The organism is Kribbella swartbergensis (genome assembly GCF_054784135.1).
Genome location: NZ_BAAGPM010000005.1, coordinates 1 through 57,014, shown reverse-complemented (window position 1 = coordinate 57,014; position 57,014 = coordinate 1). Strand labels below are relative to the sequence as shown.

The 57,014-nt window shown below is 68.8% G+C and carries 51 protein-coding genes and 1 pseudogene (1 of these 52 running past the window's edge); 22 read left to right on the top strand and 30 right to left on the bottom strand.

What is annotated here, in order from left to right; all coding sequences use genetic code 11:
- The 3 genes in view from ACYVOK_RS00790 to ACYVOK_RS00780 are tightly spaced (at most 39 nt apart) and all read left to right on the top strand, a layout consistent with a single transcriptional unit that may run on beyond the window.
- A protein-coding gene (locus ACYVOK_RS00790) for an MFS transporter (protein WP_460660245.1) crosses the window boundary here: on the top strand, positions 1-130 show its end. 1,058 nt of this gene lie to the left of the window's left edge; only the last 130 of its 1,188 coding nucleotides appear in the window; its start codon lies beyond the left edge, outside the window; its stop codon occupies positions 128-130.
- A gap of 39 nt (positions 131-169) precedes the next feature.
- Positions 170-2,395 (top strand): alpha-L-fucosidase, encoded by a 2,226-nt coding sequence (locus tag ACYVOK_RS00785; RefSeq protein WP_460660244.1) that lies wholly within the window; start codon positions 170-172, stop codon positions 2,393-2,395.
- A gap of 31 nt (positions 2,396-2,426) precedes the next feature.
- Positions 2,427-3,329, top strand: coding sequence for a hypothetical protein (locus tag ACYVOK_RS00780; RefSeq protein WP_460660243.1), 903 nt, complete (start codon positions 2,427-2,429; stop codon positions 3,327-3,329).
- On the opposite strand, the gene ACYVOK_RS00775 is transcribed toward ACYVOK_RS00780, so the two are convergent.
- From ACYVOK_RS00775 to ACYVOK_RS00755, 5 genes are all read right to left on the bottom strand, one after another.
- On the bottom strand, positions 3,326-5,344 hold the full coding sequence (locus ACYVOK_RS00775) for a HelD family protein (RefSeq protein WP_460660242.1): 2,019 nt from the start codon (positions 5,342-5,344) through the stop codon (positions 3,326-3,328). The two genes, ACYVOK_RS00780 and ACYVOK_RS00775, sit on opposite strands and share 4 nt — an antisense overlap.
- 39 nt (positions 5,345-5,383) lie before the next feature.
- The gene (locus ACYVOK_RS00770; RefSeq protein WP_460660241.1) at positions 5,384-6,181 is read right to left on the bottom strand and encodes a phosphatase PAP2 family protein; all 798 of its coding nucleotides are present in this window, start codon (positions 6,179-6,181) and stop codon (positions 5,384-5,386) included.
- A 111-nt stretch (positions 6,182-6,292) separates the two neighbouring features.
- The gene (locus tag ACYVOK_RS00765; RefSeq protein WP_460660240.1) at positions 6,293-7,180 is read right to left on the bottom strand and encodes a carbohydrate ABC transporter permease; all 888 of its coding nucleotides are present in this window, start codon (positions 7,178-7,180) and stop codon (positions 6,293-6,295) included.
- Positions 7,177-8,121, bottom strand: a complete 945-nt coding sequence (locus ACYVOK_RS00760) for an ABC transporter permease (protein ID WP_460660239.1) — start codon at positions 8,119-8,121, stop codon at positions 7,177-7,179. The genes ACYVOK_RS00765 and ACYVOK_RS00760 overlap by 4 nt, the downstream gene beginning before the upstream one ends.
- Complete coding sequence (locus tag ACYVOK_RS00755; protein WP_460660238.1) at positions 8,121-9,743, bottom strand: type 2 periplasmic-binding domain-containing protein; 1,623 nt, start codon at positions 9,741-9,743, stop codon at positions 8,121-8,123. Before ACYVOK_RS00755 ends, ACYVOK_RS00760 begins: the two co-directional genes overlap by 1 nt.
- Positions 9,744-9,790: 47 nt before the next feature.
- On the opposite strand from ACYVOK_RS00755, the gene ACYVOK_RS00750 reads away from it, so the two are divergent.
- Genes ACYVOK_RS00750 through ACYVOK_RS00740 form a run of 3 tightly spaced genes read left to right on the top strand, consistent with a single transcriptional unit; the run spans position 9,791 to position 12,552 of the window.
- Positions 9,791-10,867 carry a sialidase family protein gene (locus ACYVOK_RS00750; protein WP_460660237.1) on the top strand — a complete coding sequence of 359 codons (1,077 nt, stop codon included), beginning with the start codon at positions 9,791-9,793 and terminating at the stop codon, positions 10,865-10,867.
- 14 nt (positions 10,868-10,881) lie between these two features.
- Positions 10,882-11,814, top strand: coding sequence for a dihydrodipicolinate synthase family protein (locus ACYVOK_RS00745; protein WP_460660236.1), 933 nt, complete (start codon positions 10,882-10,884; stop codon positions 11,812-11,814).
- A 27-nt stretch (positions 11,815-11,841) separates the two neighbouring features.
- The gene (locus tag ACYVOK_RS00740) at positions 11,842-12,552 is read left to right on the top strand and encodes a FadR/GntR family transcriptional regulator (RefSeq protein ID WP_460660235.1); all 711 of its coding nucleotides are present in this window, start codon (positions 11,842-11,844) and stop codon (positions 12,550-12,552) included.
- Between the two features lie 90 nt (positions 12,553-12,642).
- On the opposite strand, the gene ACYVOK_RS00735 is transcribed toward ACYVOK_RS00740, so the two are convergent.
- The 3 genes from ACYVOK_RS00735 to ACYVOK_RS00725 are packed head-to-tail and all read right to left on the bottom strand — an operon-like array spanning position 12,643 to position 17,433.
- Complete coding sequence (locus ACYVOK_RS00735; RefSeq protein ID WP_460660234.1) at positions 12,643-14,283, bottom strand: DNA repair helicase XPB; 1,641 nt, start codon at positions 14,281-14,283, stop codon at positions 12,643-12,645.
- A gap of 46 nt (positions 14,284-14,329) precedes the next feature.
- A complete protein-coding gene (locus ACYVOK_RS00730; RefSeq protein WP_460660233.1) occupies positions 14,330-16,612 on the bottom strand; it encodes a helicase-associated domain-containing protein in 2,283 nt (760 codons plus the stop codon).
- Positions 16,613-16,650: 38 nt separating this feature from the next.
- A complete protein-coding gene (locus tag ACYVOK_RS00725; RefSeq protein WP_460660232.1) occupies positions 16,651-17,433 on the bottom strand; it encodes a GNAT family N-acetyltransferase in 783 nt (260 codons plus the stop codon).
- Between the two features lie 108 nt (positions 17,434-17,541).
- Here ACYVOK_RS00725 and ACYVOK_RS00720 point away from each other — a divergent pair, with 108 nt between their 5' ends.
- Positions 17,542-18,315, top strand: a complete 774-nt coding sequence (locus tag ACYVOK_RS00720) for an alpha/beta fold hydrolase (RefSeq protein WP_460660231.1) — start codon at positions 17,542-17,544, stop codon at positions 18,313-18,315.
- Here the strand turns inward: ACYVOK_RS00720 and ACYVOK_RS00715 are convergent.
- From ACYVOK_RS00715 to ACYVOK_RS00700, 4 genes are all read right to left on the bottom strand, one after another.
- A complete protein-coding gene (locus tag ACYVOK_RS00715; RefSeq protein WP_460660230.1) occupies positions 18,302-18,673 on the bottom strand; it encodes a DUF427 domain-containing protein in 372 nt (123 codons plus the stop codon). The genes ACYVOK_RS00720 and ACYVOK_RS00715 overlap by 14 nt on opposite strands.
- 69 nt (positions 18,674-18,742) lie before the next feature.
- The gene (locus ACYVOK_RS00710) at positions 18,743-19,528 is read right to left on the bottom strand and encodes a metallophosphoesterase (protein ID WP_460660229.1); all 786 of its coding nucleotides are present in this window, start codon (positions 19,526-19,528) and stop codon (positions 18,743-18,745) included.
- A 108-nt stretch (positions 19,529-19,636) separates the two neighbouring features.
- Positions 19,637-20,407, bottom strand: coding sequence for a hypothetical protein (locus ACYVOK_RS00705; RefSeq protein WP_460660228.1), 771 nt, complete (start codon positions 20,405-20,407; stop codon positions 19,637-19,639).
- Positions 20,408-20,460: 53 nt separating this feature from the next.
- Entirely contained in the window at positions 20,461-21,081 is a 621-nt protein-coding gene (locus tag ACYVOK_RS00700) for an SIMPL domain-containing protein (RefSeq protein WP_460660227.1), read from the bottom strand.
- Between the two features lie 73 nt (positions 21,082-21,154).
- On the opposite strand from ACYVOK_RS00700, the gene ACYVOK_RS00695 reads away from it, so the two are divergent.
- Positions 21,155-22,777, top strand: coding sequence for an AMP-binding protein (locus ACYVOK_RS00695; protein ID WP_460660226.1), 1,623 nt, complete (start codon positions 21,155-21,157; stop codon positions 22,775-22,777).
- On the opposite strand, the gene ACYVOK_RS00690 is transcribed toward ACYVOK_RS00695, so the two are convergent.
- Positions 22,751-23,650, bottom strand: a complete 900-nt coding sequence (locus ACYVOK_RS00690) for a LysR family transcriptional regulator (RefSeq protein WP_460660225.1) — start codon at positions 23,648-23,650, stop codon at positions 22,751-22,753. The two genes, ACYVOK_RS00695 and ACYVOK_RS00690, sit on opposite strands and share 27 nt — an antisense overlap.
- Positions 23,651-23,740: 90 nt before the next feature.
- Between ACYVOK_RS00690 and ACYVOK_RS00685 the strand changes: the two genes are divergently transcribed.
- Positions 23,741-24,904: an MFS transporter gene (locus tag ACYVOK_RS00685; protein WP_460660224.1), complete on the top strand. Its 1,164-nt coding sequence runs from the start codon at positions 23,741-23,743 to the stop codon at positions 24,902-24,904.
- Here ACYVOK_RS00685 and ACYVOK_RS00680 read toward each other — a convergent pair.
- Genes ACYVOK_RS00680 through ACYVOK_RS00670 form a run of 3 tightly spaced genes read right to left on the bottom strand, consistent with a single transcriptional unit; the run spans position 24,878 to position 27,406 of the window.
- On the bottom strand, positions 24,878-25,834 hold the full coding sequence (locus ACYVOK_RS00680; RefSeq protein ID WP_460660223.1) for a R2-like ligand-binding oxidase: 957 nt from the start codon (positions 25,832-25,834) through the stop codon (positions 24,878-24,880). The two genes, ACYVOK_RS00685 and ACYVOK_RS00680, sit on opposite strands and share 27 nt — an antisense overlap.
- Complete coding sequence (locus ACYVOK_RS00675) at positions 25,831-26,421, bottom strand: TetR family transcriptional regulator (protein WP_460660222.1); 591 nt, start codon at positions 26,419-26,421, stop codon at positions 25,831-25,833. Before ACYVOK_RS00675 ends, ACYVOK_RS00680 begins: the two co-directional genes overlap by 4 nt.
- A 55-nt stretch (positions 26,422-26,476) precedes the next feature.
- Positions 26,477-27,406, bottom strand: coding sequence for a TauD/TfdA dioxygenase family protein (locus tag ACYVOK_RS00670; RefSeq protein WP_460660221.1), 930 nt, complete (start codon positions 27,404-27,406; stop codon positions 26,477-26,479).
- A gap of 115 nt (positions 27,407-27,521) precedes the next feature.
- Here ACYVOK_RS00670 and larE point away from each other — a divergent pair, with 115 nt between their 5' ends.
- Positions 27,522-28,994, top strand: a complete 1,473-nt coding sequence (gene larE / locus ACYVOK_RS00665; protein ID WP_460660220.1) for an ATP-dependent sacrificial sulfur transferase LarE — start codon at positions 27,522-27,524, stop codon at positions 28,992-28,994.
- A 149-nt stretch (positions 28,995-29,143) separates the two neighbouring features.
- Entirely contained in the window at positions 29,144-29,527 is a 384-nt protein-coding gene (locus tag ACYVOK_RS00660; protein WP_449830090.1) for a cold-shock protein, read from the top strand.
- Positions 29,528-29,601: 74 nt separating this feature from the next.
- Here ACYVOK_RS00660 and ACYVOK_RS00655 read toward each other — a convergent pair whose 3' ends face one another.
- Entirely contained in the window at positions 29,602-29,853 is a 252-nt protein-coding gene (locus ACYVOK_RS00655; RefSeq protein ID WP_460660219.1) for a hypothetical protein, read from the bottom strand.
- Positions 29,854-30,025: 172 nt separating this feature from the next.
- Positions 30,026-31,966: an MFS transporter gene (locus ACYVOK_RS00650; protein WP_460660218.1), complete on the bottom strand. Its 1,941-nt coding sequence runs from the start codon at positions 31,964-31,966 to the stop codon at positions 30,026-30,028.
- A gap of 84 nt (positions 31,967-32,050) precedes the next feature.
- Here ACYVOK_RS00650 and ACYVOK_RS00645 point away from each other — a divergent pair.
- Positions 32,051-32,803, top strand: a pseudogene (locus ACYVOK_RS00645) (DUF3027 domain-containing protein); the annotation flags it as partial.
- A gap of 426 nt (positions 32,804-33,229) precedes the next feature.
- Here ACYVOK_RS00645 and ACYVOK_RS00640 read toward each other — a convergent pair.
- Positions 33,230-33,541, bottom strand: coding sequence for a DUF2530 domain-containing protein (locus ACYVOK_RS00640; protein WP_460660217.1), 312 nt, complete (start codon positions 33,539-33,541; stop codon positions 33,230-33,232).
- Between the two features lie 80 nt (positions 33,542-33,621).
- Here ACYVOK_RS00640 and ACYVOK_RS00635 point away from each other — a divergent pair, with 80 nt between their 5' ends.
- Positions 33,622-35,094 carry an NCS2 family permease gene (locus ACYVOK_RS00635; RefSeq protein WP_460660216.1) on the top strand — a complete coding sequence of 491 codons (1,473 nt, stop codon included), beginning with the start codon at positions 33,622-33,624 and terminating at the stop codon, positions 35,092-35,094.
- On the opposite strand, the gene ACYVOK_RS00630 is transcribed toward ACYVOK_RS00635, so the two are convergent.
- Positions 35,091-36,158: a hypothetical protein gene (locus ACYVOK_RS00630; RefSeq protein ID WP_460660215.1), complete on the bottom strand. Its 1,068-nt coding sequence runs from the start codon at positions 36,156-36,158 to the stop codon at positions 35,091-35,093. The two genes, ACYVOK_RS00635 and ACYVOK_RS00630, sit on opposite strands and share 4 nt — an antisense overlap.
- Positions 36,159-36,254: 96 nt before the next feature.
- Here ACYVOK_RS00630 and ACYVOK_RS00625 point away from each other — a divergent pair, with 96 nt between their 5' ends.
- From ACYVOK_RS00625 to ACYVOK_RS00615, 3 genes are read left to right on the top strand one after another with little or no spacing between them, the layout of a single operon-like run.
- Positions 36,255-36,704, top strand: a complete 450-nt coding sequence (locus ACYVOK_RS00625; protein WP_460660214.1) for a MarR family winged helix-turn-helix transcriptional regulator — start codon at positions 36,255-36,257, stop codon at positions 36,702-36,704.
- Positions 36,701-38,044 (top strand): MFS transporter, encoded by a 1,344-nt coding sequence (locus ACYVOK_RS00620; protein WP_460660213.1) that lies wholly within the window; start codon positions 36,701-36,703, stop codon positions 38,042-38,044. The genes ACYVOK_RS00625 and ACYVOK_RS00620 overlap by 4 nt, the downstream gene beginning before the upstream one ends.
- A 25-nt stretch (positions 38,045-38,069) precedes the next feature.
- On the top strand, positions 38,070-39,473 hold the full coding sequence (locus ACYVOK_RS00615) for a mycothione reductase (RefSeq protein WP_460660212.1): 1,404 nt from the start codon (positions 38,070-38,072) through the stop codon (positions 39,471-39,473).
- Here the strand turns inward: ACYVOK_RS00615 and ACYVOK_RS00610 are convergent.
- A complete protein-coding gene (locus ACYVOK_RS00610; protein WP_460660211.1) occupies positions 39,456-40,913 on the bottom strand; it encodes an LLM class flavin-dependent oxidoreductase in 1,458 nt (485 codons plus the stop codon). The two genes, ACYVOK_RS00615 and ACYVOK_RS00610, sit on opposite strands and share 18 nt — an antisense overlap.
- Before the next feature lie 33 nt (positions 40,914-40,946).
- On the opposite strand from ACYVOK_RS00610, the gene thpR reads away from it, so the two are divergent.
- Positions 40,947-41,510, top strand: coding sequence for an RNA 2',3'-cyclic phosphodiesterase (thpR, locus tag ACYVOK_RS00605; RefSeq protein ID WP_460660210.1), 564 nt, complete (start codon positions 40,947-40,949; stop codon positions 41,508-41,510).
- 3 nt (positions 41,511-41,513) lie between these two features.
- Here thpR and ACYVOK_RS00600 read toward each other — a convergent pair whose 3' ends face one another.
- The 6 genes from ACYVOK_RS00600 to ACYVOK_RS00575 all read right to left on the bottom strand — a co-directional run bounded on the left by ACYVOK_RS00600 (position 41,514) and on the right by ACYVOK_RS00575 (position 47,479).
- Positions 41,514-42,119, bottom strand: a complete 606-nt coding sequence (locus ACYVOK_RS00600; protein ID WP_460660209.1) for a DUF2867 domain-containing protein — start codon at positions 42,117-42,119, stop codon at positions 41,514-41,516.
- Positions 42,116-42,721 (bottom strand): TetR/AcrR family transcriptional regulator, encoded by a 606-nt coding sequence (locus tag ACYVOK_RS00595; RefSeq protein ID WP_460660208.1) that lies wholly within the window; start codon positions 42,719-42,721, stop codon positions 42,116-42,118. Before ACYVOK_RS00595 ends, ACYVOK_RS00600 begins: the two co-directional genes overlap by 4 nt.
- Positions 42,722-42,843: 122 nt before the next feature.
- Positions 42,844-43,695 carry a carbohydrate ABC transporter permease gene (locus ACYVOK_RS00590; RefSeq protein ID WP_460660207.1) on the bottom strand — a complete coding sequence of 284 codons (852 nt, stop codon included), beginning with the start codon at positions 43,693-43,695 and terminating at the stop codon, positions 42,844-42,846.
- Positions 43,688-44,659, bottom strand: a complete 972-nt coding sequence (locus ACYVOK_RS00585; protein ID WP_460660206.1) for a carbohydrate ABC transporter permease — start codon at positions 44,657-44,659, stop codon at positions 43,688-43,690. The genes ACYVOK_RS00590 and ACYVOK_RS00585 overlap by 8 nt, the downstream gene beginning before the upstream one ends.
- A 91-nt stretch (positions 44,660-44,750) precedes the next feature.
- Entirely contained in the window at positions 44,751-46,073 is a 1,323-nt protein-coding gene (locus tag ACYVOK_RS00580) for an ABC transporter substrate-binding protein (RefSeq protein ID WP_460660205.1), read from the bottom strand.
- Between the two features lie 302 nt (positions 46,074-46,375).
- Positions 46,376-47,479 (bottom strand): LacI family DNA-binding transcriptional regulator, encoded by a 1,104-nt coding sequence (locus tag ACYVOK_RS00575; RefSeq protein ID WP_460660204.1) that lies wholly within the window; start codon positions 47,477-47,479, stop codon positions 46,376-46,378.
- An 86-nt stretch (positions 47,480-47,565) separates the two neighbouring features.
- Between ACYVOK_RS00575 and ACYVOK_RS00570 the strand changes: the two genes are divergently transcribed.
- Positions 47,566-49,209 carry an acyltransferase gene (locus ACYVOK_RS00570; protein ID WP_460660203.1) on the top strand — a complete coding sequence of 548 codons (1,644 nt, stop codon included), beginning with the start codon at positions 47,566-47,568 and terminating at the stop codon, positions 49,207-49,209.
- Between the two features lie 231 nt (positions 49,210-49,440).
- Positions 49,441-50,502 (top strand): hypothetical protein, encoded by a 1,062-nt coding sequence (locus ACYVOK_RS00565; RefSeq protein ID WP_460660202.1) that lies wholly within the window; start codon positions 49,441-49,443, stop codon positions 50,500-50,502.
- Here ACYVOK_RS00565 and ACYVOK_RS00560 read toward each other — a convergent pair.
- Positions 50,432-51,712, bottom strand: a complete 1,281-nt coding sequence (locus ACYVOK_RS00560) for an MFS transporter (RefSeq protein WP_460660201.1) — start codon at positions 51,710-51,712, stop codon at positions 50,432-50,434. The two genes, ACYVOK_RS00565 and ACYVOK_RS00560, sit on opposite strands and share 71 nt — an antisense overlap.
- A gap of 332 nt (positions 51,713-52,044) precedes the next feature.
- Positions 52,045-52,662: a helix-turn-helix domain-containing protein gene (locus ACYVOK_RS00555; RefSeq protein WP_460660200.1), complete on the bottom strand. Its 618-nt coding sequence runs from the start codon at positions 52,660-52,662 to the stop codon at positions 52,045-52,047.
- Between the two features lie 209 nt (positions 52,663-52,871).
- On the opposite strand from ACYVOK_RS00555, the gene ACYVOK_RS00550 reads away from it, so the two are divergent.
- The 3 genes from ACYVOK_RS00550 to ACYVOK_RS00540 all read left to right on the top strand — a co-directional run bounded on the left by ACYVOK_RS00550 (position 52,872) and on the right by ACYVOK_RS00540 (position 55,870).
- Complete coding sequence (locus tag ACYVOK_RS00550) at positions 52,872-53,237, top strand: hypothetical protein (protein ID WP_460660199.1); 366 nt, start codon at positions 52,872-52,874, stop codon at positions 53,235-53,237.
- Positions 53,238-53,378: 141 nt separating this feature from the next.
- Positions 53,379-54,683: a class I SAM-dependent methyltransferase gene (locus tag ACYVOK_RS00545; protein WP_460660198.1), complete on the top strand. Its 1,305-nt coding sequence runs from the start codon at positions 53,379-53,381 to the stop codon at positions 54,681-54,683.
- Positions 54,683-55,870, top strand: a complete 1,188-nt coding sequence (locus ACYVOK_RS00540) for a hypothetical protein (protein WP_460660197.1) — start codon at positions 54,683-54,685, stop codon at positions 55,868-55,870. The genes ACYVOK_RS00545 and ACYVOK_RS00540 overlap by 1 nt, the downstream gene beginning before the upstream one ends.
- Positions 55,871-56,065: 195 nt before the next feature.
- On the opposite strand, the gene ACYVOK_RS00535 is transcribed toward ACYVOK_RS00540, so the two are convergent.
- The gene (locus tag ACYVOK_RS00535) at positions 56,066-56,527 is read right to left on the bottom strand and encodes an NUDIX domain-containing protein (protein WP_460660196.1); all 462 of its coding nucleotides are present in this window, start codon (positions 56,525-56,527) and stop codon (positions 56,066-56,068) included.
- Between the last annotated feature and the right edge of the window lie 487 nt (positions 56,528-57,014).

Here is a 57,014-nt window from a genome sequence, read left to right as displayed (position 1 = left end):
GCCTCTGGTCGCGGCAGCGCTGACCCTGGCCGTGCTCGGTCTGCTCTTCACCTTGCGGCGTGACCCAGCGCTCCAGCGGGTCGAGCACCTGCAGGAGGAAGAGGAGGGCCTCGTCCCGGTCGTGGACTGACCCTTGACGCCGCCCCGCCCCTGACGCAAGGGTTCACCGATGGCGGCCGATCCCGATGTACTGGACGTCTCGTTCGGTGGTTCGTTCTCGAGCGGCAGCACGTACACGGCTGCCACCGGTGAGGTGATGGGTGGGACCCTCACCCGCCGGTCGGGCGCCGAGTCACTCGACCCGTTCCGTGGAGTCGTCCTCGGCGGTGGCACGGACGGTGTCCGCTTCCAGCCGAGCACGAAGTTCGCGGGCGGCCGGCGGTCGTTCCTGATCGAGACGACGTACGCGGCGGACGAGAGCCAAGGGGACCTGGCTACGGTCACCGCGATCGGCGGGGCGATCTTCATCCGCTACCGCGGCAGCAGCCTGCAATACGGCTTCAGCGTCGAGAGTGGTGGTGAGTGGCGCGACGTCGTCCAGAGCGTCCCGATGCCGTCCCCAGGTGAGCAGCATGTGCTGGCGCTGGCCTATGAGGTCGGTGGAGGTGGCGCGACGTTACACGCATTCCTGGATGGGCAGCAGCTACCAGCCGTGGTCAGTGCGGACGGTGCCGCGAGCTGGCATCCGAACGCCGGTGCCGACATCGGACTCGGTAACGAGGTGCACCCGTCGGCTGTGGAGCGTGGACTCCGGGGCTCGATCCGGCAGGTGCGGTTGGTGCCGTTCAGCGGGGCCTTCGACCCGGCTCACCTGAAGCTGACGGTCTCGATGACGAAGGTCAGCATCGGCGTCGAGGACACAGTCGATGCCGATTGCGTGGTCGGCGACCTCAGTCCGGCCAGGACGATGCCGGTCGGCGAGGGGGACTCTGTGACCTCGTTGGTGGCCAAGGCATCGGCGATCCGACCCGACGCCCGGCAGGTCGCGTGGCAGCGGATGGAGCAGACGGCGTTCCTGCACTTCGGAATCAACACGTTCACCGGACTGGAGTGGGGGCACGGCGACGAGGACCCGGACCTGTTCCAGCCGACCGGTCTGGACACCGACCAGTGGGCTCGGACGCTGCGCGACTCGGGCTTCAAGCTGGCCATCCTGACCGTCAAGCACCACGACGGCTTCCTGCTCTACCCGTCCCGGTACAGCAGGCACGGTGTCGCCGCCAGTTCGTGGCAGAACGGCAAGGGCGACGTCGTGCGGGCGTTCGTGACGTCGATGCGCGAGAACGGCCTGAAGGTCGGGTTCTACCTGTCACCGGCGGACGAGAACCAGTACCTGGACGGCGTCTACGCCAACGGCAGTGCACACACACCGCGCACCATCCCGACCCTGGTGCCGGGTGACGACCGGGCGGGCCGCGACCTGCCGCAGTACACGCTGACTGCCTCCGACTACGGCGCCTACATGCTCAACCAGCTGTACGAGTTGCTGACCGAGTACGGGCCGGTGGACGAGGTGTGGTTCGACGGCGCGCAGGGCCGGATCCCGCCGGACAAGGTGGAGACGTACGACTTCCCCAGTTGGTACGCCCTGATCCGTGAGCTCGCGCCACAGGCGACGATCGCGGTCAGCGGCCCGGATGTGCGCTGGGTCGGCAACGAATCGGGTCTTGCCCGGCCCGACGAGTTCAGCGTCGTACCGACGATCACCAAACCCAACGGCTCGCCGGACTACGCACTCGGCTACGCCGCTGCTGACCAGGGCAGCCGGACAGCGCTGGTGGCCGGGCGGGACGCGGGCGCAACCGAGCTGGCCTGGTGGCCGGCCGAGGCCGACGTGTCGATCCGTGAGGGCTGGTTCCACCACCCCGAACAGGAACCGCGGTCGGTGGACCAACTGACCGACATCTACTACCGGTCTGTCGGCCGGAACTCGGTCCTGCTGCTCAACATCCCACCAGACCGACACGGCCGCTTCGACGAACGTGACGTGACCAGACTGGCCGAGTGGCGGGCCCGCCTGGCCGCGGACATGTCGCGAGACCTGGCTCGCGACGCCCGGGTGACCGGCGTCGGTGTGAGTCCGGAGGCGGCGACCGACGGCAACCCGGACACCTCCTGGAGGAACCCGGGCACCGGGACGCTGACCCTCACCCTGCCTGAGCCGGCGACTGTTCGCAGGGTCTCGCTCGGTGAGGACATCCGGTACGGACAGCAGGTCGAAAGCGGCGTGGTCGAGGCGCGGACGGCCGACGGCTGGCAGCAGGTGGCCACGTTCGGTGCGGTCGGGCAGCGACGCATCCTGACCCTGGACGACCCGGTGACCACCAGTGCGGTCCGGATACGGATCACCTGGTCCAGGTCCACGGTGAGGCTCTCGACAGTCTCCGTTTACTGACTCGGACCGTCCTTGAGGCAGGCTATCGGCCATGCGTTTACTGGCCGCGCTGCTGCTGCTCACGTCCACGTTGACCGGCTCCAGTGACCCCAACGCGGTCGTCTCCGGCTGGAAGACGTCACCGGTGTACGTCGATGCGACGCAGCGCTCGCTGGTCCCGGACGAGGAGGCCGAGAAGCTGGTCGAGCGGCTCCACGGCCACGGGCCGGCCATCCGGATCGCGGTGGTGCCGGAGGAGGCGCTCGACGACGGGCGGCGGGACAAGCAGATCTCCGCGCAGGCCTTCGTGGACACCGTCGCCTACAAGCACGGATCGGACGGGATCTACGTCGTTGTGTTCGGTGACCGGATGGCGTGGGGGAGTGCGGTCGGCGTCGACACCCCGATCGCCTCGATCCTGACCGAGGAGGAGGGCAAGTACAGCCGATCTGACGCTGTCGGCCTGCTCAACGGGGTGCTGGACCGGCTCGGCGTACCCAAGCCGTCGACCGGCCTGCCGGGCTGGCTGCTGGCGTTCCTGATCGTCATCGCAGTCCTCATCGCGGTCGGCCTGGCGTTGTGGTGGTGGCAGTGGTGGCGAGGCGAGGACGAGGACCCTGAGCCGTTCGACTCCCTACCGTCGGAGGCGGGCACCCTGGAGGAGCGCAGAGCAGAGGCGCGAGAGGACGTCACCCGGTTCGGCGCGGAACTGGATGCCGCGAACCTGCCCTCCGACGGCCTCAGGGACATGCCAGAGGCGGCGGCCGACCTGCAGGCGGCGAAGGCTGCGCACGTCGCTGCCGCTCGTGTGCTGGATGACGAGCCCGACGACGACCAGTTGCACGGGGTCCATGCGACGGTCGGGTACGGCCGCTGGCGGCTGGCCTGTGCCCAGGCGCGGGTCGCAGGCAAGCCCGTACCGGCCTGGCGGGCGCTTGGACGCAACCGCGCTTAGGCGGGTTGGGCCAGGACATCTGGCAGGTCCTCGCTGTGCAGGACCGACAGTGACGTGACCGCACGGGTGAGGCAGACGTAGAGACGGCGGAGGCCGGTGCGCTCGTCGGCCTCGCCCGCGACGATGCCTGCCGGCTCCACGAGGACCACATGGTCGAACTCGAGACCCTTGGCCAGTGAAGCCGGTACGACGTCCAGGTGCGCGTCCACGTCGTCTTCGTCACCGAGCACGGAGAACGCGATTCCCTTGTCCTGCAAGGCTTTCCGGGTCTCTGCCACGAGTGCGTCCGGCACGATCAGTCCGATGGAGCCGGGACGCGACGACACCTGCTCCAGAGTCGACACCGCCGCGGTGAGGCTGTCCGGTACGCGCGTGATGGTGAGCTCACCGCGAGACCGTCGTACCGCTGTCGGAGGCGTGAGGTGTGGCGCGATGGACGGCAGAAGTCGGGCGGCGTACTCGATCACCTGACCGGGCACACGGAAGCCTGCGGTCAGCTCTTCGGTGTGAGCACCGGTCTTGCCCAGGTGCTCGAGTGCCTCGTCCCAGGACGGCGTCGCCCACGGTGTCGTGCCCTGCGCGATGTCACCGAGGACAGTCATCGAGCCGGTCGAGCACCGGCGCCCGACGGCGCGCAGCTGCATCGCGGACAGGTCCTGCGCCTCGTCCAGGACCACGTGCCCGAGTGACGGCGTACGGTCGACCAGATCGGCGACCTCGTCGATCAGAGTGGCGTCAGCCGCGGACCACTTCGCAGCACCGACCGACCGCGGCGCCTTGTCCCAGATGAGTAGCTTCTGCTCCTCGGGCGTCAGGATCCCGTCGGCGTGCTCGGCGAGCAGGTCCGGGTCGGTGAACAGCTTGAACACCAGCTTCGCCGGGTCCACGGCCGGCCAGAGCGCCTCGGCGTACTGCTTGACCGGACGGCTCCGCGCCACCGCGTCCTGCACCCGGTCGTCCGGCGAGTCACCTGCCGCTTCCATCCGCAGCAGTACGGCGTGCGCCAGCCGCTGCGGCAACATCGCCCGGCCGGCGCCGTACCGGATGCCACGGGTCCGCAGCTCGTTGACCAGCTCCTCGGCGTGGTACGCCGGAACCCGCCAGCGATGCGCCCCACGCGGCACCACCAGCGCCTCCTTCGGCAGCTGTACCTGTGACCACACGGCCCGGTACAGCACCTCGGCCATCCGGGCGTCGCCCTTCAGTACGTCGACCGGCGCCGGACCCGGCCCGGCGATGCGCACGCGCGCAACCAGTTCCTCGACGGTCGTCTGCTTGGCCTCGATCTCGCCCAGCGCGGGCAGGACGTCACCGATGTAGCGCAGGAAGCTGGCGTTCGGCCCGACCACGAGCACGCCGGCCCGGCTGAGCTGGTCCCGGTAGGCGTAGAGCAGGTACGCCGCCCGGTGCAGGCCGACCGCGGTCTTCCCGGTGCCGGGCGCGCCCTGGACGCAGATCGTCTCGTTGACCCCGGCCCGGACGATCACGTCCTGCTCTGGCTGGATCGTGGCCACGATGTCCCGCATCGGGCCCGAGCGGGGGCGCTCGATTTCGGCGTCCAGGATGTTGCTGTGCTGGTCGACGGGTGCGGCCGAGGTCAGGTCCTCGTCCTCGAAGGCGGTCAGCTCGCCGTGCGTGAAGCCGAACCGCCGCCGTACCCCGACACCCATCGGCTCGGTCCGGCTGGCCCGGTAGAACGGCACCGAGATGTCGGCCCGCCAGTCCACCACCAGCGGCTCGCCGTGCTCGTCGTTCACGTGCCGGCGGCCGATGTGGAAGGTCTCCTCGGCCGGCTCCAGGTAGTCCAGCCGGCCGAAGAACAGCGGGACCTCGGGGTCGTCCTCGAGTTCCTTCATCCGGCGCCAGATCGCGGCCTTCAGGAACTCGGTGTTCACCCGGTCGGCGCTGTGGATCTCCAGCGCTCCGGTCTTCTCCCGCATCACCGCGAGGGCGGCCCGCGAGGTCTTCAGGTAGTCCTTCTCGGCCTGGAGGATGTCGGACGTATCAGAGGGCACAGCGAACCTCCGGCAACAGGTGGGGGAAGCCCAGCCACGTTACTTGAGCACCCGGCGAGGGGAAACCGAATTACGGGCCCGTGGCCTGTCGTCGCGCAACCCGGGGCGGAGCAGCAGCGGCAGGCTGATCGCGAGCAGCAGCAGCGCCACGATCCCGTCCAGCCAGTAGTGGTTCGCCGTCACCACGACGACCGCGAAGGTGATGATCGGGTGGGCCAGCCACAGCCAGCGCCACCTCGACCGGGTGATCAGGATCATCGCCAGCGCGATCAGGGCGGCCCAGCCGACGTGCAGGCTGGGCATCGCGGCGAACTGGTTCGCCATGCCGCCGGAGCGCTCCACGCCGTACACCGACTGGCCGAACCGCAGTCCGGTGTCGACGAAACCCGGCATCATCCGCGGCGGCGCGAGCGGGAACACGATGTGCCCGATCAACGCCAGCCCGGTCACGGCCACGATCGTCCAGCGGACGTTCAGGTAGGCCTTGGGCCGCCAGATGCTCAGCCAGAGCAGCACCGCGGCGGTCAGTGGCGCGTGGACGCCGGCGTAGTAGAGGTTCGCTCCTTCGACCAGTTGCGGAACCTTCAGCGCCGCCTGCTGGATCGAGGCCTCGTCGGGCAGGTGCAGCCAGGTCTGGAACGCGAGGATCTCCCGGGCGTGGTCGAACGCCGAGCCGGTGTGCTTTGCGGCGAACTGCCGGCCGGCGGTGTAGACCACGAACATGGTCGCCAGCAGCACCGCTTCCCGTGCCATCCGCCAGACGACCGGCCTGGACCTCGTGCCCTGCCCCTCGCCGTCCCCGCCCAGCCCCACCCGCTCCAGCGCCTGTGTCCCCATATTCCTCGAAGGTACCTGGCGGTCGCTCAGGTTTTGCCCAGGCGCAACCCTGGCGTTGCCCTGGGCAACCCCGGAGGAACTGGTCGTGACACGCCCGTCACGCCGTCGCGATCAGCCCTTGACGGCGCCGGTGAGCACGCCCTTGGCGAAGTGGCGCTGCAGGAACGGGTAGATCAGCAGGATCGGCACGATCGAGACGACCAGGATCGCCATCTGGATCGAGGCCTGCGGCGGCAGCAACTCGGTGCCGAGCTCGGCGCTGCCCAGCTGGGTGTCGTTGATGACGTACGTGCGCAGTACCAGCTGCAACGGCCACAGCTTGCTGTCGTTCAGGTACAGCAGCGCATTGAAGAACGCGTTCCAGTACGCCACCGCGTAGAACAGCCCGATCACCGACAGCACCGCCTTGGACAGCGGCAGCACGATGTAGCTGAAGATCTTCAGCTCGCCGGCACCGTCGATCCGGGCGCTCTCGGTGATCTCGTTCGGCAGGTTCATGAAGAACGCGCGCAGCACGATCACGTTGAACGCGCTCACCATCGTCGGCACGATCAGCGCCCAGATACTGTCCAGCAGACCGGCACCCTTGACCACCAGGTACGTCGGGATGATGCCGGGGGAGAACAGCATGCTGAACAGGATCACCAGCAGGATCGGCCGGCCCGCCGCGAAGGACGGCCGGGACAGCGCGTACGCGAGCAGACACGAGGCGGTCAGGCTGAGCACCGTACCGACGACCGTGACGAAAACGCTGACGAACAGCGCCTGGGTGACCACACCGCCGGCGAACAGCGACTCGTAGGCGGCGAAACTGATCGACTCCGGGAACAACACCAGCCCGCCGGACTCGTTGATCTGCTTGTTCGGCGCCACGCTGGTCGAGATCACCCCGACGAACGGGACGATCACCGCCAGGCAGAACACCAGCAGCACGAGGCCCTTGAAGATCCGCATCGGCCAGCTGGGCATCGGGACACCCTGCACGATTTTGCGAGTCATCGCTGGTACACCCCCTGCTCGCCGAAGATGTGCGCGACCTTGTTCGCGGCCAGCACGAGGGCGACGCCGACCAGGCCCTTCACCAGGCCGACCGCGGCCGCCACGCCCCAGGCGCCACCGATCACACCGTTGTTGTAGACGTAGGTGTCCAGTACTTCGCTGACGTCGCGGCCGACCGCCTGCTGCTGCAGGATGATCTGCTCGAAGCCGACCGTCAGCGAGTCGCCGAGCCGCAGGATGAACAGCAGGATGATGATCCCGCGCAACCCCGGCAGCGTGACGTGCCACAGCTGCCGCATCCGGCTCGCGCCGTCCACGCTGGAGGCCTCGTAGAGCTGTGAGTCGATCTGGGACAGCGCGGCCAGGAACAGGATCGTCGCCCAGCCGGTGTCCTTCCAGATGATCTGCGACGTCAGCAACACGTGGAACAGCTCGGAGTTCCCGATGATGTCGATCGTGCCCAGGTCGTGCGACCGCAGGTAGTTGTTCAGCAGCCCGCTGCCGCCCAGCATCTGCTGGAACAGCGCGACCACGATCACCCACGACATGAAGTGCGGCAGGTAGAGGATGCTCTGCGCGATCCGCTTGATCCGCTCGGAGAACAACGAGTTCAGCAGCAGGGCGAGCAGGATCGGGGCCGGGAACACGAAGACCGACTGCAGAGTGGTCAGGATCAGGGTGTTCTGCAGCGCCCGCAGGAACGCGGGGTCGCCGTTGAAGATCACCGCGAAGTTCTGCAGCCCCGACCAGTCGCTGCCGCTGATGCCGAGGAACGGCTGGTAGTCCTTGAACGCGATCACGTTCCCCAGCAACGGCACGTAGTGGAACGCGACGATCAGCGCCGTCCCGGGCAGGGCGAACAGCAGCAGCACCCGGTCCCGCAGCAACCGCTGCCCGAGACTCAACTGCTGCTGCGGTCCCGTCTTCGATCGCTGAAGCATCAGTTCCCGCCCGCCGCGGCGAAGGCGTCCTGCAGTTCGCCGCGGATCTTCTCACCGCCCGACGACAGGAACGTCTTCACCGCCGGACCCCAGTCCGACACCGGCTTCTTGCCCTGCACGATCTGGTTCTCCAAGTCGGTGAGTGCGCCGGTGAGTCGCGACCAGTTCTTCGACCCGGTGTCGGAGTAGAGCCCGTACGACGCGTCGTACACCAGCCGGGAGGCGATCTTCTGCTGGATCGCGTGCTGCTTCTGCGGTACGTCGGGTTTGCCCGCCCAGTACAGGGCCAAGGCGGAATCGCAGATGTACTGCAGGCCGATCCCGGTCTCCACCACGCCGGTCTTCGTCGGCACCGGGTCGGTGCCCTTCAGCGCGTAGTGACGGCCCTCGACGCCGTACTTGCGGAACAGGTACTCCTCGGTCCCGAAAGGCGCGGCCATCCAGTTGGCCAGCTTGAGGAGCGTCTCGACCGAGTGCTTGCTGTCCTTGCTGAACGCGGTGACGTTGTTCAGGGCGGCGCCCATCCACGGCTTGCCCTGTCCTCCGGTGAAGCCCGGCACGTCGAGCATGTTCACCGAGAACGCGTCCCCGGCGGTGTTGTCCGCGTAGTACTGGTTCCACGCGACGAAGCTGTCGAGGTCGAACGCCGCGATGCCGCCGTTGAACCACTGCTTGCGGGCGGCGGCCTTGGCGCTGAAGGTGTCCGGGTTGACCACGCCGGCGGCGACCATCTTCCGGGCCGCCTCGAGCACGTCCTCGTTGCCCTCCGCCTCGAACATCGAGGTGAACTTCCCGCCCTCCTCCTTCCACTGGTTGGGCAGGCCGGCCATCTGCCGGAGGTAGGACAGCGGGACCCGGGTCCAGGCCCAGCGGTTCTCCTTCGCCGCGGTCATCTCCTGGCACAGCGCGAGGAACTCCTCGAAGTTTTTCGGCGCCGGGTCGGTGATGCCCTTGGCCGCCAGGAGGTCCGCGCGGTAGAGCGGCAACGACGTGCGGGACATGCCCCGCGGCACCGGCACGCCGTAGATGGCGCCGTTGAAGACACATCCCTTCCAGTACTCGGTCGGGATGTTGGCGAGGAACGGGTACTTCTTCACCGCGTCACCGGACAGGTGCTCGGTGAGATCCATCGCCTTGGCCTTGAGCAGGCCGGGGATCTGCGCGGTCGACGGCGGGATGTTGAGGATGTCGGGCAGGTCGCCGCCGGCGATCCGGGTGGCGAACTTGTCCGGGTACTCGTCGTTGGACGCCATGCTGATCTGCAACTCGGACCCGAGCCGGTCGTTCAGCGCCTGCCAGAACTGGTTCCTGTCCGCCGCCGGGGGGATCGCGCCGGGGATGTTGGTCATGAACGTGATCGGCTTGCCGTCGCCGACCGTCTCGGTGATCGCCTTCACCGGGTTGGCCGGGTACTTGAGGAAGCCGTCCAGCACCACGTCGGTGCCCGGGAGGTCGGGCTTCACCTCGCCGTACCGGACGTAGGTGGGCAGTTTCACGGCGAGGTTGGCGGCGGCTGAGTTCTTCTTGTCCGAAGCACACCCCGCCAGCAGCGGCGTACCGGTGACCGCGACAGCTGCGGCGGCCAGACCGCCGCCGAGGAATGTTCTTCTGCTGACTGGCATGTGGCCTCACTTCCATCGGAGGGCCACACCATGACATAGTACGTCCTATGTCTTCAAGAGTCGGCGCCGTGGAAATCCCGGCCGAGGTGGTCTTCGACCCGGCCGGAAGCGGCTACCACACCTTCCGGATCCCGTCCGTGCTGGCGCGAGGCGACCTGGTGCTGGCCTTCTGCGAGGGGCGGCTGCACGGGTCCGGTGACGCGGGCGAGATCGAGGTGGTGCTGCGCCGCTCGCTCGATGGCGGCAGGACCTGGCTGCCGCTGCAGGTGGTGTCGGCTGGGCCGGGCAAGACGTGTGGGAACCCGGTGCCGGTGATCGACCCGGCGAGCGGGGACATCGTGCTGGTCACGGTGCAGAACGGCGCCGACGCGGTGGAGCTGTCGCTGGCCCGCGGCACCGATCCGGAGGACGGCCGGCGGGTCTTCGTCCAGCGCTCCTCCGACGACGGCGCCACCTGGGGCCCGACGACCGAGATCACCGCGCAGGTGAAGCCGTCCGACTGGGGCTGGTACGCGACCGGGCCGTGTCACGGGATCGCGTTGCGCACCGGGCGTCTCGTCGTACCGGCAAACCACTCGTTCGTGCCGTCGGAGCCGGTCGAGGACCTGATCCGCCTGAACGGCGGGCATTGCATCGTCAGCGACGACGGCGGTGTCACCTGGTCGGTGGGCTTCGTGGACCGCAACGACGGTCCGGAGATCAACGCGAACGAGACGGCCGTCGCCGAGTTGCCGGACGGGCGGCTGTACTTCAACGCCCGCAACCACCAGGGCACCGGGCCGGCGCGGGTGCACGCGTGGTCGTCGGACGGCGGTCTGACGCTGGACGCGCCGTACGCCGGGATTCCCGAGATCACCGCGCCGGGGATCCAGGGGAGTGTGCTCGCGCTGCCCGACGGCCGGCTGCTGCTGTCGACGCCGGTGGACCCGTCGGTGCGCCGGGAGCTGACCGTCTTCGTCAGTGCGGACTCCGGGCAGTCATGGCGCCCGGAACTGGTCGTACACGACGGCATGGCGGGCTACTCGGATCTCGTCCTGCTGCCCGACGGCTCGGTCGGGATCTTCTACGAGGCCGGTGAGACGTCCTCGTTCGCGACTTTGCGCTTCGCCACATTCACTCTTTGACGTTGGGAGACCCCTTGACCTCCGCCCGCCTGACCGGCGTCGTACCGCCGCTCGTCACCCCGCTCACGCCCGAGTACGACGTCGACACCGCATCGCTGGCCCGGTTGATCGATCATCAGCTGACCGGTGGTGTGGACGGGGTGTTCGTGCTCGGCACCTCCGGTGAAGGCACGTTCCTGACCGACGACCAGCGGCAGATCGTGCTGGAGACCACGGTGGCGGAGGTGTCAGGGCAGGTGCCGGTGCTGGCCGGCGTCATCGACACCTCGACCGCCCGGGCCGGTGCGCACCTGTCGGCCGCGTTGAAGGCCGGTGTGGACGGCCTGGTCGCGACCGCGCCGTTCTACGCCGCGACGCATCCGGCCGAGATGGAGCGGCACTTCGTCCGGCTGGCCTCGCTCGCCGGGGAGACGCCGCTGTACGCGTACGACATCCCGCCTCGGGCCGGGGTGAAGCTGCCCACGTCGCTGATGATCGAGCTCGGGCAGCGCGGTGTCATCGCCGGGGTGAAGGACTCCAGTGGGCAGGAGATGAGCCTGCGTCACCTGGTGCTGGCGCGGCGCGACGCGGGGTTGTCCGGGTTCGCGATCATGACCGGGTCGGAGGTGACGGTCGACTCCTCGCTGGCCTTCGGCGTCGACGGCGTCGTACCCGGGCTCGGCAACGTGGATCCGGCCGGGTACGTGCGGTTGTACGACGCGGTGGCCGCCGGGGACCTGGCCGCGGCGCGGGCCGAGCAGGAGCGGCTGATCCGGCTGTTCGAGATCATCGACGTCGCGGACCGGAGCCGGATGGGTGCGAGTTCGGCCGCCCTCGGCGCGTTCAAGGCCGGGTTGTACCTGCTCGGGGTGATCGCGTGCCCGGTCACGGCGTACCCGTCGATTCCGCTGGACGAGGCCGAGATCGCGGCGATCCGCCCGCTGCTGGAACGCGCCGGACTACACTGAACGGTTCCTAGAACGAGGAGGCCGGCAGTGACGACGGGTGGGCTCAGCCGGGCACGGGGTGCGGCCGGGAATCAGTCCTTCATTCGCGACCAGATGAAGTCGTACATCCTGGAACGCGGGCTGAAGGCGGGTGACCCGCTGCCCAACGAGCAGGAACTGATGGCGCAGCTCGGAGTCGGGCGGCACCCGTTGCGCGAGGCGATGAAGGCGCTGCAGGCGGTCGGCATCATCGAGATCCGGCACGGGTACGGGACGTACGTCGGCGAGGTGTCGCTGCAGTCGCTGGAGGACGGGCTGGCGTTCCGGATGTCACAGTCCATGGCCGGTGACCTCCGGGACGTGCAGAACGTCCTGGAGGTCCGCCAGGCCATCGAGGTCGGCCTCGCCGAGGACGTGGTGGCGCACTTCAAGGAGCACGGGTACGACGACCTGGAGGCGATCGTCGAACGGATGGAGGCCAAGGCCGAGGCCGGTGAGTACTTCCCGGACGAGGACTGGGCCTTCCACCAGGCACTGTACGAACCGCTGGGCAACGCGTTGGTGATCGACCTGCTCAGCGTCTTCTGGCGCACCTTCTCGCAGGTGGATGCTCGCCTACCCGGGGCGCGTTACTCACCTGCCGACGCGGCCGCCTGGCACCGCGACCTGCTCAACACCTTGCAGACCGGCGATGCCGACGCCTTCGCCCGCTCGATGAAGAAGCACTTCCACGGCATCCACACCCGGCTGGGCGAGTAGGCCCCGGCGCTCAGGCGAAGAGGTTTTCGGCGTCGACGATCAACTCCTCCAACTTCTTCTTCTTCTTCTGCTGCTGCTGCTCTTGTGGGCTCAGGCGAAGAGGTTTTCGGCGTCGACGATGGTGTACGCGTAGCCCTGTTCGGCGAGGAAGCGTTGGCGGTGGGCGGCGAACTCGGCGTCGACGGTGTCGCGGGCGACGATGGAGTAGAAGCGGGCGGTGCGGCCGTCGCCCTTGGGCCGGAGGACGCGGCCGAGGCGCTGAGCCTCCTCCTGGCGGGAGCCGAAAGTGCCGGAGACCTGGATCGCGACCGAGGCCTCGGGCAGGTCGATGGAGAAGTTGGCCACCTTGCTGACCACCAGCCGGCTGATCTCGCCGGCCCGGAACGCGTTGAACAGCCGCTGCCGTTCCCGAACCGTCGTCTCACCCTTGATCACCGGGCACTCCAGCCGTTCGCCGAGCTCGTCCAGCTGGTCGATGTACTGACCGATGACGAGCAGCGGCTCACCAGCGTGGTGCTCGGCGATCCGCCGTACCAGCCGCGACTTCGCCGGAGTGGACGCGGCCAGCCGGTAGCGGTCCTCCGGCTCCGCGGTCGCGTACACGAACCGCTCGGTCTGCTCCAGGTCGACCCGGACCTCGACGCAGTCGGCCGGTGCGATCCAGCCCTGGGCCTCGATGTCCTTCCACGGCGCGTCGTACCGCTTCGGGCCGATCAGCGAGAACACGTCGCCCTCGCGGCCGTCCTCGCGGACCAGTGTCGCGGTCAGCCCGAGCCGCCGCCGCGTCTGCAGGTCCGCGGTCATCCGGAAGATCGGCGCCGGCAGCAGGTGCACCTCGTCGTACACGATCAGACCCCAGTCGCGGGCGTCGAACAGCTCCAGGTGTGAGTACACGCCCTTCCGGCGCGTGGTCATCACCTGGTACGTCGCGATCGTCACCGGGCGGATCTCCTTGCGGGCACCGGAGTACTCGCCGATCTCGTCCTCGGTCAGGCTGGTCCGGCGGACCAGTTCGTCCTTCCACTGCCGCGCGGACACGGTGTTCGTGACCAGGATCAGCGTGGTGGCGGACGCCTGGGCCATCGCGGCCGCGCCGACGATCGTCTTGCCGGCTCCACACGGCAGGACGACGACACCGGAGCCGCCGTGCCAGAAGGACTCGGTCGCCTGCTGCTGGTACGGCCGCAGGTCCCAGCCGTCCCGGACCAGCTCGATGTTGTGCGTCTCACCGTCGACGTACCCGGCCAGGTCCTCGGCGGGCCAGCCGAGCTTCAGCAGGGTCTGCTTGAGGTGGCCGCGCTCCGACGGGTGCACCAGCACGGTGTCGTCGTCGATGCGTGCACCGAGCATCGGCTTGACCTTGGCGCTGCGCAGCACCTCTTCCAGCACCGGCCGGTCGGTGGTGACGAGCACCAGACCGTGCTGGGGATGCTTCTCGAGTCGCAGCCGGCCGTAGCGGTCCAGCGTCTCGGCGATGTCGACCAGGAGCGAGTGCGGGACGGGGTAGCGGCTGTAGCGCAGCAGTACGTCGATGACCTGCTCGGCGTCGTGACCGGCGGCCCGTGCGTTCCAGAGGCCCAGTGGTGTCAGCCGGTAGGTGTGGACGTGTTCGGGCGCCCGCTCCAGCTCGGCGAACGGCGCGATGGCCTTCCGGCAGTCGCCAGAGTCCGGATGTGCGGTCTCGAGCAAGAGTGTCTTGTCCGACTGCACGATCAATGGACCGTCTGTCACGCGCTGCTCCTATCGTCGCCCCGACCTTCCATTGTGCCTGAGGCGATCAATCGACGACCCGGGCGTTGGCGATGCGATGCAGGGCGTAGGTGCGGGGCTGGTCGGCGCCCTCGTCGTACGCGGTCAGCCAGCCGTCGGCGACCCGGACCGGTTCGACGATGCGTTCGGAGGCGTTGCCGTGGTGGTCGACGTACGAGATCCAGGTGCGGGTGTGCGCCTCGGCCGCGTTGGCCAGTACGCCGATGGTCTCGGCCGGAGCCGTGGGTTCGATCAGGCTGTCGTCCGGGCGTTCGGCGGCGATCCGGTCACCCGCCCGGACTTTCTCGATCACGGCCTTCACCTGGTCGTCGGTGAGCTCGAGCGGGCTGTCCACGAAGTCCCGGCTGGTCCGGCGACGTGGCGTCTCACCTCGACGCGTCGGCGCGCTCGTGACGTGCACGACTCCGTCGAACGTCTCCGCCAGCGGGGAGAGACCGGCCTCCCGCAGCCGGCTCAGCACCACGTCAGGCGGCGACGGCGAGACGACGACCGTCGGGGCCAGCCGACGGAACTTGACGCCGGGCAGGTTCGAGTTCAGCAGGTGCGTGAGCACGTCCTCGTCGTCACAGCGCAGGTACGTCGACGCCGTACCGAGCCGGAGTACGCCGTGACGCCGTGCAACGTCGTCGATGAGGTACGTCAGCGGCTGGGGGACCGGAGTCCGTGAGTGCTCGGCCAGCCACTTGTGCAACTGATCCGCAGTCCGCTCCAGGTCGAAAGCACGTCGTACTGAGCTCTCACTGAACCTGTAGACCCCTGCACCACCGTGAGACTCGACATCGGCCATGGCGGACAGCTCGTCCTGCACCGCACGGACCAGTGGACCCGGTGCAACTGCGGTCAGGTCAGCCTGCAGCAACACCTCGGACACCGGCTCCGGGACCAGGGGACGGATCGCCTCGGCCAGATCCTCGGACGTGGGCTCGGTCTCCAGCAGCGGCCGCGCATGGTGTGCGAGAGCGCCAAGTCCGGTCAGACCGAGCAGTGCGGCCTCGGTGATCGTCCACTCGACCAGGTCGTCGCGGAACTGTCCACCACGCCGCGGCCGGTGCCAGGCGACCCAGGTGACCACTGACTCCGTGGCAGGCGCCGTACCGGCTCCTGCCTCCATCAGGGCCTGCAGCGTGAGGACACGGATTTCTGGAGCCAGCAGACGTTCCAGGTCAGGCGCCAGCGCGTTGATGAGGCGCTCACGAGCCGCAGCCGTCGCACCACCAGTGTCACGTCGGCCGATCAGTCCAATCGCGCGAAGCCCGGTGAACCAGGCCATGACGAGCTGTGCCCACCGCTGTGCGAGGTCCAGCTCCAGCCAGTCGTCGTACGAGCTGGTCGGCAGCCAGAACTCGCTCGTACCAACCTCCACCGCTGCCACCAGGCCGGCTGCGTACGCGATCTCCAGCACAGCTGCGGTCGTCTGCTCCTCCGCACCGATCTTGCCGGCCAGGCTGCGGAGTTCACGGACGCCGATGCCACCGGTGCGTAGTACCGGTGGCGGTTCGGTTCCCAGTTGCTCCAGTGCACGGTCGACCAGCCGCACGAGGTCCAGCGCCGCACCGGCCGCCGCACGGTCCGCGATAGCCGCCGACACCTTCTTGCCGTCCAACGGCGGCGGTGCAGGGCGTGTTGAGGCCAGCACACGCCCGCCACGCAGGTGCAATCCAATCTGTCGCGGGAGGACGACAGTGTTCGCGTCCTTCGGTACGACGAGTCCACGCGCCAGCAACCGCTCAACCGGCGTACGCGCCGAGGCGATCGTCACCGGCCGCTCAGCCTTCTCCACCGTCCCGGTCGGCGGACCCCAGGTCAGCTTGTCCAGCACCGCACGGGCGTCCGGGCCCGCCTCCTCGATCAGCTTGTCCAGGTCGCCGAAGTGCCTGGTGGTGACAGGACCCAGTCCGGCGGGTGTCGGGCCGAGTAGCTCGTGCACGGCGCGGATGGGCCGTAGGTCGTCCTCGGTCCCCCACACCAGTGCCAGGTCGAGCAATTCGGCCACACGCGGCCGGACCACCTCGACAGGCTGTCCGACACCCACCGCGAGGGTTGCCAGGTCCACAGGCTCGGGCAGAGCCGACAATGCCTCCAACAGGTCGACACCGAACTCGTCCAACCGGTTGATCGCCCGGGCAGCCGATGCGTTGGTGGTGGCCCGAGCCGCCAGCTGGCTGGTGTCCGCTGGGATGGGCGTGGCCAGGTCCGGACGCCGCTGCAGCAACTGACCGAGGGCAGCGTCGTCCCAGGTACGCAGTGCCTCAGCGAGGGTACGTGGGCGGCTCCACTCGGTTTTGCTCATCCCTCCAACGGTACGGCCCTCTGTCCACTCACCACCAACTACTCCGCGGCGGCGGCGGTGCCGATGCGGTGGAAGCCGACGCGTTCGTAGACGGCGGCGACTGCCTTGGTCTCGGCCGAGAGGAGGATGAGGTCGGCTCCGTTGGTGAACGCGTGGTCGGCCAGGGCACTGGTGAGCGCCGCGGCCAGGCCCCGGCGGCGCATGGCGGGGAGCGTGCCGACGCCGACGATTTCGGTCGTGCTGCCGACCGGCTGATGTTGCCCGCTGGCGACCATGCCGTCCTCGGTGAACGCCGCCGCGGCCACGGTCACCCCACGCCGCACGCGGTCCAGGACCGCGGCGATCACGTCGTCCGCGACCTCCGCCGCCTTGGCGTCCCGCTCCTTCGGCCCGGCCTCGCCCAACGCCGTACAGGGGTCTCCGAAAGCCAGAGACGCGACAGCTCGGGCCTGCCGCAGTACCGCGTCCTCCGCGGGCAGGATCTCGCAGCGCGCGTCGGCCTTCGCGGGGCGGAAATCGGCCCGCTCGAGGATCAGCAGCGGGTGCTCGACCACGTTCAGCCCGGCGGCCGTGGCAGCAGGTCCCAGTGACGGGCAGGCCTCGACGACCCACTCGAAGCTCAGCGGGATGCCGAGCTCCGTGCAGCGCGACCGCACCGCGTCGATGTCCGCCGGCTTGACGGTGGTCCCGGCCCCCGGCACCGGACGGGCGTAGTAAGGCCAGGCCGTCGTACTGCGGAACAGTGTGAAGGGACCGACCTGCTCGGCGACCGAACCGGACAGCGGCACCGCGTGGAGGTAGTCGTCGACTCTGCTGATCATCGCGTCGCAGTGAACCACCCCGGCGGGAGTGGCGCCAGGGAATGTGTCGAAGTTCGCGGGTCGGCTCCGACGTCTCGGTCGTCAGTGACCCACTCAGAGGAGGACCAGATGGAAACGGTGACTTCCGCCGACGGTACGACGATTGCCTACGAACGGCAGGGGAGTGGTCCACGGCTGATCCTGGTCGCGGGCGCGCTGTGCGCCCGCGACGCCCTGCGACCACTCGCCGACGAGTTGGCCGCCGATTTCGACGTGGTGATCTACGACCGGCGCGGACGCGGTGACAGCGGCGACAGTACGCCGTACGCCGTGAAGCGCGAGGTGGACGACATCGGCGCGCTGCTCACGGCCGTCGGCGGTACGGCGGCCGTGTACGGGCACTCGTCGGGCGCGGCGCTCGTCGCGGTGGCCGCGAGCACCGGGCTGCCGTTCACGCAGGTGGTGCTGCACGAGCCGCCGTACGGACCGGATGACGCCGACACCGAGGACGAGGGGGCGCAGGTGCTCGAGTTGCTCGCCGCGGGCCGGCGGCGCGAGGCGGTCGAGGTGTTCCTGATGCTCGCGGGTATGCCGAAGGAGGCCGCGCTCGAGACCGCAGCGCTACCAGGGATGACCGACATCGCCCCGACCCTCGCCTACGACTTCGCCGTGATGGACCACGCCTCACCGGGCGGTCGGGTGCCTGTCGACCTGCTCGCCAGGATCACCCAGCCGACCCTCGTGGTCGCCGGGACCGCGTCACCGCCGTTCATGGTCGAAGCGGCCCACCGGATCGTGAAGGAGCTGCCGGCCGCGTCGTTGGCCGAGCTGCCCGACCAGGATCACGTCGCAGCGCCGGAGATCCTGGCGCCGGTCCTGCGAGAGTTTCTCAGTCGGCGATGATCTCGATCGAGACCTTGTCCGGGTAGAAGGCCAGGTGCTCGCGGATGTCGGCGACCGCGTCGTACGGCTGCTCGTACGTCCACACCGCGTTCACGCCGGCCCGGCCGGCGGGCAGGACGCTGTAGTACGACGCCTTGCCCTTGAACGGGCAGTACGTGTGGTGGTGGGTGCGCTCGAGCAGGGTCAGGTCGACGTCGCGGCGCGGGATGTACTGCACCGCGGGGTAGCTCGCCTCCTGCAGCGACAACGCGTCCCGGGTGTCCGCGATCACCTGGTCACCGGCCTTCACCACCACCCGATCCGGGTTCTTCGCCACCGTGATCGGGTGGTCCGGACCAGGAATCTTCTTCTCCGCCATGAACGTCTCCCAAGGCCGTGGTTCGCCGTCAACTTTTCAACAACCCGGGACGATGGCGGGACATTCCCGCTACAGCTGTTCGAGTTCGACCACCAGGCAGGGCCCGCCGTCGAACGCGCCGCCGTCGATGCCCAGGACGAGGCCGTCGGCGTACAGGTGGGGTCCGGTCAGGTTCTCGGGCAGGATGCCGAGCTGGTCGGCGACGATGCTGTGGCCGTGGACGATCCGGTGGCCGCCGAGGTGCCGCAGCATGATCCGCGCCACCTCCGGCCCGCTCGGGCCGCGGAACGCGTACCGCGACGTCATCCGCCGCCAGATCTCCCACCAGACCACGATGTCGTCACTGTGCAGCTCGGCACCGGCCGCGGCGTTGATCTGGTCGATCGTGTCACCCCACTGGACGTACTCCACGGTGTCGGAGTGCATCAGCAGGTGGCCCGCGTCCAGGCCGAGCATCGGCTGCTCGAGGAGCCAGGCGACGTCGTCGTCGGTGAGCAGTTCCTGGTCGCGGTCCTGGCCGCCGTTCAGCACCCAGGACCGCTCGAAGCTGCGGGTGGTGATCCCGTCGTGCGGGACGAACGTGTCGCCGAACTTGTGCATCCCGAGCGCGAGGATCTCGTGGTTGCCGAGCAGCACCCGGATGTCCCCGTCCGGCGCCTGGCCGATCAGCCTGCGGACGAAACGCAGTACGCCGATCCCGTCCGGACCCCGGTCGAAGAAGTCGCCGAGGAACCAGAGCCGGGCGTCCCGGCCCGACCAGTTGCCGTCGGCATCGGTCAGCCCGGCCAGCCGGAGCGATGCCTGCAGCTTCTCCGGGTGCCCGTGGATGTCGCTCACCGCGTACACAGCTGTCACGCCGTCCCCCAGCGGTGCGGATGACGAGATCGAGTACCGAGACGCATGCGGCGAGCGTAGTCGTACGACGGCGGACGACGTCACCCACGACGCCGCCGGCCGCCCACGTCAGGTGCCGGTGGTGGTGCCGAGCACCTCCTTCGCCTTCTCCACGGCCGCCAGAACCGGCTCCTCGATGTCCGAGCTGTCGAAGTTCATGCTCAGCAGGACGTCGCCCAGCCCGGCGAACGCGAAGACCACCTCGAGACCCGCCAGCGGGCCGCTCTCCGCGGCCAGCCGGACCGCGACCGGGGACGTGCCGGCCTTGGGCGCGGCCACCTCGGTGACCGCCACCGTCGAGGTGCCGGCGCCGTCGATGGTGAGCTTGGCCTTGGGGCAGGCCTTCACCGCGGCCCTGGTCGCGGCGAGGAGGTCCGAGGTGGCCTTGGCCGACGACATCGCCTCCAGCCGCTCGCCGACGAACGGTCCGTTCTGGCCACCGGAGAAGCCGCGCTCCACCATGACCTTCGCCCCGGGCGACTGCTCGGCGTTGAACAACCGGACCAGCTTGGCGCACTTGGAGTTGGTCGACGACAGCCCGCCCCCGTCGTCCTCACCGGTGTCGGGCTCGACCGCGAAACCGGCCGGCAGGTCCTCCAGCGCGAGCAGCGCCTTGGTCAGCGTCGCCTTCGTCCGCGGCGCCGGAGCCTGCGTCGGCGGCGCGGACGGAGTCGTCGGTACGACGCTCGGCGTACTGCTGCTGCTCGCGGTCGCAGTCGGCGTCGGAGTGGCGGACGGCGCCGCGCCGCCCTCCGGTGTGGAATCGCCGCCGCAGGCGACCAGGATCAGTGTGAGGCCCGCCGCGAGTACGGCGGAGACAAGAGGTCGCTGCAGCGACATGGGGCCCTCCCCAGGGAGATGTGTCGCGACAGTCTAGACCGGAAGGCAGGCCATCACGCCCACGAAAAATGCACTTCGAGGGAGAGCTCGACGGTCTGGTCGCCGGGAGTGATGTTCAGCGGCGCGTCGAAGGCCTTGGCGCTCTGGAGCTCGATCATCTGGCCGCGGATGGGTGCGTGGCTGTAGCTCTCGGAGATCGACGTGACCGAGCCGAGCGAGTAGCCGGCCAGGGCCGCGAGCTCCTCGGCCTTGGCCCGGGCCTGCTGGAAGGCGAGCTCACGCGCCCGGGTGAGCAGCGGCGCCTTGTCCTCGACGTCGAACTGCAGGTAGTCCACGCCGAGACTGTTGCCCGCGGCATCCACGGCGGCGTTCAGCAGCCGGCCGAAGCCGGTCAGGTCCTTGGTGGTGACCGTGAGGCTGTGCGCGGCGTGGAATCCGGACGGCGTCGCCATCTCCTTGTACTGCGGGTGCACGTTGACCGAGCTGGTCGCGATGTCGGACGCCTCGACCCCTTGCTGCCGCAGTGCCGCGATCACCGCCTCCGTCCGCTCCGCCACCCGACCCACCGCGGCCGCCACGTCGGCCGCGTCGTGCCCGACACTCAACGAAATCCGCAGTACGTCCGGTGGTGCGCTGACCTGACCTGACCCGACGACGCTCACCCCAGTCTCCATGCCAGCAGTCTGACACCCTCCCGGCTCGCGCGGGCTCTTGCCGGGCCGCGCCGGGCGCGTGACGATGACCGGCATGAGCCTGCCTTCGTACGCGTCCGGAGTGTCCGAGGTTCCGTTGCTGGGCGAGACCATCGGCGCCAACCTCGGACGCACGGTGAGCCGGTTCGGTGACCGGGACGCGATGGTGGAGGTGCAGACCGGGCGGCGCTGGACGTACGCCGAGTTCGGCGCCGAGGTGGACGTGGTCGCCCGAGGCCTGCTGGCGCGCGGGATCGCGAAGGGCGACCGGGTCGGGATCTGGGCCCCGAACTGCGCGGAGTGGACGATCACGCAGTACGCGACCGCCACGATCGGCGCGATCCTGGTCAACATCAACCCGGCGTACCGGACCCACGAACTGGCCTACGCGCTGAACCAGTCCGGGGTCCGGCTGCTGATCTCGGCGACCGAGTTCAAGACCAGCGACTACCGCGCGATGGTCGACGAGGTCCGTCCGGACTGCCCGGCCCTGGAGGAGACCGTCTACATCGGCACCGGCGACTGGGACGAGCTGCGGGCCGCGGCGGACCGCGTCAGCGTGGACGCGTTGCGCGCCCGCGAGGCCGAGCTGGCCTTCGACGACCCGATCAACATCCAGTACACGAGCGGCACCACCGGCTTCCCCAAGGGCGCCACGCTGAGCCACCACAACATCCTCAACAACGGCTTCTTCGTCACCGAGACGATCGCGTTCACCGAGCAGGACCGGCTCTGCATCCCGGTGCCCTTCTACCACTGCTTCGGCATGGTGATGGCGAACCTCGGCTGTACGACGCACGGCGCCTGCATGGTGATTCCCGGGCCGGCCTTCGACCCGGCCGCGACACTGCGGGCGGTCCAGGACGAACGCTGCACCGGGTTGTACGGCGTACCGACGATGTTCATCGCCGAGCTCGGGCTGCCGGACTTCGCGTCGTACGACCTGACGTCGTTGCGGACCGGGGTGATGGCGGGTTCAGCGTGCCCGATCGAGGTGATGAAGCGATGTGTGGCGGACATGCACATGGCCGAAGTGGCGATCTGCTACGGCATGACCGAGACGTCGCCGGTGTCGACGCAGACCCGCCGCGACGACGATCTGGACCGCCGTACGTCGACCGTCGGCACGGTGATGCCGCACGTCGAGGTGAAGCTGGTCGACCCGGCCACCGGTCTGGTCGTGCCGAGGGGTCATCCCGGTGAGCTGTGCACCCGCGGGTACTCGGTGATGCTCGGGTACTGGGACGAGCCGGAGAAGACCGCGGAGGCGATCGACCAGGCCCGCTGGATGCATACCGGCGACCTGGCGATGATGCGCGAGGACGGGTACGTGAACATCGTCGGCCGGATCAAGGACATGGTGATCCGCGGCGGCGAGAACGTGTACCCGCGCGAGATCGAGGAGTTCCTCTACACCCACCCGGCGATCGCCGACGTCCAGGTGGTCGGCGTACCGGACGCCAGGTACGGCGAGGAGCTGTGCGCCTGGATCAAGCTGAAGCCCGGCGCCGACCCGCTCGACGCGGCCGCGATCAAGGAGTTCGCCACCGGCAAACTCGCCCACTTCAAGATCCCGAAGTACGTCCTGATCGTCGACGACTTCCCGATGACGGTCACCGGCAAGATCCGCAAGGTGGAGATGCGCGAGAGGTCAGTGGACCTGCTCGGTCTCTCGTGACCTCAGTTGGTCCGCGAAGGCTTTCAGCGCGGGGGTGTCCTCGCCCCGGCGCCAGACCAGGCCGAGGGCCGACTCGGGGAGGCCGGTGACCGGGACGCTGACAAGGTCGGCGCGCTGGTTGAGCACCGCGGTGGGGCGGCAGACCAGCATGCCGCCGCGGCCGGCGGCGATCAGTGAGAGGCCCTCCTGCAGCGTGCGGACCTCGGCACCGCGGTGGATCAGTGCGCCGCCGGGTGTCTGGGTGGGTGCCTGGGCCTGGCGCCAGTAGCCCGGAGCAGGGCCGGAGATCCCGATCAGGGTCTCGCCGTCGAGTTCCTCGGCGTCGACGGCTTCACGGGCGGCGAGCCGGTGCCTGGCGCCCACGGTCAGGGTCTGCTGCTGCCGGGAGAACACCGGCCCCAGGACCAGGTCGTCCTCCGCGACCGGCAGCATCACGACGGCCGCGTCCACCTCGCCGCGCCGGAGCGCGCCAAAGGGGTCGTTCAACGGCAGTTCGGCAACGTCGATCAGGCAGTTCGGGTTGCGGCTCTGGAACGCCGACACCGCGGTCAGCACGTCGTCGTTCGCCGTGCCCTGGAAGCCGATCCGGAGTTTGCCCTTGACGCAGTTGGCGTAGTCGCGGGCGTTCTCCACCACGCGCTCCAGCGCGGCGTACGCCGGTCGCAGTGTGGTGAGGAACTCCTTGCCGAGTGGAGTCAGCGCGACCCGGCGGCTGGTCCGCTCGAACAACGGCCCGCCGATCCGGCGTTCCAGCGACTGGAGCAACTGGCTGACGCGGCTCTGGGAGAGGTAGAGGCGTTCCGCCGTACGGCCGAAGTGCAACTCCTCGGCCAGCACCAGGAAGCACTCCAGTTCGCGGATCTCCACAGCCACTGGGCGTCCTCCCGATCGATTAGCTCAGCTAATACAAGCATGACCAGATCGCCGTTGTTCGGCACCCTCGCGGTCCCGAAGCCTTGACCCATGACGACGATCTGCTCCGACCAGGTAGCCACCCGAGGCTGGGCCGCCTCGGTGACGATGGCAGCCACGGTGTTCACCGTGGTCACCGCCGAGATGCTGCCTGTCGGCCTGCTGACCCCGATCGGTTCGAGTCTCCAGGTGAGCGAGGGCACCGCGGGCCTGACCTTGACGGTCACCGGCGTGGTCTCCGCGCTGGCCGCGCCGCTGCTTCCGCTGCTGCTGGGCAAGCTCGACCGGCGCGTCGTGATGGTTGGTCTGATGGCACTTCTCGCCGGTGCCGGCCTGCTCGCGGCCGCCGCACCGAATGTCGGGGTCCTGATGATCGCCCGGGTCCTCTTCGGCATCTCGCTCGGCGGTGTCTGGCTGTTCACGGTCGGTCTGGCGCGCCGCGTCGTCCCCGCGCATGCGGCCGGTCCGGCGACCTCGCTCATCTTCAGCGGGATCGCCATCGCTTCTGTGCTCGGGATTCCGGCCGGTGCGTACGTCGGCGAGTTGCTGGGCTGGCGCTGGGCCTTCGCCGCGGTCGGTCTGCTGTCCGGGGTCCTGGCCGTCGCCCTCGCTGTCCTCCTGCCTCCGCTCGCGGCGGAGAAGGCGGTCCGGCTGAGCGACGTCGTGGACGTGCTGAAGATCAGGCAGCTACGCGTCGGGCTCGCCCTGGTCGCACTTCTGGTCACCGGCCACTTCGCCGCCTACACGTACGTCCGCCCGCTGCTGGAGAAGCAGGCGGGCATCACCCCGGCGTTGATCGGCACGCTGCTGCTGGCGTACGGCGTCGCCGGTGTCATCGGCAACTTCGTCGCCGGGTCGCTGCGTCCGGCTCGTGCCATCGGCATGATCGCGATCGGCATCGCGACGGTCGCCGTACTGATGCCTTTCGTCGGTAGGACGCTCGCCGGAGCCGTTGCTCTGCTCGTCGTCTGGGGTTTCGCGCACGGCGGCACGAGCGTGAGCACGCAGGCGTGGGGTCATGCGGCGGCACCCAGCGCGCCCGAGGCGTCGTCCGCCGTACTCGTGGGGGTGTACAACGGCTCGATCGCACTGGGTGCCTTCGCGGGCGGCCAAGTCGCCGATCGCATCGGTACGACGACCGTCACCTGGCTGCCCGCGCTTCTGGCGACTGCTGCGCTGATCGTCGTCCTAGCGGACCGCCGCCAGCGCGGCTGAGTCCTCGTCGCCGAAGTCGTCCTCGAGTCTCTCCGGCGAGTAGTCGAGGTCGATACCGGCCACGTCCGCGCCGAGCGCCGACTCGATCGCGGCGAGGCGGCGGGTCGCACGGTCCCCGGCGTACGTCATCAACGCGGTCGGGTCGATCTCCGGCGGCAGTTCGGGGGAGTTGTCCATCGCCCACTGGATCTGGGTCAGCGCGTGCGGGAGGAGTTCCTCCATCGTGTCGGTGACGACCTTCCAGTTCGACGCGTCCGCGGCGACGTGGCGGCGGCAGGTGAAGGTGCCCCAGGCCATGTGCCGTCGTTCGTCGTCGCCGATCCGGCGGATCAGTTCCTGCATGCCCGGCAGTACGCCGCGCGACGTACAGAGCAGGTTCCAAGCGTGGTAGCCGGTCAGCGCCAAAGTCCCTTCCACCACGTGGTTGTAGGTGACACTCGCACGGACCTGATTGGCCGGGGACGGATCGTCGGCGAGCGACTTGAGGGCGACCGGCAGGGCCTCGTAGAAGATCGCGCGGTAACCCGGGTTGTTCTCGACGTAGTGGTGCAGGTCCTCGGTGACGCCGACCGCGTCCAGCCAGAGCCGGAACACCGCGGTGTGCTTGGCCTCCTCGAAGCAGAACTGGGTCAGGTACATCTCGTCGCCGAACCGTCCCTCGGCCGCCATCGCCTGCAGGAACGGCTGCAGGTCCTCGGTGACCGCCTCCTCACCGGCGATGAACTGCGAGCAGAGCATCAACGCGTTGTCCTTGTCGTTGTCGCTCAGCTCCTGCCAGTCCTTCGCGTCCTGGCTGAAGTCGATGTCCCGCGGGTTCCAGAACTTGCGGTTGCCCTTGTCGAACAGCCGCAGCGGCAGCGCTTCCCAGTTCAGCCCACCGGACCGCAGTGAGCTGAAACCCTGTCGGTGCAGCGGATTCGTCGTCGTCATGACTGCCTCCTGGCTCGGGACAGAAAGGGACTGAGGACGCGGGCCAGCTGCGCCGCCACCGCCGCCGGGGGAGGGCCTGGCGTGACGATGTGGCTGAGGACGACGCGCAAGGCGACGTCGACGCAGCTGGTCGCGTCCTCCGGTGGTACCTCCGGCCAGTGCTCCCTGACGTGCTCACCCAGCCGTAGGTGGGCCACCTCCAGCACCTGCTGCCCCCGTGTGGTCAGCAGTTGGCTGGCCTGATCGGATCCCGGCTGGCCCAGCGCCGCCTTCACCAGCGGGTTCTCCCCGGCCAGTGTGAGCGCCCGCTCGACCGCGGCCTGCAAACCGTCGATCGGGTCGGACTGCTCGGCGAGTGCTGCGTTCACGTCCAGCAGGAACCGCTCGGTCTCGCGTGCCGCCACCGCCTGCAGCACGCCCCACTTGTCGCCGAACTCGTTGTAGACGGTCTGCCGGGAAACCCCGGTCCGGCGGGCCACGTCGTTCATCCGCAGCCCGTCGTACCCGCCCGCGACGATCGCGTCGTAGGCGTTGTCCAGCAGCTCGTCGCGCAGTCGGCGTTTGGTCCGGTCCGCGAACGAGTCCATGGGACCGAGGGTTTACATTTTCGTCCGCAATGTCAAGAGGTCGGACAGACCGTTCTCAATTGTCAAGTGCTGAGAAGTGCTCCGCATCGCCGGTCCGGGGCGTACTGCGGATGCCGTCGATGCTGACCGGGATGTCGCCGGCCAGGGTGATCCGGTGCAGCCGGCGCGGCTGGTCGTCGTAGTCCGCGACGCCGTAGTGCTGGGTCGCCCGGTTGTCCCAGATCGCCAGGTCGCCGGGCTGCCACTGCCAGCGAACCGTGTTGTCGAGGTTCGTGATGCGGTTCTGCAGCAGCTGGAACAACGCCGTCGACTCGGCGGAGGTGAGGCCGACGAAACGCCGGACGAAATGGCCGAGGACGAGCGAGCGCTCACCGGTCTCGGGATGGACCCGGACGACCGGGTGCTCGGTCTCGAACAGCTTGGAGACGAACTGTTTGCGGTGCTCCTCGACCTTCACGTCCACCCCGCCGATCCGGGTCTCGTCCACCCGGCCGGCGTAGTCGTAGACGTTGCTGTGCACGGCCCACAGGCGGTCCACCAGAGCCTGCAGCGGCACCGGCAGATTCGCGTACGCCGTCACGGTGTTCGCCCAGGTGGTCGCCCCGCCGTACGCCGGTAGCGTGACCGCCCGGAGCAGGCTGATCGCGGGGATCCGGTCGACGAACGTGACGTCGGTGTGCCAGCTGTTCGCCTTGCCGTAGTCGGAGTCGATCGGCAGCACGTTCTCGGCGCCCTCGAGGCTCTTCGAGGTCGGGTGCGCCAGCGTCGGCGTCCCGAGGAGCTTGGCGAAGGCGAGCTGGCCGGCGTCGTCGAGGTGGTGCTGGTCCCGGAAGAAGATCACCTTGTGGTCGAGCAGGGCCTGCCGGATCGCGGCGACGGTCTGCGCGGGCAGGTCGCCGCCGAGGCGGACGTTGCCGATCACGGCGCCGATCGCGCCGCCGGCCTTGGTGACGGTGATCTCCGGTGCTTCCAGCTGAGTGGTCATCGGTGGCTCCCTGGGGGTGTCGGTTAACAGCAATAATCCAACTGAATTAGTAGACATATCGGCCGTTTCGGGATGCGAGACCGGGCCCGGGCCGGGAGCACGTAGGGTTGGGGACGTGTCAACCGCCGAGATCCAGTCCGCTGCTGCCGCCACCTACGACGTGCCGGAGCTCGTGGTCGGGTTCGACCTGGACATGACGCTGATCGACTCCCGGCCGGGGATCCAGGCGGTCTGGGACCTGCTCGTCGAGGAGACCGGCGTACCGATCGACACCGACCTGGTGGTGAGCCGGCTCGGCCCGCCGCTGACCTGGGAGATGGCGAACTGGTTCCCGCCGGAGCAGGTCGACGCGATGGTCGCCCGGTACCGCGAGCACTACCCGGCGCACGCGATCACCGGGAGCCTGCCGTTGCCCGGTGTGGCCGAGTCGCTGGCCGCCGTACGGGCGTTGCGCGGCAGGACCATGGTGGTGTCGGCGAAGTACACACCCTCGGTGGTGCTGCACCTGGAGCACCTCGGGCTGGACGTCGACGAGCCGGTCGGTGACCTGCACGGCGCCGAGAAGGGCATCGCGCTGCGGGAGCACCAGGCGACGATCTACGTCGGCGACCACACCGCCGACATCGACGGCGCACGGGCCGCCGGGGCGGTCGCGGTGAGCGTCGCCACCGGTCCGTTCACCGCCGACGAGCTTCGGGCGTACGGAGCCGACGTCGTACTGAACGACCTGACCGAGTTCCCGGCCTGGCTGGACGCGTACGTGCTCGAGCAGCGGCTGGAAGCGTTGATGCGGCGGCTGTCGAGCTACCAGAAGCTGGTCGTCGCGTTCAGCGGCGGTGCCGACTCGGCGTTCCTGCTGGCGGCCGCGGCCCGCGCGATCGGGCCGGCCAACGTGGTCGCGGCGACCGCGGTCTCGCCGAGTCTCCCGGCGTCCGAGCTCGAGCCGGCCGCACGGTTCGCGGACAGCATCGGCGTACGGCACGTCACCCCGCACACCCACGAGATGGAGCGCGAGGGGTACCAGGCCAACGCCGGCGACCGGTGCTACTTCTGCAAGGCCGAACTGGTCGAGACGCTGCAGCCGATCGCGGACGAGTTCGGGATCACCGCGATCGCGACCGGGACGAACGCGGACGACGCGATCGCCGGGTTCCGGCCGGGGATCCGGGCCGCCCACGAGCGCGGTGCGATCACGCCGCTGAAGGACGCCCGGCTGACCAAGGCGCAGATCCGCGAGGCGTCCCGGAGCTGGGGTCTGGAGACCTCCGACAAGCCCGCCGCCGCCTGCCTGTCGAGCCGGATCGCGTACGGCATCCGGATCACACCGAACCTGCTGGCCCGGGTCGACCGGGCCGAACAGGCGGTCCGCTCGCGGCTCACGCCGTACGGCGTCGAGAACGTCCGGGTCCGCGACCTGGGCGAGACCGCGAGTATCGAGATCGACAAGGCCCTGCTCGACCAGGTGGACCATCAGGCCCTGGTCGACGCGGTGGTCGCCGAGGGATTCCCGGCCGCTCAGGTCGACCCGCGCGGCTTCCGATCCGGCTCGATGAACGAACGGTTGAAGGATCCGGAGAGGTACCGGTGATGATGCGGAACCCTTGCCACCTCAGGTAGTTTTCCGGAGGCGGTCCGGCGCGGGTTCACGTACGCTGGGTAGCCGATCGGGCGGTTCTCCCGTCCCGATCCGACGATTGACAGACGCTGGTTTTCTTCAGTGACGACAGAGGGGTTCCCGTGCCCGTTGGCAAGGTCAAGTGGTATGACTCCGAGAAGGGGTTCGGCTTCCTCAGCAAGGAGGAGGGCGGGGACGTCTACGTCCGTGCCGACGCGCTGCCGGCCGGAGTGACCAACCTCAAGCCGGGGCAGAAGGTCGAGTTCGGTGTCGTCGAAGGACGCAGGGGCGAGCAGGCCCTCCAGGTCCGGCTGATCGACCCGCCGCCGTCGGTGGCGAAGGCGATGCGGCCGAAGCCGGAGGAGATGCAGCTGGTCATCGAGGACCTGATCAAGCTGCTCGACAACCTCGGCGAGGGCTACCGCCGCGGCCGCCACCCCGACAACAAGGCCGCCCGCCAGGTCGCCACCGTGCTGCGCGGCGTCGCCGACAAACTCGACATCTGACCCAGTACGCCGTACGGCGCCCCCGTCAGAAACTCCGCTCGGCACCGCGTCAGGAAACCCGTTCGGCATCGCCGTCAGGAACTCCGCTCGGCATCGCGGCTAGGACGCTGCTCGGCATCGCGACTAGGACTCCGCTCGGCGTCGCCGTCAGGACTCCGCTCGGCATCGCCGTCAGGAAACCCGCTCGGCATCGCCGTCAGGAACTCCGCTCGGCATCGCCGTCGGGGACTCCGCTCGATGCGCGCCTGGATGCCATCGAGCACGGTGTCCAGCCCGTCGCGGAACCCGGCCGCCTCGCGCTGCCCCGCCGCCTCCGAGGGGTGCACTTCAGCGGATATCCCCTGAAGTGCACCGTTCTCTCCTCGTATGCGCGCGGAGAAGGAGCACGCCGAGGGGTTATCCGTCCACATGCCTACCGTGGGGCGCCGGTGCGGGCGGGGCAAGCGGAGCGGGCGGAGCGGGCGGGGCGAGCGGGGCTGAGGCTGGGGTTTGGGCTGCTCAGCGGGGTGGGTGGTTTTCGCCGGGGCGGCGGCGGTTGAACAGGCCGCGGCCGGGTTCGCGTTCGACGGTCGGCTCCTCGGCCCAGGGGGCGTGGTCCTGGCGGGTTTCCTCGTCGTCCTCGGGGTGGCCGCTCCACCAGCGGCCGATCGGTTGCCCGCCGGCCGGCTCGTCGTCGACCTTGAGCTCCACCGTCGGTTCGTCGTACCGGCGCCGGCTGCTCTCCCGGTTGGCGCGCTGCTCGGCGACGCTGAGGATCGTACGGCTCGTGCTGGTCGGCCGCTCGGGCTCGGGCGCACCGTCGCCACCGTCCCCACCACTGGGGCCGGCCGGCGGCTTCGGGGCGGCGGGACCCGCGGCGGGCCGGCTTGTGGACTTCATCCGTACGACGAGGAAGACGACGACCAGGAGCACCCCGGCGAGGAAGCCGAAGCCGAGGCGGGGGATGAGCGGCAGGACGATGCCGCAGCCGCCGCCGATCACCCAGGCCAGTTGCAGCACGGTCTCCGATCGGGCGAACACGGACGTACGCACGGTCTCCGGCACGTCACGCTGGATCATCGCGTCCAGCGACAACTTGCCGAGCGAGCTGCACAACCCGGCGACCAGGCCGAGTGCGATCAGGATCGGGAACCCGTAGAACACCGCCACCAGGACCGCCACCGTGGCGTCCGCGAGCAGCACCACCAGGACGACGGCCTCGGGTTTACGGGCCTTGAGCAACGACCCGACCAGGGTGCCGAGACTGTTGCCGAGACCCGCCGCCGCGATCACCGCGCCGGCGGCGAGCGCACCGTCGACCCCGCTGAGCGGTTTGTCCCGCAGCAGGAACGCCAGGTACATGGTCAGGAACCCGGAGACGAACCGGAGCCCGAGGTTGCACCGGATCCCGCGGGCCACCGCCGCCGTGATCGAACGCCGCCGCACCTCGCGTCCCGCCGTACCGGTCATCTCCTCACCGGCCGGCGAATCGACCCTGCTCGGCAGCCGGATCGCCAGCACGAGACCGACCGTGTAGACCAGTGCGGCCCAGCGCAGCGACCACTCCGGCCCGATCGCCGCGAACGCACCCGCGATACCCGCGCCGATGGTCGCACCCGCGACACCGGCCAGCGAGATCCGCGAGTTCGCGGTGACAAGGGTGATCTCCTTCGGGAGCAGCCGCGGTACGGCGGATGCCCGCGTCACGCCGTACGCCTTGGACGCGACCAGGCAACCCAGCGCGGCCGGGTACAGCCACGGCGAGGCCGAGCCGTCCATCGAGGCGGCGAGGCTCCAGACCAGGAAGCCGCGCAGACCGAGCGTCGCGCCGATCGCCCACCGGCGCCCGTGCCGGAACCGATCCAGGATCGGCCCGACCAGCGGCGCCATCAGCGCGAACGGCGCCATCGTCAGCAGCAGGAACAGCGCGACCCGGTCCCGGGCCTGCTCACTGGGCACGGCGAAGAACACGGTCCCGGCCAGCGATACGGCCAACGCGGTGTCGGCGGCCGCGTTCACCGCGCCCAGCTCGATCAGTCGGGACAGCCCGGACTCACCGGCGCCCTGGGCGTGCGTCAGCCCGCGGATCCGCCGCCCGGTGGCGCGGCCGACCTTCCCGCCGACCACGGCCGTCCTCCGGGAGGCTGATGCGACCCCGCTGGCACCGACCTTCGAGGCCTGACCGACCTTCCTGCTCGCGGTGCCCAGCTTCTCCCGCGCACCGTTGAGCCGTTGACCGGCCGACTTCCCCGCGGGTTTGGTGCCCTGCCTGCCGCCGTGGTTGTCGCCGGGCTTGCCGCCGGACGTGTCGCCCCGTTGGCCGCCGTGCGCGTTGCCTGCCTTGCCGCCGGGCTTGTCGCCGTACGTGTCGCCGGGCTTGTTGCCAGCCGTCCCGCCGGGCGGGTTCTCGCCGGACGAACCAGGCGTCGCCTTCCGGTTCGCGGGGTCTGGGCTGTGCATGGAACCATCCTGCCTCCTGCGGGAGACAGACCGTAGTCACGGCGCGTTCCGAGCACCCTCGCGGGCGTGCGAGAATGGGCGATTGTGACCCCCGTCAGAACTCCGGAACCGGTTCGCGCCAAGCCCGACGCCATCTGTGTCGCGGCGGTCGAACCTGCCCGCGAGGCCGCGATCGCCGAGGCCGGCGCCGCGCAGGTCGGGGAGCACCTCGGTCACCTGGTCGAGGGCGAGCGCCTCGTCACGCACTACTTCGCCTCGACCCACCCCGGGTACCGCGGCTGGCGGTGGGCGGTCACGCTGACCCGCGCCTCCCGCGCGAAGACGGTCACCATCAACGAGGTCGTCATGCTGCCCGGCGACGACGCGATCGTCGCGCCGGAGTGGGTGCCGTGGTCCGACCGGGTCCAGCCGGGCGACCTGCGCCCCGGCGACCTGTTCCCGACCCTCCCGGACGACCCGCGGCTCGAGCCCGGCTTCACCGACACCGGCGCCCCCGACGAGGTACTCGCGGTCGTCGACGAACTCGGACTCGGCCGGGAGCGGGTGCTCTCGCCGTACGGCCGGGAAGACGCAGCCGAGCGCTGGTACGGCGGGGACTTCGGCCCGGCGTCCCCGATCGCCCAGGCCGTCCCGTACAAGTGTCACGCCTGCGGCTACTGGATCCGCCTGGCCGACAGCCTCGGCCAGGCCTTCGGAGTCTGCGCCAACGAGATGGCCCCGGGCGAGGGCCGCGTCGTCGCCTACGACTACGGCTGCGGCGCCCACTCCGACGCCGTCATCGACCTCCCCGATCAGCCCTCCACCGAACACGCCTTCGACACCACCGGCTACGACGACCTCGAACTGGCCGCCGAAACCCAGACCAACGCCCTCGAAACCGACGCCGTCGAAACCGACGCCGTCGAAACCAAGGTCGTCGAAGCCGAGGTGGTCGAAGCCGAGGTCGACGTCACCCAGGCCGCCGCGGACGAGATCGCCCACGCCCCAGCCGTCCCCCAACCCGCCGACCGCCCCACCGCCCCCGAGCCGGACGACGAACTCGAAACCAACTGAGAACCCTGCCGCCACCGGCAACCGCTCAGATGCCGCCTTCGGCGGGCGCGGCAGCGAGCACGCGACGTAGAGCGCGCGTAACGGGTGCGTGGGCTCGACCCCAACTCCCTCCTGTCCGCCGATCACCTCAACCCGTGACACCAGCTCGCGGGCCCGCCGAAGGCGGCGAGGACACAGCCGCGGCCGGAGGCCGTGTCCTTTGGCCGGTGGTCAGTCGGGGAGTTCGGGGTGGGTTTGGGATTGGATGGCGGACCAGCGGCGGCGGCAATACCAGAGGCCGATGAGGCCGAGGCCGAAGCCGGCGACGGTGACCCACAGCCACCATTCGAGGCCGTCCTTCGCGAGTTCGTCGCGGAAGATCAGTACGACGAGGAACGCGACCGCCCAGGCGACGATGCCGGTGATCACGGTGGGGATGCCGGACAGGTCGAGCGGCTTCACCTCGGCGTGCACCAGCTCGCCGCGGGCCAGCTGGCTGGTCGGGTCGGTGCGCTTCTTCTGCGCGGACTGCTCGTCTGCCACGGGTCCACCTTAACCGCCGGGTCGAGCCTGTTTCGGGTCAGTGCTCGCAACTTGCCGGTGGGACCTGGCACGATTCCGCCATGAGCTCGCCCCAGGCTGCCACCGCCCGTGACCGCTCCAACTTCGTCGACTCGTTCTTCAAGATCAGTCAACGGGGATCCACCGTCGGCCGCGAGGTCCGCGGCGGGCTGGTCACGTTCTTCACGATGGCCTACATCGTGGTGCTGAACCCGCTGATCATCGGCACCGTCAAGGACGGCGCCGGCCAGTACGTCGGCGGCGGCACGGACCCGACGGCGTCGATCGCGAAGATCGCGGTCGCCACCGCGCTGGTGGCCGGCGTGGTCACCATCCTGATGGGCCTGGTGGCGAACTTCCCGCTGGCGCTGGCGACCGGGCTCGGCCTGAACGCCTTCATCGCGTTCTCGGTGGCGACCAAGATGACCTGGGCCGACGCGATGGGCCTGGTGGTGCTGGAGGGCATCATCATCTTGATCCTGGTGCTGACCGGGTTCCGCAAGGCGGTGTTCGAGGCCGTCCCGGTGCAGTTGAAGGTGGCGATCAGTGTCGGCATCGGCCTGTTCATCGCGTTCATCGGCGTGATCGACGCGGGCTTCGTACGGCGTCCTGCCGCGCTGACGGGTCCGCCGGTCGAGCTCGGTGTCGGTGGCAACCTTCGCGGCTGGCCGGTGCTGATCTTCGTGTTCGGCCTGCTGCTGATCATCACCCTGTACGCGCGGAAGGTGAAGGGTGCGATCCTGATCGGCATCCTGGCGGCGACCGTGCTGGCGATCGTCGTCGAGTCGATCGTCTCCGTCGGCGCGCGGACCACGGAGAACCCGGGCGGCTGGGGCCTGAGCGTCCCGAAGCTGCCGGACGACTGGATCAGCCGCCCGAACCTGGACACCCTCGGCGAGTTCAGCCTGTTCGGGTCGTTCGAGCGGGTCGGCGTGGTGTCCGCGCTGTTGTTGGTCTTCACGCTGATGCTGGCCGACTTCTTCGACACGATGGGCACGATGACCGCGATCGGCGCGGAGGCCGGCCTGCTGGATGCCGACGGCAACCCGCCGCACGCTCAGCGGATCCTGATCGTCGACTCGGTCGCGGCCGCCGCCGGCGGTGCCGCGTCGGTGTCGAGCAACACGTCGTACATCGAGTCCGCGTCGGGTGTCGGCGAGGGGGCCCGGACCGGGTTGGCGAGTGTGGTGACTGGGATCTGCTTCCTGATCTCGATGGTGGTCGCGCCGCTGGTCACGCTGGTGCCGTACGAGGCGGCGACGCCGGCGCTGGTCCTGGTCGGGTTCCTGATGATGACGCAGGTGAAGGGGATCGACTTCGACGACATCGAGGTCGCGTTCCCGGCGTTCCTGACGGTGATCCTGATGCCGTTCACGTACTCGATCACCGCCGGTATCGGCGCCGGCTTCGTCTCCTACGTCATCCTCAAACTGGTCCGCGGCAAGGCCCGTCAGGTGCACCCGCTGATGTGGGTGGTCTCGGTCCTGTTCGTCATCTACTTCGCCATCGGCCCGCTCGGCGACTGGCTCACCTAGGCGCGCAACCGAAGGTACTCGGCGCGGGCCGTGAACAGGTCGCGGAGTTCGGCGGCGATGGTGTCGAGGAACTCTTCGCGGTACGACGAGTCGGTCAGCAAGGCGATCGAGTAGTACAGGCCGGTGAAGTTCGCGATGCCGACGGCGACCTTCGCCAGGCCGGCGCTGATCACCATCGGGTGCCCCAGCAGTTGTACGTCGTACGACCAGCCGCCGGGATCGATGCCCCAGCTCTCGTAGATGTGCCGCGTGATCGCGAGCATGCCGAAGGCAACGAAGAAGAGGCCGACTCCGGTGCTCACCACCAGCGTCTGCACCCACTGACGGATCACCAGGCTGACGCTGAGGTTCAGCCGCTGGAGCCGCCGCAGCGGCGGGCCCGAGTCGACGTCCCGCTCGATCGCGTCGAGCTCTCTCGGCAGCCGCACCATCAGGAACAGCGTGCTGAGCAGGGTGAAGGCGGCCACCGAGAACAGGATGAACGCGACCGGCATCCCGGTGAACACCTGCCACATCTCGGTGTTGATGAACAGCACGAGCGAGAACACCAGCAGCAGCGGGAGGGCCCGGACCATGCTGGCGATCGAGTTGGCCAGGTCCCCGGCCAGCCGGCGCAGGCTCCAGTACGTTGTCGCGATCAAGCCGTAGCCGATCACGACGTAGGCCATGCCGACGAGCACGAGGTTGCTGAAGGCGATGCCGAAGAACTGGCGGACCTGGCCCTCGGTGGCGAGTGGGAGGAGCGCGGGTAGCAGGACGAACACGGACAGCTCCGGGATGCCGAACCGGGTCGGCAGCGACCAGAACGGGCGGCCGCGAAAGCCGTTCAGCAGCCCGAACCCGAGGATCAGGACCACCAGCGCGACGCACGCGAACAGCACGTTCTGCCAGACCGGCCAGTTCAGTGAGGTGGCGCCGAGCATCTCGGCCAGGAACACCAGCACCAGCAGCGGGGTGGCCCGGGTGAAGATGTCGTGCGTCGGCGAGAAGTCCTCGATGAACAGCGGCAGCCCGGCCCGCCGGAACCGCTGCTCGTACCGCTCCAGCTCAGCAGGTGTCCCCATGCTCGCGAACCCTAGCGTGCCGGGCCGGGAGGGCCGGGAATACCGGCGGCAGTCTGCCGTTTTCTTTAGCAAAGGTAATGAGTTAAGGTAAAGAACATGCCCGAAGTCGTAGCCCAGCAGGTGAAGAGTGACGTCGGGCTGGCGAGTGCCCTGAGGTCGTCCACGCTCCGGCTGTCCCGGCAGATCCGGCGGCAGCGCGAGCCGGGCCACGAGCTCACCGCCAACCAGCTCAGCGTGCTCGGCGCGCTGGCCAAGCACGACGCGATGACGATCGGCGAGCTGGCCGCCCACGAGCAGGTCAAGCCGCCGTCGATGACGCGGATCGTGTCGAACATGGAGGAGGCGGGCCTGGTCGTCCGCCGGCCCCACGCGACCGACAAACGCCAGATCGTGGTCGAGCTGACCGCGGCCGCGGACGCCCTGATCCTGGCCAACCGCCGGCGCCGCGACGAGTGGCTGCAGACCAAGCTGAAGCAACTGACCCCCGAGGAGCGCGACATCCTGCGCAAGGCAGCACCTGTTCTCGAACGCCTGGCGGCCACATGAGTCCGACCTTCCACGCGTTCAGAGTCCGCAACTTCCGTCTCTACGCCTCCGGTGCGATCGTCTCGAACGTCGGCACCTGGATGCAGCGCGTCGCCCAGGACTGGCTGGTCCTGGAGCTGACCCACTCCGGGACGGCGCTCGGCATCGTCACCGGTCTCCAGTTCCTGCCGTCCCTGCTGCTCGGCCCGTACGCCGGACTCGTGGCGGACCGGTTCCCGAAGCGCCGGGTGCTGACCTGCACCCAGATCGCGATGGCCACGGTCGCCCTCGTCCTCGGCGGGCTGACCGTCAGCGGCCTGGTCGAGCCCTGGCACGTGTACCTGCTGGCCCTGCTGTTCGGCGTCGGTACGGCGTTCGACGCGCCGGCCCGGCAGTCGTTCGTGGTGGAGATGGTCGGCCGGGACGAGCTGGCCAACGCGGTCGGGCTGAACTCGGCGTCGTTCAACGCGGCCCGGCTGCTCGGCCCGGCGCTGGCCGGTCTGCTGATCCACTGGATCGGCACCGGACCGGTGATCATGATCAACGGCCTCACCTACGGCGCGGTGATCCTGTCGCTGCGGCTGATGCGGGTCAGCGAGCTGCACACGCCGAAACCCGCGGCCCGGGACAAGGGCATGATCCGCGACGGCATGCGGTACCTATGGCGCCGGCCGGAGCTGATGATGGTGCTGGTCACCGTGTTCTTCGCCGGGACCTTCGGGCTGAACTTCCAGATGACGTCCGCGCTGATGGCGACCGAGGTGTTCCAGAAGGGCGCGGGGGAGTACGGCATCCTCGGCTCGATCCTGGCCGTCGGCTCGTTGTCCGGTGCGCTGCTGGCGGCCCGCCGGCGCCGGATCCGCGCCCGCCTGGTGATCGGCGCGGCCCTGGCGTTCGGTGTGATGGCGGTGGTCAGCGGCCTGATGCCGACGTACCTGACCTACGCGGCGGTGCTGCCGCTGGTCGGCCTGACCTCACTGACCATGCTGACCGCGGCCAACGCGACCATGCAGCTGAGCATCGAGCCGACCATGCGCGGCCGCGTGATGGCGCTCTACATGACGGTCCTGATGGGCGGTACGCCGATCGGGTCGCCGCTGATCGGCTGGGTCGGCCAGTCGTTCGGCGCCCGCTGGTCGCTGATCGTCGGCGGTGCGCTCACCGTGCTCGGCACGGTCGGCTCGGTGCTGTACTTCTCGCGCCGCCGCGGCCTGTCGATCCGGCCGCGCCTGCTCCCGCGTCCGCGGCTGGACGTCCTCACGCAGAGCGAGGTGCTGGGCGAGAAGGCAGTCGTCACCGAGGTCGTCCCGGCCGAGTCACCGGCCGGACCGTCCAGGGACGTCGGGCCGCGGGTGGCCTAGTTTCGCGTCACCCCCACAATGGGGTGTGACTCATTACGACCTGGTGATCATCGGGACCGGCTCCGGGAACACGATCGTGAACCGGCGGTTCGCCGACTGGAAGGTGGCGATCGTCGAGCGCGGCACGTTCGGCGGCACCTGCCTGAACGTCGGTTGCATCCCGACCAAGATGTTCGTGCACACCGCGGATCTCGCCGCGGTTCCGAGCGTGAGTTCCCGGTACGGCGTCGACACCGAGCTGACCGGGGTCCGCTGGACCGACATCAGGGACCGGATCTTCGGCCGGATCGACCCGATCGCCGCGGGCGGCTCGGAGTACCGGCACCACCACGCCGACAACGCCAACGTGACCGTGTACGACGGCACCGGCCGGTTCACCGGGCCCAAGGAGCTGACCGTCGACGGCAAGGACGGCGAGACCCGGGTGCTGACCGGGGACAGGTTCGTCCTGGCCGCCGGCAGCCGGCCGATCGTCCCGTTCGTCCCCGGTCTGGCAGAGGTCGGGTTCCACACCTCCGACACGATCATGCGGATCGACGAGCTGCCGCGCAGACTCGGCATCATCGGCAGCGGGTTCGTCGCGGCCGAGTTCGCGCATGTGTTCTCGTCGTACGGCGTCGAGGTCACGATGATCGCCCGGTCGGGGCTGCTGATGCGCCACGAGGACACCGAGATCGCGCAGCGTTTCACCGAGATCGCTCAGGGCAAGTACGACGTACGCCTCGACCACGACACGGTCCGCGCGATCCGGCGTGCGGACGGCGCGATCGCTCTGGAGATGCTCAGCCCGGAGGGCGTCGACGAACTCGTGGTCGACGAGGTCCTGGTCGCGGTCGGCCGGACACCGAACTCGGACACCCTCAACCTGGACGCCACCGGTGTCGAGGTCGACTCGGAGGGACGCGTGATCGTCGACGAGTACCAGCAGACGAACGTCGACGGCATCTACGCGCTCGGCGACATCACCTCACCCCACCAGCTGAAGCACGTCGCGAACCACGAGGCCCGGGTGGTGAAGCACAACCTGCTCAACCCGACGGACCGGATCACCGCCGACCACCGTTTCGTCCCGCACGCCGTCTTCAGCTCACCGCAGATCGCCGCCGTCGGCCTCACCGAGGAGCAGGCCAGGGAGCGCGGGATCCGGTACGTCGTGGGGCGTCAGCAGTACGCCGACATCGCATACGGCTGGGCGATGGAGGACACCACGGGTTTCGCCAAGATCCTGGCCGATGCGGACACCGGCCAGATCATCGGCTGCCACATCATCGGCCCGCAGGCGTCCTCGGTGATCCAGCCGGTCATCCAGGCGATGAGTTTCGGCCTGGACGCCTACTCGATGGCCCGCAACCAGTTCTGGATCCACCCGGCCATGTCCGAGTTGATCGAGAACGCCCTGCTGAAGCTCGAACTAGAGCCGAAACGCTGAGATCACCTCGCCGGCGGTCTCGAGTGTGTCGAGGTCGGGGAGGCTGATCATCACCTCGGCGACGCCGGCCTCGGAGAGTTCGCGGAAGCGGCCGATCTGGTCGGTGACTGTGCCGGCGTTGACCGACGCGGCGTAGCGGGCCGGGTTCTGGTTGCGCGGCCGCAGCTTCTCGACCAGTTCGTCGACGTGCCGGTGATCTTTGCCCACCAGAGTGGTGGACAGATGGGTGACCTCGACCGGGCGATCGGTCAGCTCACGCACGTAGTCGACGTGTTTGCGGACCTGCGCCACATCTCCGAAGACGTTCACGGCTTCGGCGTACCGAGCCGCCAGGCGCAGCGTCCGGCGACCACTTCCGCCGACCAGCAAGGGCAAACGCTCCTGCAGCGGTCGCGGATAACACGTCGTGTCGGGTACGTCGAGCACCGCACCGCGGAACGGTTTGTTGCCTGGTCCCCACAGAACCGGCAGCAGCTGCAACGCGTCCTCCAGGACCGCGTAGCGCTCGGCGACCGGCGGAAAAGTCCACCCGTAAGCCTTGTGCTCCTGCTCGAACCACGCGAGCCCCACACCGCAGACCGCACGCCCACCACTCAGTACGTCGAGCGTCGCGGCGATTTTGCCCAGATGGGCCACGTTCCGATACGTGATCCCGGAGACCAGAGTCCCCAGCCGCACCCGCGACGTACACGCGGCCAGATACCCGAGCGTCGTCCAGCTCTCCAGGAAGTCCTCCCAGGCCCGCCCGACCTGCGGAATCTGCCGGAAGTGGTCCATCACGTAGATCGCGTCGAACCCGGCGGCTTCGGCTCGGGACGCGACCTCACGGATCCACGAGGCCGTCCCGGCCCGCCCGGCCTTGTGCGTGTAACTGCTCAACTGCAGCCCGAACCGCAACCCCGTCGGTGTCTCCGACTGCCGGGTCGCAGCCGCCCCGGCGTCCACGAAGGCCGTCGGTACGACGCGAACCACGGCCGGCTCGAGGACGTCGTCGTACCCCTCCAGCGGCAACTCCTTCTTCACCGCCGCCCAGGACCGCAACTGTGACGTCAGCACGTCGGCCGGGATCCGCTTCGAGCGGGTGCGATTGCGCGCCCGGCACTCGGCGGCCGGGGTGTCGAAACCGACCGCGACACACGGCATCCCGGCCTCCCGGGCCAGCCCGAGCCATCGCAGCCGCCGCTCCCGGTCGAGCCCGAGGGTGTCGATCACCGTCGTCAACCGGCGGCCGATCCGTTGCCGCACCACCTCTTCCAGCAACGCGAACGCGTCGGCACTCGCCGCGAGATCGTCCTCCCCGGCGCCCACCAGAGCGCGCAGCCGATCGCTCGACACGACCAGGTCCGCCGCGAACCGCTCCGCCGCCCACGTCGACTTGCCTGAGGCCCCCGGCCCGACCAGGATCACCACACACGGCGACGGCAGCTTCAGCTCATCCACAAAAGCAGTTTCACCTATCGCTAGCATTTTGGGATGCGATTGTTCGTGGCCGTGGTGCCACCGATTGACGTTGTGGAGGATCTGAGCGAGTTCGTCGAGCCGCGGCGGGAGCATCCGGATGACGACATCCGGTGGGCCGCGGACGAGCACTGGCACATCACCCTCGCCTTCCTCGGTGAGGTGCCGGACTGGAAGATCGAAGAGCTGGGCGAGCGGCTGGAGCGGGCCGCCAAGCGGCAGAAGCCGTTCGAACTGCAACTCACCGGAGCGGGCGCCTTCCCGGGCGTCCCCGACGCGCGGGTGCTGTACGCCGGGGTGCGCGACGAAACCGAGTCGTTGAGGCACCTGGCGATGACGACGCGCTCGGCAGCGAATCGCGCCGGCGTCACCGTGGAGGGACGGAAATTCACCCCGCACGTCACGCTGGCACGGTTGCGCCGGCCGATGGACGCCACCCGCTGGGTGCGGATCCTCGACACGTACGACGGCCCGTCCTGGACCGCGGGCAGTCTGCAACTGATCGAGTCGCGCCTCGGCGAAGGGCCGGGCCGCACGTCGGCGTACACAACAGTGGGCGAATGGGACTTCCTGGGTTAGCGCCTACCGTGAGGTCGCCTGAGCCTCCCACTCCTTGGCTATCCCCTTGAGCAGCGGTGGATAGACGAAGAGGTAGCGGAACGGCAGGATGGCGGCCATGTAGAGCCGGCCCAGCCGACCGTTCGGCTTGACCAGGACGGCCATCTGACCGTGGTAACCGCCGGCGCTGGCGGAGCTGTCGGTGCTGTCGGGGACCCAGGCCAGGTGCATGACGGCGTGGCAGGTCTTGTTCGACAACTCGGCGGCGAACTCGTTCCCGGTCAGGAAGACCGAGCTGAAGGGGAGCCGGTCGAACTCCGGCCCGGCCGGGCCTTCGCGCAGGTCGGCGGGCAGGCGGTCGCGCAACGTGGCGACCCGCTTGCCGACCTTCGCGTCGGGGCTGTCCCAGCCGAGCACTTCACCGAGTTTCCACCGGATCGAGAACAGCATCCGGGCGATCCACGACGGGTTGTCCCCGGTGTCGCCGCTCGACATCATCCCTACCAGCTTCGGGAAGTCGTCCGGACCTCCGGGCGTCGGCAGTGCCCAGACATCCTCGACGGTGAAGCCGTGGTCGATCTCGTGCATCCGCCACGGCGGATCCGTGTACGCGGTGTTCGGCAGCTTCATTGCTCTCCTTCGGTAGGACCGAGCCCGAGCACACCGGCGACCGCGCGAACGGCGTACCGTTCGTCGTGCGGCACCTGCCCGCCAAGGGCGATCACAGTGCCTTCGAGCGCCCCGACGAAGGCGCTCGCGACAACTTTGGCCGGCGCTCCGGACGGGAGTGCTCCGGTACGGCGGCCGGCTTTGACCAACCCGGCGACCAAGGCGACCAACTGCTCGTAGTTCTCCTCGACCTGGTTGCCGACCGGATGATCCTGACCGCTGAACTCCAACCGCAGTGCCACAGCGACCCGCGCGATGTCGCGACGGCAGAACACCGCGTGCCGGCGCGCCAGCGTCAGCAGAGCCTGCACCGGGTCGGACTCCTGGCGGACGGCGTCGCCGACCTCCCGGTCCCAGGTCTCGATGATCCACGCGCGAACCGCGAGCGTGAGCTCTTCCTTGTTCTTGAACAGGTGGTAGAGCGCGCCCCGCGTGTAGCCGGCGTCCGCCGCCACCTGCTCGAGCACGAGGTTTCCGTAGCCGTAGCGGGACAGTCCGCGGGCGGCCGACTCCAGGATCGCCGCCCGGGTCCGGGCCCGCCGCTCGGCCTGCGTCGTACGCATCTGTCCTCCCGGTGGAAACCTACGTACATGAATGTATGTAAGTTCGCGACCCGGTGCAACGTGACCGCGGCAACACGAAGGGGGCCTCCCGTGGTGGGAGGCCCCCTTCGAATGGTGACTGTTTACTTGACGGCGCCCGCGGTGACACCGGCGACGAAGTGGCGCTGGGCCAGCAGGAAGCCGATGACGACCGGGATGCTGACCACCAGGGCGGCCGCCATGATCTGGTTCCAGTAGATGTTGGTCTGGGTGGAGTACTGCCGCAGGCCGACCGACAGGGTCCGGTTCGCCTCGGTCGTCATCACCGACGCGAACAACACCTCACCCCACGCGGTCATGAACGAGTAGATTGCCACCGCGATGACCCCGGGCCGGGCGGCCGGCAGCACCACGCGCCAGAGCGCACCCATCGGCCCGCACCCGTCGACCAGCGCCGCCTCGTCCAGTTCGCGCGGGATGCTGTCGAAATACCCGGCCAGCATCCAGATCGAGAACGGCAGGCTGAAGGTCAGGTAGGTGATGATCAACCCGAGCCGCGACCCGACCAGTTGCAGCCCGAACTCGTTGTTGATGTTCACGAAGATCAGGAACAACGGCAGCAGGAACAGCACACCCGGGAACATCTGCGTCGACAGCACCGTGGTGGTGAACACGGTCCGGCCGCGGAAGCGGAACCGCGACACCGCGAACGCGGCCAGGATCGCGATCGCCACCGAGAACGCCGTCGCGGCCACCGAGACGATCGTGCTGTTCACGAAGTACCGGGCCAGCGGGACCGTCTGCCACATGTCCACGAACGGCGCCAGCGTCAGGTTCGACGGCCACCAGGTGAACGCGCCCTGCACGTCGCTCAGCGGTTTCAGCGACGACGTGATCATCACGTAGAGCGGGATCAGCACGAACAGGCCGAGAACGCCCAGGACGACGCCGCGGTAGATCTTGAAGCCCTTGGTTACGGAGACGGACTCACGCACGACGTGACCTCCTTCCGGTGAACAGCAGATAGGCGCCGGTGACGATCATCAGGAAGATCAGCAGCAGCACGGACATCGCCGCACCGGAGCCGAAGTTCCAGGTCAGGAACGACGCGTTGTAGATGTGGAAAGTGATCAGGTCCCCGGCCGGCGGCTGCGCCGTACCGAACAGCACGTACGGCGTGTTGAAGTCACTGAACGTCCACAGGAACAGGACCAGGACCAGGACCAGGTTGACCGGTCGCAGCGACGGCAGCGTGATGTTGCGCCACTGCCGCAGGTTGCCGGCGCCGTCCACCGCCGCGGCCTCGTACATGTCGCGCGGGATGCTCTGCAACCCGGCCATCAGGGTCAGGAACGCGAACGTCCACAGCTTCCACACCGCCACGACGATGAGGGAGACGAGGGCGTTGCCGCCGATCAGCCAGAACGGCCGGTCGGTCGCGAGGCCGAGGTTGTCGACCAGGATGTGGTTCACGATGCCGGTGTCGCGCTGCAGCATGAAGTTCCAGGTCAGGATCCCCGCGTACGCCGGGAGCGCGTAAGGCACCAGGAACAGGGTCCGGACCCAGCTCCGGCCGCGGAACGGCGGCTGCAGCGCGACCGCCGCGGCCATCCCGAACACCCAGGACAGCCCGACGGTGATGAGCGAGAAGGCGACGGTGACGCCGAAGGACTTCAGCAGTCCCTCACCGACGGCGTTGTCGAAGTCGACGGCCACCTTGTAGTTGCCGAGCCCGGCCCAGGGTGCGGCGGACCAGTTCGCGATGTAGAACTTGGTCAGTTTCACGAAGCTCATCCAGATCCCGACCAGCATCGGGACGATGTGGATGAGCAGTTCCATCAGCACTGCCGGAGCCAGCAGCAGGTAGGGGAGCCACCGGCTCAGACCGGGCCGGCGCTCCAGGCCGCCGCGGTTGGTCTTGGCGGCTTTCGCCGGGGCTTCCGTCGTGGCGACGGCCATCCGGGTCGCCTCCTGTTCCTTCGGTTCGAGGTGGTCGACTGACGCGGTCGGTGGCCCGGGCACGAACCGGCCCGGGCCACCTGGTGGTGCGTCAGCTACTCGCGGCCACCTGATCCTCGGCGGTCTTCAGGGCCGCCTTCACCTCGTCCGCGGTCACCGTCCCGCCGGTGGCGATCTTGGCGAACATGCCGTTCATCGCCTTGCCGACGGTGCTCTCGTACTGGTCCTCGGCCGGCACCAGCGGCAGCGGCTTGGACTTGGTGTTGTAGATGTCCTGGAAGATCGCGGCCTCCTCGGCGTTGTCGGTGAAGACCGGCTTCGCGTCCTTCAGCACCGGCAGCGAGGCGAACGGCTTGCCCAGCGTGGTCTGGGTCTCAGGGTCCGTCATGAACTTCACGAACTTCAGCGCCGCGTCCTTGTTCTTGGTGTTCTTGAAGATCGACAGGTTGATCCCGGCCACGTGGCTGGCGGTCTGGTTCGCCGCACCCTGCGGCGCCGGGAAGGGCACCACGCCGTACTCGCTGTTCTTCATGCCGTTCGCGGCGATCGAGGAGTCGGCGTTGTTCTGGTTGATGATCATCGCGACCTTCTTGGTCGCGAAGTCGTTCACCGACTTGGTGCCGTTGTCGTACTGCGCGTTCGACGGGTTCGCGACCTTGTCCTTCTGCATCAGGTCGAGGTACCGCAGGACGCCCTGGACGTTGCCGTCACCGGTGAAGGTCGGCTTGCCGTCCTTGTCGAACCAGTCGGCGCCGTTCTGCGCGGCGTTGATGAACGCGAAGTGCACGTTCTCGGTGTAGCTGCCGGCGGCCAGCGCCATACCCCACTGGTTCTTCGCCGGGTTGGTCAGCTTCTTCGCCGCGGCGACCATCTCTTCCCAGGTCTTCGGCGGCTGCAGGCCGGCCGCGGCGAACATCGCCTTGTTGTAGTACAGGCCGTACGCCAGGCCGTAGAGCGGGACCGAGGTCGGGTCGGTGCCTTCCTTGCCGCCGGTCGCCAGGGCCGTCGGCACGAACTTGTCCTTCCCGCCGATCGCGTTCATCGCGTCGCCGTCGAACGGCAGGAACGCGTCGGTCGCCTGCAGCGACGCGGCCCAGGTGTTGCCGATGTTGACCACGTCCGGCGCCTGGCCGGAGGTGATCGCGGTCTGGATCCGGGTCTGCAGGTCGTTCCAGCCGATCACCTCGAGGTTGACCTTGACACCGGTCTCCTGGGTGAACTTCTGCAGGACCGGGGTCAGCACCTCCTTGTCGTTGTCCAGGCTGGTGCCCTGGTTGCTGGCCCAGTAGGTCAGCGTGGTCTCTCCACCCGTGCCGCCGCCGGAGGAATCGCCCGAGTCGCTGCCACCGCAGGCGGCCAGGCTGATTCCCAGGGCGGTCGCCGCTACCGCGGCTACAAGCGAACGCAGTCTCACGTCGGACTCCCTCGTCCCGTCGAGCCTCCGCGGACCTGCGGAGGCGGATCGGCCCCATAGTGGCCTAACCGGTTAAGTTTCGAAACCCTAACCGGTTCAGTAGGCAGTGCTTCGTTACTACCTCGTGATGGAAACCAACCTTCACCCCGCCATGTCAGGACACAATCTGACACGCTCTGGGTTCGCCCGACTTCAGAGAGTCTTAACGTTCGCCCGAACCGACCTCCCGCACACGCTCCCGCACAGCAGGGGACAACCCCTGGTGTTGCCGGTTCTCCCCTCGTGACAGCTGGGGAGAAGGATCAGCTCGAGGGGATATCCGCTCGAATGTCAGCGGCGGGGCCGGAGGACTCCCGGGCGCGCAGCTCACCGGCGGGAGCTTCTTCGTGCAGCTCGGTCTCGCCACCGGCGACCCGGAGCAGGAGATCCGCCGCGGCGCGGCCGCGTTCCATCGTCTTCTGGTCGATCGCGGTGATCCCCGGACGCGCCAGCTCGCACAGCGGCGAGTCGTCCCACGCGAGGATCGACACCTCACCGGGTACGGCGGTGCCGAGCTCCGTCGCCACCCGCAGCGCGGCCACCGCCATCAGGTCGTTCCCGAGTACGATCGCGGTCGGCGGGTTCGGGTCGGTCAGCAGCCGGCGGGTCAGCTCGGCGCCGTCGTCGTACCGGTAACTGCCTTCGATGTGCCGGACCGTCATCCCGCGCCGCCCGGCCTCCTCGTGCAGCATCCGCACCCGCAGCTGCTCGTGGACGAAGGTGAACGGCCCGCTGATGTGCGCGACGTCGCGGTGCCCGAGCCCGGCCAGGTGGTCGAGCAGCAACGTCACGGTCTCGACCGGAGAGCTGATCAGCCGGCCGACCTGGTCGTCGGGATCGTTGGAACTGACCACCACACAGGGCATCCCGAGCTCCTTCAGCAGCGGGATCCGGGGGTCGTCGTCGTGCTCGTCGAACAGGATGAACCCGTCGACCCGGCCCTGCCTCGACCATCTCCGCAGTACGTCGAGATCCTCGCCGTGCTCACCGGTCAGCCGCAGCAGCAGCGAGGAGTCGACCTCGTTCAGGTACTGCTCGATGCCGACCAGCGTGCGCATGTAGAACGCCTCGGTCGAGATCAGCGCGGGGTCGCGGGCGATCACGATGCCGATCGTGCGGGTCCGGCTGGCCGAGAGTGCCACCGCGGCCGAGTTCGGGTGGAAGCCCAGCTCCTCGGCCAGGTCGAGGACCCGCTGCCGGGTCTCCTCGCTGACCCCGGCGCGGCCGTTCAGGGCGTACGAGACCGACGCCTTCGAGATGTGCAGACGGCGCGCGAGGTCGCTGATGGTGACTCGCCGGCGCCCGCCACCGTTCGCCGGACCGTCGTCGGCGCTCTCCCCGAGGGCCTTGGATCCGGGTGTCGTCATGTCTGCCTGGTACCCCGCACAGGCGAGAGGGTAGCAGCGCCATTTCGGGGCTGGCGTGCGCCGAAAGGTTTGGATAGCGTTTTCCCATGACCCCTGGTGAACCGTTGCGACTGGATTTCCTGCCCTGGGAGTACGCGCGAGTGGCCTCCGGCGAGGAGCGTGATCGCCAGGTCGAACGGCAACAACGGCTCGGTGGGTCGCTGTCGCTGGCCGACGACGTGTACATCGCCGAGTCGGCGGCGGTGTACTGCGACGAACTGCGGATGGGGGAGCGGTCGTACATCGCGGCGCACGCGTACGTGACCGGTCGCGTCTCGCTCGGTTCCGACACCACGATCAACCCGTTCTCGGCCGTCCGCGGCAAGGTCACCATCGGCGACGGAGTCCGGATCGGCGCGCACACGTCGCTGCTCGCGTTCAACCACGGGACCGCGCCGGGCCAGCCGATCTTCCGTCAGCCGCACACCTCACTCGGCATCACCGTCGGCGACGATGTCTGGATCGGCTCGAACGTCACGGTGCTGGACGGCGTGACGATCGGTCCGCACTCGATCATCGGCGCGGGCGCGGTCGTCACCAGGGACGTGCCGGCCAACACGATTGCCGCGGGCAATCCGGCGCGCGTACTGCGTTCCCGCACCGCGGCTGCCAAACCCGTCGGCGACCTGGCGGATCGGCTGGCTGCCTTCACCGCCAAGGCTCGCGAGCAGGCGGACGACGTACTGAAGCGGTGCTGGGACGGCGAGCGCTTCGTCGACCGGCCGGGACTCGATCACGAACCGGCGATCCGTCCGTGGTGCGACGCCGTAGAAATCGCCGACCTGCTGCTGCGTCGTACCCCTGAAGGTCACACCCGCGACGACCTGGTCCGCCGGCTCCGGCACCGCCAGGATCCCGAGACCGGACTGGTCTCACCGGGAGACCTCGCCGACGCCGGCCTCGACGTACCCGCGCATGACAAGCTGTCCGTGCTCGAGGGGCCGGCCGGTTATCACGTGCTCTGTGTCGGCTATGCCCTCCAGCTGCTCGACAGTTGCTTCGAGCATCCGATCCGGACGGACTTCGCGCCCGGCGAGCTGGAGCGTCAGCTCGACAACTTGCCCTGGGCAAGGCAGGCCTGGTCGGCGGGTTCCGGAATCGATGCCCTCGGCACCGCTCTGGCCCGGAACCTCGAGGATCACGGGGAATCAGGACCGCTGGAGACCTTGATGGGTTGGCTCCTGGTGCGGGCCGATCCGGACTCCGGAATGTGGGGCTGGCCGCATCCGGACGACGGTTGGCTGCAGGTCGTCAACGGCTTCTACCGGCTGACGCGGGGTACTTACGCCCAGTTCGGGCTGCCACTGCCGTATCCGGTGCAGGCCGTCAAGACGCTGCTTGCTCATAGCAACGACCGGCGGGTGTTCAGCGGTGACGGCTACAACGCGTGCAACGTACTCGACGTCATCCACCCGCTGTGGCTGGCCGGCAAGCAGACCAACTTCGGTCGTGCGGACGGTGTTCGCTGGGCCGAGGACCAGCTCAGCCGGATCCTCGATCGCTGGGTCGACGGGCAAGGGTTCGCCTTCGCGCCGGACGGCACCGACGACCGTTCCATCCCCGGTTTGCAGGGCACCGAGATGTGGCTGGCGATCATCTGGCTACTTTCGGACTACCTGGGGCTGTCCGACGCCGTCGGCTACCGTCCGCGCGGCGTCCACCGGCCCGAGCCGCTGGTCAGTCCTCGCTGAACGTCCTGGGCTGGCAACCACCCCCTGCCCTGACGTCCACTGGGTGGGGGTCTATTAGCCTGATCGGGTGGACCCCCGCACCCGTCGACTGGTGACCTCTCTCGTACTGGCCGCACTGGTCGCCATGGTCGTGATCGCCGCACTCGTCCGCTGACGCCTCTGCGGCTAACGTTCTACCGCATGAGCACCGTGACCGGAGCGCGTTCGACATACTTGATGCGAGCGGGGTTGGTGCGCAATGTACGGTCCGGCGAACACCTGACCACTTTCGTCGTGTCCGGTGTCGCGACAGTCCTGATCACCCGCCTGTTCCTCGGGCTGAGCGGCTACCCGCAGATCGGTGGCAAGGGTCTGCACATCGCGCACGTCCTCCCGGGCGGGCTGCTGATGCTGGTCGCGATCTCGCTGCTGCTCGCGTACGTCGGTCCGGTCGTCCGACCCGCAGCCGCGCTGATCGGCGGGGTCGGGTTCGGGCTGTTCATCGACGAGGTCGGGAAGTTCGTCACCTCGGACAACAACTACTTCTACCAACCGACGGCGGCGATCGTGTACGTCGTCTTCGTGCTGATCGTGCTCGGCAGCCGGTTCCTCACCACGCGCCGGCCGATCGATCCGCGGGAGCAATTGGCGAACGTGGTCGACCACGCCGTCGAGGGGGTCGCGGGCGGTCTGTCACGCCGCCGGCTCGCGCAGGCGTCGGAGCAGCTTCGTCAGGTGGGTGCTGAGGTGCAGGGCCGACGCGAAACCCGGGACCTGCTTGCTGCGTGCCCGGCGGACGAGGTGGAGCTCGCGGCCCCGGTGGACGCCGCGTGGCACGCACTTCAGCGGGGGTTCGACCGGTTGGCGACCCGTCCACTCGCTCCTCGGATCGTAGTCGCCGTACTCGTCTTCCAAGCGATCGGTGCGCCCGCCATCGCGGCCGGGCTGCGGTTCGACGACGGCCTCTTCATGGACTTCCCGGTACTCGGTGTGGCCGCCGGGAGCCTGCTGTCGGCGTCCTTCACCGTCCGTGGTGGCTTGCAGCTGCGGAGGAAGAACAGGGCTCGTGCGGTCCGGTTGTTCGAGTTGGCGGTGCTGGTGTCGCTGCTGGTCACGCAGGTGTTCCAGTTCGCCGGCACGCAGTTCGCAGCCGTCGGGGGGATGCTGCTCGATCTGGTGTTGCTGGGACTGCTGAGTGCCGAGGCGGACCGGCTGCGCCGCAAGGAGGCCGAGGCGATGAAGGCTAGGACCTTGGGACTGCCACCGGATCCGAGCCGGCCGCCGTTTCCGCAGGACCCGTCGGATCCCGTGTGACCTTCCAGCTCTCGTGGCGGCCGATCAGCAGCGGTGACATGGTCGCGACGAAGTAGACCGCACCGGCCGCGAACAGTGCCGGCACCAGGCCGATGCCGGCGATGGCCGCACCGGCCACGACACCACCGAGTGGTACGCCGGTCCAGCACACCGCGTCCGCCAACGAGTTGACCCGGCCGAGCATGTGCCGGGGAATCCGCTCGATGAAGAGCGCACCCAGCACCGGGTTGATGAACCCGGCTCCGATGCCTCCGACGGCGTACACGGCCATCAGCGCCCACACCGGCGCGTCGAAGGCCATCACCACGAAGCGCGGCGCACCACAGATCAGGAACGCGAGGGTGAAGACCAGCTTCCGCGGGATGCGGTCGCCGACCGCCGACGCGACCAGTGCGAACGCAGTGGCGGTCACTCCGAACGACGTGAGGATCAGACTGGTGTGCCCGGGGCCGAAGCCGTGCTCTCTGATCCAGACAGGCAGCAGTACGGCGCCGATGGCAGCGTCGAGCAGATTGGTCACCGCGATCATCAGGACGAGCGGCATCATCAGCTTGTCCTTGCGCAGGAACCGCCACCCCTCTGCCAGCCGCTGCCGGTAGCTTCCGGTCTCGTCGGACTCGTCCTCGGTTTTCCGGTGCTGCTTGGGGATCCAGCGGGAGATGAGTACTGCGCAGACACCGAACGAGGCCGCGTCGATCCACAACGCGTTGACCTCGCCGACGAGGGTGATGAGCGCTCCCGCGATCGCGAACGCGATGAACCCGGCCAGACGCTCGGTGGTGCTCTCCGGACCAGTCACGCGCTCCAGCGGGACGTTGGCTGCTTGTGCAATGTCAGGGATGAGCGTGGCCTTGGCCGCGTCACCCGGTCCGCGGAGTGCTCCCGCTATCGCGACCAGGACCAGCAGCATCGGGAAGGACAGCGCGTTCAGCGTGTGCAGCAAGGGGATCATGGCGACGACACCCGCGCTGGCCGTGTCCGCGATCACACTGACCCGGCGAGGGCCGACCCGGTCGATCAACGGCCCACCGATCGCCTTGAAGACCACCAGCGGCGCCATCTCCGCCAGCGCCACCAACCCGGTCTTCAACGGCGAACCGGTCGTCACCAACACGAACCACGGAACGGCGATGGCGCTGACCCGAGTCCCGCAAATCGACACGACGTTGGCCACCAAGAACGCCGCCAACGCCCCACGTCCAGCCTTCACCACCCCACCCACCTCACCCCTCAACTCGAACCGCCCACCACGAACGACCGCCACGAGCCGCCCGCGAGCCGCCCGCCACGAACCGACTACGAGCCGCCCACCACGAGCCGCCCGCGAACCGCCCACCACGAGCCGCCCGCGAACCGCCCACCACAAGCCGCCCGCCGCGTTCCCCTGATCCGCCTACCGACGCCCCGCCGGGCAGGCGGCACTCGTCGCCCCTGGGGCCCGCATCACGGCCGGATCGCCAACCGTGGCCGGCTCATGCCAACCACCCGTCCGGCGCTCCGCGTACCTCAGCCCAGGCAGGACGGCTCACGCCGTACGGCGGCTCATCGGGTCTCCCGCGGGTACGCCTGGATCTGGACCGACACCTGCTCGGCACCCTCCGGCAGGGGAGCGGTGAGGTCCGGCGTCTTGTACTTCTCCAGCACCGCCAAGATCTCCGCCATCATCGCCGCGAGCTCCTCCGGCCTGAGGTGGAAGATGAAGTCGGACAGCATGCTCGCCTCGCGCCACGCCGGCGGCAGCGTCTGCATAGCGTCGATGAACCCGAACATGTTCTCCGCGTACGTCTGCCCGATCCCGTGCAGGTAGCCCATCGTGAGCTCCGGCTCCTGCTCGAGCAGTTCGGCCACGTCGAACGCCGTCCCCTGGTGCGCCGACTTCCACCACCGGTCCCGCGCGTTCCCACGGCTGTCGTCCTCCACCACGAGCCCGGCCTCGGCCAGTTGCCGCAGGTGATAGCTCGTCGCGCCGGTGTTCACGCCCAGCCGGCCGGCCAACGTGGTGGCGGTCTGCGGCCCGTAGATCCGCAGCAACCCCAGCATCCGGTTCCGCATCGGGTGAGCCAGCGCCCGCACCAGGTGCCGATCCAGCCGGACCGTCGTACCGCTCACCGCAGCCTCATCCTCAGGCGCCTCAGGCGCGTCAGCCGTCTCGTCACTCATGCCGACGAGACTACGACTCCAAAGGCGCTTTGCAAAGAGTTTTTGCAAAGCAATCATGCAATCAGTTTGTCCACAGCTCGCAAACAGCCGGCCGGGGAGCCGCGGAAGCGCGGCATCTTCTCTGTCGACAACAGGACCGAGAGGGCCGCCGGCACCCCGGAAGGTGCGACGAGCCGCCGGACCGTACGACGAAACGGAGAGAACGACCCATGCTGCGAGTGATGCTCGAGGACGCCGACTACTGCGACGTCCCGGCCGACCTGATGACGTTCGAGGACGAGGCGGTGGTGTTCTGGCGCGACGGGGAAGTGGTCGGGCGGCATCGCCAGGCCCGGATCCGCTCGCTCGAGGTGCTGTCGACCCGCTCGATGACCCGCAAGATCGAGGCCGCCCGCAAGAACCACCCGAACGCCTTCCGCGTCTGGACCGCCGAGGAGGAGCAGACCCTCAGTGACCTCTACCGCAACGGCGCCACCAAGGACGAACTCGTCGAAGCCCTCGGCCGCCAACCGGGCGGCATCGCCACCCGCCTCCGCTCGCTGGGTCTGCTCAAGGAAGACGAGAAGCTCGAATGACGACCCCGCCGAAGTCTCAGGCAAGCGGCAGTTCCCGGACAGGTTGTGCCGACCGTTGCGTGGCAGCGGTTGGGTGGACGCTGTTCGGCGTCGGGCGAGACCGTTTTGTGATCGGGATGAGGGGTCGGGGACAATGGCGCGATGCAGGCAGACGTGGATCCGGTGCTGAGCTCCGGCGAGCCGGGCGCTGGTTCCGGGGCGGAGTCCGGCGTGCGCGACGTGATCCGCACGGCTCTCCTGGACGAGTCCGCCCTGGTCCGCGCGGTCGCCTCGGGCCGCCGCCGCGGCCTGGAACCACCGGACTACCAACGCGTCGAGCTCCGGTACGTCGACCTCAAGTCGGTCCGTCACCTGCAGATCACCGAGTACGACGAACGCCAGGCGCACGCCCGCAACGTCGCCGGCCAGGAGATCGCCAAGGCGGTCGACGAACTGCTCGACCTGCCGTACGGGAGCTGGCACGTCGCAACGACGACCGAGACACTCCGGCTTCGCTACACCAAGAAGGGCAAGGAGCTGCTCCACCGCCAGGCGGAGACCCGCGAGCAGGAGACCAGCCACGACCGGGTGAAGCAGCGGGTGCTCGACCCGGCCGCGCCGTTCTTGATCGAGCTCGGGATCAGCGATCACCACGGCCGGGTGAAGCCGTCGCGGCAGGCGAAGTACAAGCAGATCGAGGAATTCTGCAAGCTGCTCGCCCCGGCCCTGGACGATGCGATCGGGGCGGGCCGGATCCCGGCCGGCAGGCCGCTCCATGTGGTCGACCTCGGCTGCGGCAATGCGTACCTCACGCTCGCCGCCTACCACCTGCTGACCTCCGCGGGTCACGACGTACGCATGACTGGTATCGACCACAACCCGGCGGCGCGCGAGCGCAACACCCGGGTGGTCACGGCCCTCGGTTGGCAGGAGCACCTTCGGTTCGTCGACGCCACGATTCAGGCCGCCGAGCTCGACGTACGCCCAGACGTCGTACTCGCCCTGCACGCCTGTGACACCGCGACCGACGACGCGCTCGCCAGGGCGGTCGGCTGGGAGGCTCCGCTGGTCCTCGCGGCTCCGTGCTGCCATCACGACATCCAAAAGCAGCTCAAGAGCGTCACACCACCGGCGCCGTATGCGCTGATGACGAGATATGGCATCGTTCGTGAGCGGTTCGCCGACGTCCTGACGGATACGCTGCGGGCGGCGGTGCTGCGACAGGTCGGATACCGGGTGGAGGTCGTGCAGTTCGTGGACAGTCAGCACACTCCGCGCAACCTCCTCCTTCGCGCCGCCCGGACCGGTGCCGCCCCGACCCCCGATCTCCAGTCCGAGTACGAAACCCTGATCCGCGACTGGCACGTCACCCCGCGCCTGGCCCAACTCCTCCTGCCGGAGTCGCCCAGCACCGCAGGCCCGTCTGTGGCGCCCTCCTCCGGTGCCGGCGCGGAGGTGGTTCCGTGATGCGGCTTCGGGCCGGTCTCGCGCTGATCGCGGCCGGTTTCTTCAGCCTGGCCGGTACGGCGCTCCCAGCCGACGCGACCGCTGCACCGCAGGCTGGAGTGCAGGTCCCGGCGGCGGATCCGACGCCCGGGGTGAAGAAGCTGTTCACCATTCGCGACGAGCGGGTCGACGAGTCGTCCGGGATGGCTAAGAGCCAGAAGTACGAGAGGCTCTACTGGACGGTGAACGACGCGGGCGAGAACGTTCGGGTCGTCGGCGTCGACACCACCGGCAAGGTCCTGGCGGTGCTCAGCTTCAAGGCGGACGTCCGCGACGTCGAGGCCATCGCGGTCGACCGTGACGGAACGATCTACGTCGCCGACATCGGCGACAACAAGGCCACCCGGGACATGGTCGAGATCTATGCCATCCCGGAGCCCGATCAGCTCGGCGAGCAGGACGTCCGCTACCGCCGGTACGACTTCACCTACCCCGACGGCGCCCACGACGCCGAGACCCTGCTGGTAGAGCCCGGCACCAACCAGCTGTACATCGTGACGAAGTCGTCCAAGGCCGGCGCGATCTATTCAGCTCCGCCTGCCCCCTCCCGTGAAGGCACGAACGAGCTCACCAAACTCGCCCCCGCACCGGCCGGCACTTTCACCGACGGCACGTTCCTCCCGGACGGCCAGCGAGTGGTACTTCGGACGGAGACCGGCGTCTCCACGATCGCCTGGGGAGACAACCCGACCCTCGTCGCGACCGCGAACCTGTCGTCGGCGCGGGGCGAATCGGTCGCCATCGGCCAGACGAGCGACTCCATCCTGGTCGGCACCACCAACAACGCCGTCTACCGGGCCCCGATTCCCGCCAAGCAGGCCTCCAACAGCACGCCGCCCGCCGCGTCGGCGACCCCCAAACCGGCCACCGCCTCCGACTCGAGCACCGAACCGGGCAAGAGCCACAACCTCCGCTGGATCCTCATCGGCGCCGCCCTCTTCGCCCTCGTGATCACCGTCATCACCTTCCCCCCAGGCCGCCGCGAACGCCTCGACCGCATGGCCGAAAACGCCCGCCTAACCGGCCAATCCCCACCCACCCCCCACCGCCGGCCGCCCCTGACCCCACCCACCCCCACCGCCCGACACCCCCACGGCCGCCCACCCCCAAACCCGCCAAACGCCCCCACCCGGCCACCCCTCCCCTGAACCCACCGGGCGTCACCCAGCCTCACCCGGACCCGCCGCACCTACCCGGATCCGCCGCACTCTGCACCCGCGTCACCCGCTTCACCCGACGCCACCCGGACCACCGGAGCCCACGGAACCCACCCGGGCCTACCAAACCACCCGGACCCACCGTCCCCGCACCCGCTTCACCCCGTCGTGTCGGCCGGTGAACCTCTAGAACGGGCCGGTCTGCTGACCGTCTGCGCCTATGACGATGAACCGGAGTACTTCGTCGTAGCGCCCTTCCCTCAGCCAGTGAGCGAAAGCAATCCGGGCTGTCGGCGGCATCTCGAGGTCCGTCGGATCCGTTGCCAGATCGAACCACCGGAGATCCCCTTCGGCACATTCACCAGGAACCGGTACGCCGGGCCGGAGCGTGGCAGTGAAGTAGTAGGTGTGGCGAAGCTCGCTGCCGGTGTCCCTCAGCGCCACGTACCGCAGAGCAAGATCACAGATCTCGTCCGGAACAACGCCGACCTCCTCCTCCATTTCACGAAGGACACCAGCTGCCGGATCGTCGATCTTACCGGGCGCGATATGGCCGCCGACTCCCACCCAGGAGTCCTCAATCGCGCGCGAGCCCTTCCGGTGGAGCAACAAGACCTGTCCGTCGCGGACCAGGAACATCGAAGTCATCAACCGACTAGTCCGCAACGTCACCCGCCGGACCGTACCCCGTCCAGAGTTTCCGTACCGCGGCCGGTCAAGAAGAGTTCGTTGCCGTAGCCCGCCCGGCGCACAGCGAGGCGATCCGCCACCGGTACGACGACGCCATCGAAGCCCCCCAGCGGCGCCGACTCCTTGAGCCACTGAAGCGGCCTCCACCACAACCGCTCACAGCTAATCCTTTGCCTAGCCCCGGGCGGTCAGCCGAACACAAACCTCCAAAGCACCGGCTGGGAGCTACCCGCAGGTACCAACACCGCCCGCGGCACCGACACCCACCCCGAGACACGAAACAGCCGCCAACCCAACCCCCGAACCGGCGGCTGCTCGCGCACGAATGAACTTGCCGGCGACCCACCCCGAGACACGAAACAGCCGCCGACCCAACCCCGGGCCGGCGGCTGTTCGCTGTATGGATGAGCTTGCCGGTGACCCAAGCGGCCGGGCCGGGTGGGCT

Bases quoted from the DNA above. Each gene is read 5' to 3' on its own strand.
- ACYVOK_RS00785 (WP_460660244.1), top strand. From the start codon at position 170: ATGGCGGCCGATCCCGATGTACTGGACGTCTCGTTCGGTGGTTCGTTC.
- ACYVOK_RS00780 (WP_460660243.1), top strand. From the start codon at position 2,427: ATGCGTTTACTGGCCGCGCTGCTGCTGCTCACGTCCACGTTGACCGGC.
- ACYVOK_RS00770 (WP_460660241.1), bottom strand. From the start codon at position 6,181: ATGGGGACACAGGCGCTGGAGCGGGTGGGGCTGGGCGGGGACGGCGAG.
- ACYVOK_RS00765 (WP_460660240.1), bottom strand. From the start codon at position 7,180: ATGACTCGCAAAATCGTGCAGGGTGTCCCGATGCCCAGCTGGCCGATG.
- ACYVOK_RS00760 (WP_460660239.1), bottom strand. From the start codon at position 8,121: ATGCTTCAGCGATCGAAGACGGGACCGCAGCAGCAGTTGAGTCTCGGG.
- ACYVOK_RS00755 (WP_460660238.1), bottom strand. From the start codon at position 9,743: ATGCCAGTCAGCAGAAGAACATTCCTCGGCGGCGGTCTGGCCGCCGCA.
- ACYVOK_RS00750 (WP_460660237.1), top strand. From the start codon at position 9,791: ATGTCTTCAAGAGTCGGCGCCGTGGAAATCCCGGCCGAGGTGGTCTTC.
- ACYVOK_RS00730 (WP_460660233.1), bottom strand. From the start codon at position 16,612: ATGAGCAAAACCGAGTGGAGCCGCCCACGTACCCTCGCTGAGGCACTG.
- ACYVOK_RS00725 (WP_460660232.1), bottom strand. From the start codon at position 17,433: ATGATCAGCAGAGTCGACGACTACCTCCACGCGGTGCCGCTGTCCGGT.
- ACYVOK_RS00720 (WP_460660231.1), top strand. From the start codon at position 17,542: ATGGAAACGGTGACTTCCGCCGACGGTACGACGATTGCCTACGAACGG.
- ACYVOK_RS00715 (WP_460660230.1), bottom strand. From the start codon at position 18,673: ATGGCGGAGAAGAAGATTCCTGGTCCGGACCACCCGATCACGGTGGCG.
- ACYVOK_RS00705 (WP_460660228.1), bottom strand. From the start codon at position 20,407: ATGTCGCTGCAGCGACCTCTTGTCTCCGCCGTACTCGCGGCGGGCCTC.
- ACYVOK_RS00700 (WP_460660227.1), bottom strand. From the start codon at position 21,081: ATGGAGACTGGGGTGAGCGTCGTCGGGTCAGGTCAGGTCAGCGCACCA.
- ACYVOK_RS00695 (WP_460660226.1), top strand. From the start codon at position 21,155: ATGAGCCTGCCTTCGTACGCGTCCGGAGTGTCCGAGGTTCCGTTGCTG.
- ACYVOK_RS00685 (WP_460660224.1), top strand. From the start codon at position 23,741: ATGACGACGATCTGCTCCGACCAGGTAGCCACCCGAGGCTGGGCCGCC.
- ACYVOK_RS00680 (WP_460660223.1), bottom strand. From the start codon at position 25,834: ATGACGACGACGAATCCGCTGCACCGACAGGGTTTCAGCTCACTGCGG.
- ACYVOK_RS00675 (WP_460660222.1), bottom strand. From the start codon at position 26,421: ATGGACTCGTTCGCGGACCGGACCAAACGCCGACTGCGCGACGAGCTG.
- ACYVOK_RS00670 (WP_460660221.1), bottom strand. From the start codon at position 27,406: ATGACCACTCAGCTGGAAGCACCGGAGATCACCGTCACCAAGGCCGGC.
- ACYVOK_RS00650 (WP_460660218.1), bottom strand. From the start codon at position 31,966: ATGCACAGCCCAGACCCCGCGAACCGGAAGGCGACGCCTGGTTCGTCC.
- ACYVOK_RS00635 (WP_460660216.1), top strand. From the start codon at position 33,622: ATGAGCTCGCCCCAGGCTGCCACCGCCCGTGACCGCTCCAACTTCGTC.
- ACYVOK_RS00630 (WP_460660215.1), bottom strand. From the start codon at position 36,158: ATGGGGACACCTGCTGAGCTGGAGCGGTACGAGCAGCGGTTCCGGCGG.
- ACYVOK_RS00625 (WP_460660214.1), top strand. From the start codon at position 36,255: ATGCCCGAAGTCGTAGCCCAGCAGGTGAAGAGTGACGTCGGGCTGGCG.
- ACYVOK_RS00620 (WP_460660213.1), top strand. From the start codon at position 36,701: ATGAGTCCGACCTTCCACGCGTTCAGAGTCCGCAACTTCCGTCTCTAC.
- thpR (WP_460660210.1), top strand. From the start codon at position 40,947: ATGCGATTGTTCGTGGCCGTGGTGCCACCGATTGACGTTGTGGAGGAT.
- ACYVOK_RS00600 (WP_460660209.1), bottom strand. From the start codon at position 42,119: ATGAAGCTGCCGAACACCGCGTACACGGATCCGCCGTGGCGGATGCAC.
- ACYVOK_RS00595 (WP_460660208.1), bottom strand. From the start codon at position 42,721: ATGCGTACGACGCAGGCCGAGCGGCGGGCCCGGACCCGGGCGGCGATC.
- ACYVOK_RS00585 (WP_460660206.1), bottom strand. From the start codon at position 44,659: ATGGCCGTCGCCACGACGGAAGCCCCGGCGAAAGCCGCCAAGACCAAC.
- ACYVOK_RS00575 (WP_460660204.1), bottom strand. From the start codon at position 47,479: ATGACGACACCCGGATCCAAGGCCCTCGGGGAGAGCGCCGACGACGGT.
- ACYVOK_RS00570 (WP_460660203.1), top strand. From the start codon at position 47,566: ATGACCCCTGGTGAACCGTTGCGACTGGATTTCCTGCCCTGGGAGTAC.
- ACYVOK_RS00555 (WP_460660200.1), bottom strand. From the start codon at position 52,662: ATGAGTGACGAGACGGCTGACGCGCCTGAGGCGCCTGAGGATGAGGCT.
- ACYVOK_RS00550 (WP_460660199.1), top strand. From the start codon at position 52,872: ATGCTGCGAGTGATGCTCGAGGACGCCGACTACTGCGACGTCCCGGCC.
- ACYVOK_RS00545 (WP_460660198.1), top strand. From the start codon at position 53,379: ATGCAGGCAGACGTGGATCCGGTGCTGAGCTCCGGCGAGCCGGGCGCT.
- ACYVOK_RS00540 (WP_460660197.1), top strand. From the start codon at position 54,683: ATGCGGCTTCGGGCCGGTCTCGCGCTGATCGCGGCCGGTTTCTTCAGC.
- ACYVOK_RS00535 (WP_460660196.1), bottom strand. From the start codon at position 56,527: ATGACTTCGATGTTCCTGGTCCGCGACGGACAGGTCTTGTTGCTCCAC.